Origin of the sequence: Pseudomaricurvus hydrocarbonicus (genome assembly GCF_011602365.1) — a bacterium.
GTDB classification, from domain to species: domain Bacteria; phylum Pseudomonadota; class Gammaproteobacteria; order Pseudomonadales; family Cellvibrionaceae; genus Pseudomaricurvus; species Pseudomaricurvus hydrocarbonicus.
Genome location: NZ_JAAONZ010000011.1, coordinates 115,343 through 167,848, shown reverse-complemented (window position 1 = coordinate 167,848; position 52,506 = coordinate 115,343). Strand labels below are relative to the sequence as shown.

Sequence of the window (52,506 nt, the reverse complement as noted above, 5' to 3'; positions counted from 1 at the left end):
GACTATGCCGATCAGGAACTGGAAGCCCGCGCTAAACCGGTTTACTATCGAATTTGGTGAGCGGGTAACGGCTCATCTTTGACGCGTCACGGGACGTTTACACAGTTATCAGGACACTCTCATGATATTGGGGTGTGTTTCAGACTTAAGTGTTGGTTTTCGTTCTCAGGTAGTGCCTGTCCTCTTCAGCTATCCTTTCTCCTACTCCTACGGAACATCTTAATGTCAGTATGAGTGACTTCCAGAGCGGTTATATTGATGCTCAGATCAATGAGCAGGGTGTGGTAAGCATTACCAGTTTTTCTCTGGTTCTCGCCAAGGGAGATTTGAGTTCCGAGGGTCATTATTATTTGGATATCGGTTCCAATTTTATGGCCCTGGATTATTGTTTAGATGATTCAACTGGCACTTGTAGTCCTGAGTTTACTTGCTGGGGTAGGCCATTCGGTATTCCTTTGTCAGTGGTATCCCGAGAAGCACCCTTGTCAGATGTGCCTGAGCCAATGACGCTATCCATTTTGCTTTTGGGATTGTTAGGCATCTTTGCATCGAGAAAAATCTGCAAGCCGGAAGATGCAAAAGTCATGATGGCCTGATCCGCAGATGATTAATCTTTGAAGCTTGTCTAACTCTTGCTGAAAGTGCTGTTGGAAGCGACCGAATTCACCCAGCTCAAGATTCTCCAGGTCTTCACTTAGACCGTTGATGCTGCGCACGTTATGCCCGGGTTCCCGGGCGCAGTCTGTCCAGCGATTGAGTCGATGGGGTTGCTCGGGCAAAAATGAAGGACAGGCACTCCTTTACAAGGGACAGGCACTCCTTTACAGGCACTCCTTTACAAATTGAACCGACGCAGCCTGTTTGGCAGGATGAATGGATAGGTTGTTCAAAAGGCAGGGGTGGCTTGAGGAGTAAAGGGAAGTCACTGCTTTCGGTATTGGCGAATCGAGCAATGGGTTCATTCAGGCAATTCACTTGTGCCCTATGGGTATAAAAAAACTCAAATTTTATCTGATCTATACTATCAATATTGATGTGTCTCCAGGGACGTGACCTTAATCACTTTTGTCCCGACAGGAGGTAATGATGAACGTTGATCGTCTGGTTTTTGCCATTGCCGGCAGCTTTATTCTCATCAGCTTGGTTTTAAGTCAACTGCATTCTGTGTATTGGCTTTGGTTTACTGCGTTTGTGGGGGCCAACATGTTGCAGGCTTCATTTACCGGTTTTTGCCCATTGGCGATGATGTTGAAAAAGTCAGGTAAAACGCCGGGGTGTGCCTTCAAATGATCAGTTTTTATGTTTCTGCAGCAAAATTCTGTTAAGTATAATGGTTCAGCAAGTGGCAATACGGTAAATACTGAAAAACCCTCTTGGATTTGGGTGGCTACTTTTTTCGTCCAGAACCCAATACAGGAATAAACCTTCATTGGATGCCCTTGGGCGTATGATGTGTCACTGGGGATCCAGGGTGATCAAGATATCTTCGATTCCGCCATCGGATACCCTAGGATTTAATGCTCATTTTTTGCATATCTTCCTCATATACCTCCTTCATATTTAAGGCCCTTCGAGCGGCCTGTCCCATCGAAATTGATTTATTGGAAAATGCACGAAACTGTTGAATTCTCTGTCAATTGACGTTATGTTTGGCACTTGTTTCAACGAAATGCCATCAGGATGATGGAGGAGACAGGGACCCCTTATGCTTATTTATTCTTTTTTCCCTTACGAATTGTCATATCAGATGGGTGTTTGAACGGGCACTGGTAGTGCGGCGGTAAAGCGCAGGTTTCAGCTTTGGGATCAGACAAGCTTTTGATCAGTGAGGCTCCAGGGATTCGCAGGAATACACACACCCACTTCAGCTTGCGCAATGTTATTTATATCTGGCTGTGCCAACCCCATCGAGCCATGAGTGTAGGGGATAAATGTTTATATCTATTGATATTCATCATTCTGGCTACGTTAACCTGGTCAAAAAGTCATGAGGTATGAATACAAAGGGGTATCCGGTTTTGCACGGATAATGATTTGGGAATATGTGTCATGAAGGCACTGTCAGGCGGGAAAAATGCCTATGAAACCGCTTCAAGAGATTTTTTTGAAGAATTTAGTGGGAACGATTCGCGAAGCCAGACAGAGAATACTGGCTGACATTGATTTTTTGCCGGAAGAAGAAAAGAAACACCTGGATGCAGTTGTTTGGGAAGAGCTGCAGCGGCTCATTCATACCTTTTTGTGTGAGTTCGATGGTGCGACGCCTCTGGCTGATCTTGGCCTCATTTCAATTGTTGATGAAAACGGTCAGAAGTTTGATCGATGTCTTCATGAGCTTGTTTTTAAAGATCTTGAAGATGATAAATTGCTGTAATCGATCAACAAAACTAGACGCATAAAACAACAAGGATTTCGTCGTTTATCCACCGTCATTAACCGTAAAATTAGATTTCAGTTGAGGATCATGAAAGAAGAACTTGTTAGTTCCATCGCAGGGATATTACGTGAGTGGAATCCACTCGGTGAAGCGGCTGAGTCTACTTTAGAGTTAGAGGGCTATAAGTATGAAGCTATGGATATACTGGCGGTCTTGAACATCACCAAGGTGCCGGTTTCAAAGGCAGTGTATAATGTACTAACTCAGGCATTCGGAATCACTCTGAACGAAGCAGAGATAGAGTATTACAGCGCTAAAATAGAAAAATTGTTACGTACTAAGTAAGCAATTAACTGTGGCCATACTTCGGCAAGGGCATTAGGCAAACCAGACACAGCTAAACACCTTATGGATGTCACTTTTGGCTGTTACTTTCATTTTTCTGTCGGTTTGTTCGGTTCGATTCATCAGTCGGGCAGCCATTTTTCATGCCGAGTCCGGGTTTATTGCCAGAACGCCTTGAGATTACATCATTAGCCAGTATATTGGATTATGGTCAGAGATATATCCCGGCTGGGAGAGGGTTGCCTGCAATTGCTGAGTCAAATTTTCTCCGGGTTGTTCAGTAAACCCTCGATTTGATCGTTGCTCAACAAAAATGTTGACCGCGACCTGATAAATACAAACAACAGTGGGAGAGCTGCACCAATGGAAACGCGCTGGGTAAAAGGCGACCTCTTCGGACTTGATATCCCGGCCGATGCCGAGGCTTTACTCTCTGGTGGGGCCAACTTTCTGACCAAAATTTTTCACGCATCAGGGGCGCTATCGCCAGACAACCGTGTCACCAAGATTTTGCACAAAGAAGAATTTTTTGGGGGTGGTACTGGCAGTAAGTTGGTTTTGAACGTGGCTTTTGCGTCGCCTGAGCCCAATTTTCCCGGTGAATTGTTCATAAAATTTTCCCGAAATTTTGAAGATGAATTGCGTGATAGCGCGCGTTTTATGATGGTGTCAGAAGCGAAATTTGCAGCCTTTACCCGTAATATCGATTTTCCGGTCACTGTACCTGCGTGCCTGTTTGCCGACGTAGAAGCTGAAACGGGTACCGGACTGCTTATTAGCGAGCGTATTCTTTTTGGCTGTAAAGGTCTGGAGCCACTGTATCCCAAATGCATGGACTACTCTGTCCCTCAACCGCTGGAGCACTATAAAACCATCATCAGGGCGCAGGCGAAACTGGCTGCTACCCACAGGCTGGGTGGATTGCCTGCGGTGTTTGATGAACATTTTCGGTATAACCCGAAACAGTCCTCGGCGATGCTATCAATACGCCAGCCTGAAGAAAAACTAATACAACGTGCTGTCCGGATGTTTGAATTTATTAATCGTCACCCGCAATTGTTCCCTGACAATATACGCGCCAGGGACTTTCATCAGCAATTTCTCAGTGATATACCGTTTGTGATAGCGGCTGAAAAACATATTAAGGAAATATTGCACAGCAATCCGGATTTCATAGCCCTTTGCCATTGGAATGCCAATATTGATAACTGCTGGTTTTGGCGCGATGCAGAAGGGATCTTGCAGTGTGGCCTGATGGATTGGGCAATGGTCGGGCAAATAAGTATTGCCCAAGCGATTCAGGGAGTCATCAGTGGTGCTGAACCCCCCATCTGGGATCATCACCTCGACGAGATTTTGCAGGTCTTTGTCGATGAATATTCAGCGTGTGGTGGCCCATTGTTGAATGTGAATGAGATCCGGCGACATATCCTCTTGAGTCTGGCGGTTACCGGTGTGAGTTACTTCATGAGCGCTCCGGTGGCCATAACGCGGGAGATATCCGATCTGGAACCTGTACAGAGTTATCAGGATGAAAGTTTTCAACAGCATGAGAATGCACGCATTCAGCTGCATATGATGACCAGAATGCTCAACGTTTGGCAAACCAGAAAGCTTGGCGAGCTGGTCAGGCAGCTGATGGATTAATGGCAATGATTTTAATTCACTTAAGCCAATTTGGGCGTGCCTGGCCATTGTCGCGGCGCAGATAGTGAGGCGTTTGACAGCGCTATGGCAGAAGTGGCAGACAGCGGACAATTGCCTAACCTATTAAGGAGTTCGTTTTCTGTATTGCGTCGGCGAAACTCCAGTCCAGCGTTTAAATGCATTGCTAAATGCAGCGGCGTCATTGTATCCAATCCTTTCCGAGATCTCTTCAATCGTTAAATCAGAAGACAACAAATACTCGGTGGATACACTTTCACGGACATCATCAAGGAGTTCCTGATAACTCACGGACTCGGACGCCAGTTTTCGTTGAATTGTCCGCGGGGTTGTATTAAATACTCTGGCTACAGCGTCAAGGGAAGGCGTATCAAAATTACTGTTGAGCAGGTGATAACGAATATGCTCGGCAAAACTGTGTTTAGCCCTCAGTGACTTTGCAATCTCTTGACATTGAGAGGTAAAGACACTGGAGGTAATCGCATCGGCTTTGGGTAAAGGTTGTTCCAACCAGTATTTTTCAAACCCGATACGATTGTGTTTGGCATTAAATTTTGCCTCACACCCAAAAACTTCTATGTATTTATCGGCATGGCCGGTTGGTGGGTGCTGAAACTCAACGCTGACCACTGGGAGTATCTGATCTAATGCTTCGCTGGCTATCTGTCTGCCAGCACTGAGGTCACGCTCAATCATATACTGCAGTGACGCACCCAGGTCGCGAATAGGCTCCATTTGTAAATACGCCAGATCACCCTCCGTATAAATACTGCATCTAAAAAATGTCCAGGTGAGAAGAATATTCTCGAGAATAACCTGATAGCACTCAAACACATCACGACTGGTCATGGCTGCCAGTCCAAGCATTCCGTAATTGGACAGATGATAGGTCGGGCCAATCAGCAAACCCAGGTCGGGCTGATTGGCTGCACGATAGGCCTCACAGGTGAAACAAATTTCCTGGCTGGGAGTGATGGAATAATCCGGTTGAGAGAGGGCGTCTAATGGAATACCGGCGTGCTTTAGAATCGGTGCTTTATCAATGCCTTGTGTTTCCATCCAGTTTATGAGGGGCAACAGGCCCTGAACCAGATGGCGTAGTGACTGTGGACTGCCGTGATTGCTCTCTATGTGCATAGCGTGGGTCACTTCGAATTATTGTTTTTTTCATTGTATCTCCAGTTGTCGTAAATTCGCAAATTTTTGTCTTGCTTGAGCATTAGCGAGCAGACCGAATCTCCCTATAGTGGCTCTCAGTAATCATAAAAAGCTCCATAACGAGAAGTCGATATCACAAGGGGAGAGTGCTACATGTCTCAAGAACGTAAAATCCTGATCTATGGCGCCAGTGGCTACACTGGCAAGTTGGTCGCTGAATGTTTGGCTCGACGTGGCCTGCCGTTCTATATGTCCGGTCGCACCTTGTCGCGACTGGAAGCGGCCCTGGACGTCGTAAAAAAACGTCACCACGGCCCGGTCGATGTGGAGTTGGTGGCAGCCAGCAACAACGTTGAAGAGCTAAAGCCGCTGTTTGAAAAAGTTGACGTTGTCATCAACGTGGCAGGCCCGTTTATGCAAGTAGCCTGGCCGATTGTCGAGGCCTGCCTGCAAGCCCGCTGTCACTATCTGGACACAACCGGAGAGCAGGACTGGACGCGAGCCATCCAGGCTGAGTACGGCCAGGCATTCGCGGACAAAAATTTGCTCTTGAGCCCCGCTTGTTCCTATATGTGGGCAGCCGGTGCCTTGACCGCCGAAGTTGTGCTGGAGACGAACGGCATCGACAGTCTTGAACTGGTGTATCAAATCGATAATGCATTGCCCTCTGAAGCTTCAACCAAGTCATTTCTGCGTATGCAGGGCAACGCCGATAGTCAATTTTTTCTGCAACAGAACGAATACGCAGCCTGGCCAAATGATCGCAGCTACGACGTCGTCGTTCCTCATCGCATGAACCCCTATCGCGCTTTACCCTGGGGCGGTGCGTGTGAACCGGTGTGGTTTAAAACAGATCCCCGCGTGCGCAACTGCAAGGTACTGACAGCGTTCGGTGACGACATTGTCGACAATGTTACCAAGATTATTCAGGATTTTAACGAACGTGCGAAGGGCTTGACTCAACAACAACGTGAAGACTTGACCAACGAAATCGGTGAATCCATGGCGGTGGGAGAGCCCGAGCCGGATACCCCTGACACCGGACGTTCGATGGTCGTCTGCTACGGTCAGGGTCCACAGGGTAATACAACCTTTTGCCTGAGTCTGACCACACCCTACTGTTTTACCGGTGAAATCTGTGCCGAAGCAGCCGAGCGTATCCTCAATGGTCAACTGAAAAAATCGGGATTTCAGTCTGCGGCGGTTGCTTTCGGACACCGGGAATTACTGGAAGTGTTCCATGAGTTGGGTTACAGCAATTCACCGGCGTAAGGAGTCAGTGTCATGAAAATGAATACCTATGTCGCCGGAGTCGGAATGACCCGCTTTGGCAAGCATCTGGATGTGTCGTTGAAAGGGCTGGCGGGTCAGGCGATCACCAAGGCGTTGGCGGATGCCGGGCTTGGGGTTGACGATCTTGAGGCCGCCTATATGGGTAATGGCGCTGCCGGTGTGGTTCAGGGGCAAGAAATGATTTCTGGCCAGGTGGCCCTGCGCGAACTGGGTATCGGCAAAATTCCCGTCGTTAACGTTGAAAATGCTTGTGCGACGTCCTCTACCGCGTTCAATCAAGCTTGCGCCATGGTGACAGCCGGTCTGTACGATGTGGTCCTGGTCTGTGGTTTCGAAAAACTGTACCACCAGGACAAGGCACGCAGTTTCGCAGCCTTTGACGGTGCAGTTGATACCGAGCAGTCAAGCGGCATGCTGGGAGCTCTACAGGCGCTGGCAGACAGGGCGGGCGTGGCGGTAGACACGGAGCATGCCGGCAAGACCCGTTCGGTGTTTATGGACATCTACTCTCTGATGGCCATCGCCCATATGAAAAACCATGGCACCACCCAGGCACAATTTGCCGGTGTCACCGCCAAGAATGCATTTCACGGTAGCCTCAACTCAAACGCCCAATTTCAAGTCGCCATGAGTGTGGAAGAAGTCCTGGCGTGCCGTGAAATTGTATATCCCCTGACGCTGCCCATGTGTTCACCAATTGGCGACGGAGCCGCTGCTGTCGTGCTGGTGAGTGAGCGTAAAGCCAGACAACTGGCTCTGTCAAAACCGGTCAAGGTGCTCTCATCCGCTTTGGTATCGGGTTGGGATATGACGACGGATGTCGCCAGTTACGCTGCCAATATGGCTTACGAATACGCCGGTGTCGGTCCCCAGGACTTAAGTTTGGTGGAGCTTCACGATGCGTCTGCACCGTCTGAAATCTTCACCTATGAATACCTGGGCCTGTGCGAAAAAGGTGAAGGCGGGCGTTTAATTGACGAGGGAACTACCCGTCTTGGCGGCAGCGTGCCGGTGAATGTATCGGGTGGTTTGCTGCGTAAAGGTCATCCCATCGGTGCATCCGGTATTGCACAGATAGTCGAGCTGACGGAACAACTGCAAGGCCGTTGTGGTGCGCGCCAGGTGGAGGGTGCCCGCCTTGGTTTGGCTCAAAATGGGGGCGGTATGATCAGTCTGGATGCCGCCGCGATGGTGGTTAGCATCTTGGCTCGGGAGGCGTAAACATGTCTGAATTAACCATACTCGCAAACCGCATTACGGATTGGGTAGATCGGTGTCCCAATTTGGATGTACTGACATTTGTCGATATCGACAGCAAGGGCAATTTTGATGAGGAAACGCGCTCCTACCAACAGCTGTGGGATAACGGTCAGCGTCTGGCTGCGTGGTTGCAAGCACAGGGCATGCAAAAAGGCGACAGTTTTGCGCTGGTCATGGCTAACCATCCGGAGTTTGTCGATCTGATGGTCGCGTCCTCCATACTGGGAACGATTTTTGTACCCATCGACCCACGCACACAGGGCGAAAAGCTGAAATACATGCTTGATTACGCCGAATGCAAGGGGGCGGTAGTGGCCGACTATGCGCGTGCCAACGTCGAGACGGTTTGGGCCGGACGCAATGACTGCTGGATTCTGCCTATGGGTGAGCAGACTGAGGCGGGCATTGAAAAGATACTGTCGAGTGCACTGCCTACCCAACCATTACCCATCGAGAGCACAGATCCCGATGCGCCCATGCAGATGTTGTACACCTCCGGCACCACGGGCGATCCCAAAGCGATTTTGGCACCCCACCGTCGCTTTGCCACGGCCGAAGTGATCGCAACCGTACTGGGGTTAAACGCAGACGACCGGCCTTACACCGGGCTGTCCCTGACTCATGCCAATGCGCAGCTGATTACTTTGGGCTGCTCATTGGCCTTGGGGCTTCGTTGCGTGATTAGTCGCAAGTTTACCAAATCTCGTCTGTGGGACATAAGCCGTCATTACGGCTGTACCTGGTTTAATCTTTTGGGCGGAATGACAACCGCTCTCTACGCACAACCGCCAAGATCCGATGACAGTGACAATCCGGTACGCATCATCCTCAGCGCCGGAATGCCCGCGGCAATTTGGGAGGATTTTGGCCGGCGTTTTGATGTTGAGTTGTTTGAATTTTATGGTGCAGCCGAAGGCGGATTGACGTTCAACCCCGCAGGCGTAGGACCTGTTGGCAGTTGCGGCAAGGCCCCTGCAATTTTGGATTTAAAAATCTTCGATGAGCAAGGTAATGAGTGCGCTGCGGGCGAAGCAGGAGAAATCTGTTTTCGCCATGCCGATGGCAGCACGCCAGTCGTGCAGTACTTCAAGAACCCTGAAGCGTCAGCCAAGAAAACCCATGCTGGCTGGTTGCGTATGGGCGATATCGGTCATGTTGATGACGCTGGCTGGCTGTACTTTCATTATCGCATGGGGGGGGGAATTCGACGCAATGGCGATTTTATCAACACCGCCTTTGTCGAAAAAGTATTGTCAGAGATGAACAGCGTATACGACGTCTTTGTCTACGGAATACCGATTCAAAATGGTGCCCCGGGTGAAAAGGATGTTGTTGCCGCCATCGTCCCTGCGGACGTATGCAGTTTCGATGCAGAGCAGGTTTTCGAACAATGTCGGCAGTCCCTCGAAAAAAATTCGGTCCCGCGCTACCTGCATATTGTCAGCAATATCCCCAAGACTGCCTCGGAAAAACCTCAGGAACGTTTTTTATTGGATGCCTTCAACCCCGATGCTGATTCCGTCATTGAAGATAAAACCCTGCTGCGCCGTCAAGGCTCTGCAATGAATCCTGCCTGAAACGAAAAATAGTGGAGAAAGACGATGAATAAATATATAGAACTCCCTTTAAGTGGTCTTGAGCCTCCGTTGAACGAAATGGAACAGGCTATTCAACAAACGACTCACCGTTTTGCCGCTGAAGTCCTGCGCCCGGCCGGGATTGCACTGGACAGACTCTCTGCCGAAGAGATGGTCGCGGCGGATTCACCATTGTGGGATGTGCTGGAACAGGCACAAGATCTTGGATTAAGTCTGACGGCCATGGCAGAACTGGAACCGTTGGAGCGGGTACGTTTGTTGACGATAGCCTCTGAAGAGTTGTCCTGGGGTGACGCCGGGCTGGGAGGCGCGATCCTGGTTAACCATTTTCCGGTGATGTACTCCATGCTCGCCGGCAATACGGCCATGGTCGAATTCTGTGAAGGCAAGCGTGGCTGCTGGGCCATCACCGAACCGGATCACGGCAGTGATATGCTGGATGCCAATAGCGCGCTACAGGAAAAGAACAGCCGTTACGGCCGACCAAATTGTGTCGCTCGCATCGAAGGTGACAAGGTCATTATTAACGGACAAAAATCAGCCTGGGTCTCTGGTGCAATGACGGCAGAAGTGTGCGCCTTGTTCTGTCATGCCGAAGTAGACGGCGCAACCCAACCTGGTATTGCGGTCATAGTGCCGTTGGATTTGCCCGGCGTCAGTCGTGGCAAGCCATTGGATAAGCTGGGTTTGCGATGTCTGAACCAGGGTGAACTCTATTTTGATAACGTCGAAGTGCCCCTCTCGCATTTACTGGCTGGCCCAGACGACTATGAAGAGCTGGCATATCGCATGCTGGCAGAAGCCAATCCGCACGTTGGCCTGATGTTTGTCGGCGTGGCGCGCGCTGCTTATGAACACGCTCTGGCCTATGCTCACGAACGCAAACAGGGTGGGGTCCCCATCATCCAACACCAACTTGTGCGTTACCGTCTGTTTCACATGTTTCGCAAAGTGGAGTCTGCTCGGGCATTGGTGCGGCGGGTCATGGAGTTTAATGCCACGGTGGCCCGACCAGCCCTGCAGGGTTCTGCCGCCGCTAAAGTCACTGCAACCCAACTCGCGTTTGAAGTGGCTAGCGACGCTTTGCAAATGTTTGGTGGCAACGGTCTGACCAAGGAGTATCCCATGGAAAAACTGCTGCGCGATGCCCGGGCGGGTCTGATTGCCGATGGCTGTAACGAAGTCCTGGCGCTCAAGGGTGGCAGCCTGTTGGTAAACCCTGAACTGCTCTGACACATTTTTTGCGGAGGTTGATATGTTTTCTCATCAACTGAATCACCTTTTTTCCTATTCGGTAGCACTGCATCCGGAGATGGAAATTGTAGGCCCGACGCCAGAGGGGTGAAAAATAACAGGTATATCAGGGAGACATGTCGAATCATAAGATTGTCGTGAATGCACAAATATTGGGTGCTCTCGCACATCCCCCTGAACACAGAATACTGATAATTTAACAAACATAAAAATGAATAACGAGGAGAGTAAGATGAATATAATAGCCCAATCCCGCCTGACTCAGGCCATCATGCTGACCGTCGCCGCGCTCAATGTGGAAGCCGCCAACTTTCAACTGGAAGAGATTGTCGTCACCGCTCAAAAGCGCAGTGAAAGTGTTCAGGATATTCCGGTCGCCATCAGTGCCTTCACCGCCGAAGGTATGGAGAACATGAAGATGGAAACGGCCAATGACATTGCTTCCGGAGTCCCGAATCTACAGGTATCCTCACCTTTCGGAGAAACGCAGCCTATTTTTTCCATTCGCGGACAAAGTATGTCCGACTACAACACCAATCAAGCTTCACCGGTCGGAGTGTATGTGGATGAAGCTTATGTCGGGGCGAATTTTCTGCAGGGCATGGCGCTGTTTGATCTGGAGCGGGTAGAGGTTCTGCGTGGGCCTCAGGGCACATTGTATGGCAAAAATACCACCGGGGGCGCCATCAACTTCATCACCCGCGCCCCCGCACTGGAAGGTAACCGCGGAAATATAACCCTAACTATGGGCGATAATGGTCGCGAGCATGTCAACGGTGCCGCCGAAACCGAGCTGATAGACGACAAATTGGGCCTGCGTGCGGCCTATACCTACACCAAAACCGACGGCTATCACGACAATCATTTTCCCGGAGGAGATGATCTGTCCTCTATTGATACGTGGGCGGGTCGGGTGACCTTGCTGTATGAGAGTGAGCGATTGAACGCAACGCTGCGATATGCCGCCGGAGAGAGTGATGGTCAGACTACCGCGGTCATCTCGCAAGGGCGGATATCTGTTCCGGGCGTGGGCAACACCGACGCTGTGGGGGCATTGATCGGGCAGCGACCACGTCAAGATGGCTGGGACGCCTGGGAAGGTAGCCACAATAAATCCGGAGCCTACCGTACTGATTTTGAAAGCGCTACGCTTACCCTCAACTGGGATTTGGACAAGTATACCCTGACCTCAATCACGGCTTACCTAACGGGCGAAGGCTTGAATGAAGCCGATACCGATGGCGCGCCATGGCAACTGCTAGAGATTGATTGGGGTGCAGAGGTGAGCCAGTTCGCTCAGGACTTAAGAATCACCAGCGATTATGACAGCCCCTTTAATTTTATTGCGGGAATATACTATGCCACTGACACCATGGACATTGAAAACATCTATGAGATGTATCATGTTACTGAAGATTTTGGCATCCCGTTTGATCCGGCCAACACCCTTATGACAAATCCGGTCTCCGGTTCAGGCCTCACAACAATACAGCGCTATACCCAGGAGCGAGACTCCATCGCTGTGTATTTACACACCACCTATGATTTGACTGAAAGTTTGACATTGACCGCAGGTGTTCGTTACACCAAAGACGAGGGTAATGGTAAGGATTTGCACACACAGTTAGCCGATTACGATCGCAATCCCGTTGTAGACTTGATTGCGCCTGGCAGTTTTAATCCTGACAATGCAGAGTTTGATGACAGCGAATTGACGGGCAAGTTGGGCCTGGATTACGCGCTTGACGAAGATACTCTGCTCTATGCCAGTTACAGCCGTGGCTACCGCAGCAGTGCGTTCAATGGTGGAGCACAGTTTGCCGCTAACGAGGTCGGTGTCGCAAAACCGGAATTTGTGGATGCCTACGAAGTTGGATTCAAAACGCAGTTGCGCGACGGGTCAATTCAGCTAAACGGCTCAGCATTTTATTACGACTACACCGATCAGCAATTTGTGAATGTGATAGGCATTCAACAATTTTTGCAGAATGGTGATAAATCCTCGATCCAGGGCCTGGAGCTGGAGTTGATTGCTCGACTGACCCAGAATTTAAGCCTCAACGCCGGGTTGGGCTACCTGAACACGGAATTCAAATCGCTGACACTGTCTGACACTCAGAATGGTGGGCTGATTGAGCTCGATGGCAATGAATTGTTCAATGCCCCCGATGTAAATTTTAACCTCGCGATGGATTACGTTGTCGCAGACACCGAGGCGGGTATATTTCGCATCAGTGCCGATACTGTTTATACCGCCGAGCAGTGGTTTTCTGCCTATAACGACGATCTTAACTACGCGGGTATCAAAAGTGAGGGGAGCTGGATGTCGAATGTCAAGCTGACCTGGGACTCTGCCGACGACGCACTTAGCCTTGCGTTCTGGGTGAAAAACCTGGAAGACAATGATGAACCCAGCTACGCGATCAATTTACAAACGGGGTTTGGGTACGATTATTACACAGTTGGCTTACCGCGTCGTATGGGGGTGGATTTTACTTACCGTTTTTAATGTATTGCAGTTTGGAGTATGCATAGTTTGGAGTATACATAGTTTGGAGCTTGCATGACTTTGCTTTTGCCCGCTGCCATTGAATGGCAGCGGGTTTTTTTATAGCGAACATTCATATCAAGGAAATGGGTTGTACTTCAATAGAGTATCTGCAAGGTGACACTGGCTGATATCAGGTTTTTTAGCGATAAGGTTCACAGTGGCCTCTAAGGCGTGCAAGGATCAGTCTCCACTTCAAGTGTCCGGATTTCTTGAGACCTAACTTACTGGTGCCAAAACGCCGTCGGCGCCACACCGGCCAGACGTTCAAAAAAACGACTAAACGACCCCAGCTCGCAAGCTCAGCTTATTAAGGCTAGCAGAATTGTCATTAATCCGTTCTATCGAATGTGTCATAGGCGCGCCTGTGTCTGCGCCCAGGTGGCAAAGTATGCACGGCCCAGAGATCAAAGTGGCAGCGAGCGGCCAATCGTCTAATCTATAAGGGTTAATCACTCCGTTCGGTTAGGAGATTTTTGTCATGAAAACAACTCTAATAATTTCATTTTGTTTTTTCCTGATGGCCTCGGTAGTGTCCTGGGCTGATGAAACCTGTATGTCTCCCTACATGGCCAAGATTGAAGGACAAGAAGACTTTGTCTACATTTGGACGTTGGGCGTACCCGGTGTGGGTGATGAGCAGGACAAACTGGTCACGGTTGATGTGAACCCGGAGTCTGACCACTATGGCCGAGTGGTGGCCTCGCTGTCTGTGGGTGGACGTAACGAGGCACACCATACAGGGTTTACCGATGACCGTCGCTTTTTGTGGGCGTCGGGTTTGGACACCAGCAAAATTTTTATTTTTGATGTCTATACCGATCCCGCCAAGCCCAGATTGCACAAGACCATTGAGGATTTTGTCGAAAAAAGTGGTGGCGTTGTCGGCCCGCACACTAACTATGCCTTACCGGGCCGTATCATTCTTACCGGTCTGTCGAACAGCGAAGATGGCAGCGGTCGCACTGCTTTGGTTGAATACACCAATGGGGGTCAATACGTCGCTACCTACTGGATGCCGACAGACAGCGATCTTCAGGGAGCGAAAAAATCCGGGCAGTTTGCCGATGGCTACGGTTACGATTTACGGGTGTTGCCTCGAAAAAATCTGATGTTGACCTCTTCGTTTACCGGTTTCAAAAACTACATGCGGGAACTGGGAAGTGTCATGGGTGATGAAGAAGCCATGAAGGCTTTTGGCAATACCATGGTGGTGTGGGACTTACACGCCAAACAACCGAAAAAAGTGCTGGATGTACCCGGGGCTCCACTGGAAATTCGCTGTGCCTGGGATAAAAATCACGACTATTGTTTCACCAGCACGGCGCTGACGTCGAAAGTCTGGCTGGTTTATGAAGATAAAGAGGGCGACTGGCAAGCCAAGGCGGTAGGTGATATTGGTGATGCCTCCAAGATCCCACTGCCCGTTGATATTTCCATCTCAAAAGACGACACACGCCTTTGGGTGAATACCTGGAATGACGGTATGACCCGGCTGTTTGATGTCAGTGATCCCTTCAACGCACGACAGATCTACGAAAAGAAAATCGGCGAACAGGTGAACATGGTGTCGCAAAGTTGGGACGGGAAACGGGTTTATTACACCTCGTCGCTGTTGTCCAAATGGGATAAACAGGCTCCCGTCGGGCCAGATCTGCAATATTTCAAGGGTTATAATTTTGATGGTCAATCGCTGACGCCCACGTTCGCGATAGATTTCATCGCCGAAGGCCTCGGCGCACCTCATCAAATGCGATTTGGTGCGTATGCCTTGCACGGAGTGAAAGCCGCCAGCCGATGAAAGCATTGACTCTGTTGGCAATCTCCCTGCTGATTGCAAGCCATGCCGGGGCTCAGGTACTGGCCCCGGGTTATGGCACACTGGATTATCAACCTCCGGAAATAGGCACTTACCATCTGCCGCCGCTTGGCACCGCTGTGGATGGAACCGTTCGCGATACAGCCGGCCAATCCCATCACTTGCATGAGCTGTTTGACGGACGTGTTGTGTTGATGGGCTTTATTTACACTCAGTGTCCCGATATGAATGGTTGTCCTCTGGCCAGCTATGTGATGAAACAGGTTCAGGCAAGATTGTTGAAAACACCGTCATTACGCGATCAGGTGCGTTTAATCAGCCTGAGTTTTGATCCTCAGTATGACACCCCGAAAATCATGAAAACCTACGCTCATCATTTTCGTCACCCGGAGTTTGACTGGTTGTTTTTGACAACCGATTCCGAAGCCGATCTGGCACCGCTGCTGCAGGGGTATGATCAGTGGCGGCAAAAGGTATATCAGGACGACGGCAGCTATTCGGGTAGCATGTCACACATATTAAGGGTGTATTTGATTGATCGTGACCGCAACATTCGCAATATCTATAACGCCGGATTCCTGCATGTGGACACGGTCTACAATGACATCCAAACGCTTCTCCAAGAATAGTATGGGTTGAAACCGCCGGGCAAAAAAAGTGTCTGCTGTCAGCAGGCTCCTCGTTCAATGGAGGCGCTCGCTAAGGTGATCTGGTGTCCTGGTGCCGAAATGTCTTGGGTGCTACTCCGCTAAGACGTTTGAAGAAACGACTGAAATACGCAGCATCGGCAAAGCCCAGCATGTCGGCTATTTCTGCTGCGGTTTTGTTGGTGTAAATTAACTGCCGTTGGGCCTCCGATAACAAACGTTGATGAATCAGCCCCAATGCGGTTTGCTGGCGATAGTGTTTGCACAAGCTGTTCAGGTGCGGTGCGGAGACCCCAATGGATTTGGCGTACCAATTGACACTGTGCTGCTGACAGTGATGTTCTTCCAGCAAGTGGATGAACTTGTCCAGCTTATGTTGACTTTTATGCTTGTGCCGTTGGTTCTCGCTGGTACTTTGACAATGCTGTCGCTTGAGCCAGATGAACAGTGACAGTGCCTGATTCTCCAGGCTGATTTCCCGGTCGGGCTGGTTGCCTTCACACTCACGGTGCAGCGCGGTTAGCAGGGTTATTATGAAACTCTGATCGTCACCCAGTGGAAAACAGTTGGCATTGCCATGGCACCAAGGCAGGGGACCAATCACGCTATCGAGTTTCGTGATTAACGGTCGTGCGATAAACAGCACATAGCCGCTTGAGTTTTCTGCCCACCGAAATGTGTGCACGCACTGATCGGGCACCACGAGTAAATCACCGCTGGCAATCTGCAGTGAGCGGTCATCCACCTGGGCACTCCCGCTGCCGGATTCTACGTAAAAAATTTGCATCAAATCCTGGTGCTTATGGGGTTTGATCTGCCAATCGTAGAGGGCACTGCGCAGACTGAGTTGCTCACTGTAGACCAGATCCGTTACCGGCCAGAGCGTCGACTCGCCATAGAAGTCTGTTGAGGGAACCTCGGAGGTTGTGGTTTTTAGCGACATGCGTAATTTCTTAGAATCTTCGATTTGTACAATAGTATACCTATAAAAAGCCATTTTAACCGCAATTAATACTAGTAATATACAACTTCTACTTATGATTCTAATTGCGGAGAGGTTCTTGCGATGGTCTGGCGATCACACGAGTACGACGACATTCCGGGAACTTATGTTTTCGATGGCCGGCGTGCACACCCATCTTATGAACTGAATAAGTTGTTGTATTCCTTTAATGAGGAGCGAAACAGGGAGTCATTTGAGCAGGATCCGGCCGCGTATTGTGATCAATTTGGTGTCAGTGGGGATTACAAAACAGCAGTGCTTGAAAACGATTTTCTCAGGATGTTGCGCTTGGGCGCCAACATCTACTACATGGCGAAGATGGCGATTCCCAGAGGTGTTTCGGTGCAGGATGCAGGCGCCGCGTTTCAGGGGATCAGCACCGAAATCTTTAAAGACAACTTGTTATCCCATGGATCTGACCTGCAACAAAAACTGAGCGAGAAGGAGGGGTATTGGCATGGCTAGCATTTTAGGTGGGATTACCAGTTCGCACATTCCGGCCGTGGGTAACGCCATCGCCGAAGGGAAAACACAAGAACCTTATTGGAAGCGATTTTTTGACGGTTATGAACCCGCCAAAGCCTGGCTGGATGCGGTCAAACCGGATGTGCTGATTGTGGTCTACAACGACCACGGCCTCAATTTCTTTCTCGATAAGGTACCGACCTTTGCCCTGGGTTGCGCGGATGTTTACGAAAATGCCGACGAAGGCTGGGGACTGAAACCGGTGGCCCCGTTTACGGGAGACGCTGAATTCTCCTGGCATCTGGCCGAGTCATTGGTTGAGCAGGAGTTTGATATCTGCACCTGTCAGGAAATGAAAGTCGACCACGGTTTTGTGAATCCTATTCGAGCCCTTTATGGCAACAGAGAAGAGGGCAGTGGTGACTCGTGGCCGATCAAAACCATTCCGCTGGCAGTGAACACCGTACAACACCCAGTGCCGTCTGCTGCCCGTTGTTTGAAACTGGGGCAGGCTTTGGGCAAGGCAATTGAATCCTACCCGGAGGATTTGCGGGTGGTAATTCTGGGCACCGGGGGCATGTCTCATCAATTACAAGGTGAGCGTGCGGGGCTGATCAATGTGGATTTTGATCTGGAATGTATGGAGCGTATCATCAGTGAGCCGGAGTGGATGACCCAGTTTTCCAACGCAGAAATCATGGCGCAAGCCGGGACTGAGGGCATTGAAACCATTATGTGGCTGGTCATGCGTGGCGCCCTGGCCGACGATGCCAAACTGATTCATAAGCACTACCATGTACCCATCTCAAACACCGGAGCGGGCGTGCTGGTACTGGAAAATGAGCGACTCTCTTATTAGCGAAATTCTTGCTTGCGAACCGCTCAAAAGCCGGTGGAAAATTTGTGCTTGAAGGTCAGTTGTGTGCGGAAGTCTTCGCCGGTACGCCCGCCCACATCTTTATGTTCACCGTACAGGGCTTCCAGACCGATGATAAAGTCCGGGTAGGGGGTATAGAGTAAATTGACACTGGCGTAGCTGCCGCGGTCGAATTCGCTGTCGGCCTGCTGATTGCGCACGTCGGCATCGTTGACGGAGACGCCAAGGGATGAACTCCAGCGGGGTGACCAGTAGCGGTCATAGTAGAGGGTGGTCCCCAGTATGGGTACCGCTTCAATGGCATTGTCTTCGGGTGCCAGGTTAACGCCGCCATCGTTCATGAAACTGGCAATGCCTTCACCGTACACCACACCAAACTTTAATTGATCGTGTCCAAAGGTGTTAAGGACACCGGTGAAGTTTACACCCCAGCCAGTCTCGTCATCTTTTGGGCGGTTGTTGGACAGGCAGCTGGCCGGATCACCGGGGCAGATGGTTTCAAATTCCAGCTTGCGCAACACGCCGGCGAGTTGCAGATGTCCCCAATCGTGCACGCTACGCCAGTGGGCGGTGAGATCTGGATACTCGGTGCGGGTACTGGCGCGTTCATCAATGACCGGCGATAGCTCGCCAAAGATGCCGGTGTTGAAACTGGCGTTGGGTTGTTCCAGCGCAATGGCCAGCTCGTTACCACCACCGTTGAGGGTGCCGGACCCGCTACTCTTTCCTGTCCAGGTATAGCGCACTTGAGGGTTGCGGTTGAACACCATGCCCGCCGGGCCCCACCAGTCAATGGTGTTGGGGAAAATACTGATGTCCATAAAGGTCGAGCTCGTTTGCCCGAACCCCAGCCTGCCTATTTCGACCCAGGCGTGACGCAAATTGAATGTGGTTTGGCCGGTGTCACTGCCCGTGCCGAACATGTCAAATTCAAACCAGCTGTTTACCTCGCCCACTGGCGTGAACAGCGACCCTTTCAGACCTAACTGTGTTTGTTTGACGCTGAGCCGGGTTTCGCCATCCTGCCCAAAACTGCCGTCGACCGTGGGGATGGCGGAAGGTCGGAGTGTGGCGGCATAATCCGGGTCGACACGATTAAAGTCGTGAATGACGTCCAGTTGCAGATGCCCATAAAGTTGCAGAGCCCCCTTTTTTTCGCTGGCGTAGATAATGGTATCCTGCGAAGTTTGGTTGGCGGCGGTTTGATCGGGTGGCGAGGCAATGGTCGCCGGTTTTGGTCCTGCAGAAGGGTCGGATGAGGGTGGGGTCGATATCGTGAGTGGTTCGCCTTTCAACCGTTCTACTTCTGTGCGCAGGGTTTCCAGCATTTGCTGTTGTCGTTCCATGATGGCGCGCTGCTCTTCGAGTCGTTGTTCCAGTTGTTGGATACGCTCGCTGTCATCAGCAAGAGCAGGCAGGGAGACGCTCAACCCAATCAGGATGGCGCACGAGAGCAACTTTGACAGAGCAGGCATACGGGAGGCACTCCTTTTGCAACGCGATTGCCGCGAAGACCACGCGGCTAGTAAAGGAGTATAGGAGAAACAACGGTTTTTACGCGAAGTGCATTGCCAGTTGGGGTAAGAAAATCAAATTGAGATTTTTTGGGTCAATGGTTTTGGCACTTGTGCATTCTTGTCAGAGTGAAAATAAGTAATAAACACTGCCTTATGAAACAAATTCACTGTTGGTATTGAAACTCTGCTTTGTAACAAGAAAGTCGGACTCTTAAATATTCACAACTGACTCTCAGGCAGTAACCTGTAGAGGCGCGATACGAGTCACCGCCACCAGTTGGTGTGAGGTTCGTTGTGATAGACGACGGGGCCTTCTTCATTGATGCCATGCCATTCTACTTTTTCATCATCATTTAGGTGTAACTTATAGACGACTTTACCAAATATCGAAATAGGATCATCCAGCAAGGCGTTCGCAAGTTCCGGCGAATCAACAAGTATCCCTAATTCGGTATTGATCACAATCGAGCGAGGATCCAGATTCAGGGAGCCGATGAAGGAGTAGCGGGAATCAATGACGATAAGCTTGGTGTGCAGCGTTGAAGTTTGATCGAGGCCTTTAACTACCTGAGTGGTATCAGGTCTTGCTTCATAAATATCAAACCCCATCTCCAGCAACTCTTTACGGTAACGCTCATAAGCCGCATGAGCAGGAATGTGGTTGGTTGAAGCGTAAGCGCCAATCCATCCTCCCGCACTGTTCTTCCGCTACGAGCCCACTCGCAATCGCAGCGTTCCGACCAGCCTACTGACAGCTGAAGTTTCTGCGTTGTTGGTCGATGGCTATCAAGGTTATGAATCTTCGTGCAAAGACTATGAGATAGCTCATCTCGGATGCTGGGCTCACGCCCGTCGCAAGGTGACACACCGGAGCCGCAGAACGGCCCCGGTATTGGTAGTGCGCCCACTCTAGCCAACTGCATCATTTGGCATTACAGCAAGAGTGTCTTTATGTAATCGGGACGCAGCGGTAACCGGCGCGCCGGCTTGCCTGTAGCATCAAAAAAGGCACCGGCGATGGCAGAGGGCACCAGCGCGTTGGCGCTTTCCGAGCCCTGGCCGTAAATTTTTGCGCCCTGGAACGGGGCTATTACCACATTCAGTTTGGGTACCTCGGCCATCGTCAATATCGGGTAGGAGTACCAGTCGCTGCTGGTGACCCGGCTCTGATCGAAGGCCACCTCTTCATGCAGTGCCTGTGAAACCCCCATCAGACAGCCCGCTTCAGCCTGACGTTTGAGCTGTAGTGGATTCACCACGATGCCCGGGTCGGCCACGAGGGTAATCTGCTCCACTTTCACGACGCCGGTTGCCGGTGTGACCGCGATCGTGGCGGCACAGGCCCAGTAGCCGTTGTCGCGGAACATAATCGATACCCCGCGGCCGCGTAAGACCGTAGCTGACTCATCCTCCTTTGCAGGTGAAGGTCGGGTTTGCCATTGCGACTCTTTCTGCAGTCGGGTTAACAAAGCCTGAAAGCGGGGATCCGTCGCGTGCTGCAGACGGAATTCCAGTGCATCGGTGCCCGCCAGTGCCGCCGCTTCGGTGATGGCCGATTCACGGGGAAAGTTCTGCTGAAACTGGATCGGTGTACGCATTGAGTGGTCGCGCAGACCTACCTTCAGTGGCGATTCCCGCTCCCCCAGCTGGTAGGTGCCATGGCCGGTTTCGGCCACATTGGCGATACCGGCGTAGACCCAGCTGTCGGCAACATACATTTCGGCCCGGTGTACCGGCGACGGGTTGTTCGGCGACGGCGACGAGATGGTCGGCAAGTTTGCCAGCAATGCCCCGATCGGTCGGTCGTCCTGCATGGGGGGGCCAAAGTGGGTGGCCTCGTAACGGAGAATCTTGCCGCTGTCATTCAGGTCAATGCGAATGTCAGACAACATGGCGGAAGACTGGGTCGACCACTGCATGTCGTCGTGACGCATCCACTGCACCCGCACCGGTTTGTTCAGTTTGCGGGCCAACAAAACCGCTTCATCTTCCGAGCCGGCATTACCGCCGTTGGAGCGGCCGAAATGACCCGGCCCGGGGTAAGTGCGAATGACTACCGCAGCTTCACTTTCGCCCAGCATTTTGGCAATCGCCATGCGCAAAAATTGCGGGTTCTGGCTGTGGGTATGGACGGTAATGGTGCCATTGGTAACTTCCGCCAAGGACACCGTCGGTCCGATGGGCGCATGCTTGTGGTAGGGGACAAAATAGCTGGCGGCGTGTGTGCGGGAAGCTTGAACCGCGGCGTCGCCGCTGTTGAAGCGGCCAGCGGTTCCAGGCACCTCGTTCCAGTCCACCTGGCTGCGCAGGTGCTCTTGCAGCTGCGCTGAGCCCGGCAGCCCAGCCCAGTCGCTCCATTGGGTGACTGCCGCCACAGCATTTGCCGCCTGCACGGCTTCCCATTCGTCCGGCGAGACCACGGCCACGAGGTTGTTGATGGCAACAACCTGGGCGTTGGGAAACCGGCTTTTATCGACATTGCCCGCTTTCACCAGGGTAGAGCCCAGCGTCGCCGGATGGATGACCCGGGCGTGCAACATCCCCGGCAGTTTGACATCGCCCACCCAGGTTAACTCACCCGAGACTTTGGGGCGCACAATCGGGTTTTTGACCGGCGTGCCAATCACGGTGTAATCGGCCGGGTCTTTTAATGGCGGGTTGCCGGCCACGGTAAGCCCGCGGAAGCTGGTCAATTCGCCTTCCACCGGAATCTCCAGCGTCAGCGCCTGTTTGGCAACAATCTCGCCGTAGCTGGCGCGCTTGCTACCCGCACTGAGGATACCGTCTTTGATGCTGATACTATCTGGTGACACACCGAAGCGCTGCGCCGCCAGCTTGAGCACCGCTTCGCGGGTATAGGCGGCAACCTTGCGCAGGTTCAGGACATTGGTGCGCAGTAAACCAAAGGTGCCACCACCGTCCGGGGTACGGTCGGTATCGCCGGAAATGACCGTGGTAATGGCATCCACCGGTATACCCAGTTCTTCTGCGACGATTTGTCGATAGGCGGTGTAGATGGAGCTTTGGCCAAAATCACATTTGCCGGTGCGAATGACCACTGTGTTGTCGGCATGAATTTCTACCCAGCTGTTCGGCGCCGCGGCGTCCAGCGAATTGGTGACGGCGCTGTTGGCAAAACCGAGGTTTGGTTTGAGGGCCAGTGATACCAACAGACTGCCACTGACACCGAGAAAGCTGCGGCGGCTAAGGCTGGCGCCATGAATGTTTAGGGTTTCGGTAGCCGTGGTGTCTTGCTCTTCGGCTTTTTTGTTCATGATTTGTCACCCCCGGAAGCGGCCATCAAGTCAGCCGCGTGATGAATGCCTTCCTTAATAGCAGCGTAGGAGCCACAGCGGCACAGATGCGGCGAGGGACCAGAGGTCGTCAGGGCGTCGACAATGGCCGCGTCGTTGGGGGTGGGGTTGCTTTCCAGCAGCTCGGTCGTTTTGATCATCATGCCAAACTGACAGATACCGCATTGTGGCACCTGCTTGTCGATCCAGGCCTGTTGCACCGGATGCAGGCGTTCTGCATCGTCAGCCAGGTTGCGCTGCTGTTGCCAGCGTGCGGGCAGACCTTCAACGGTCGTGATTTCCTTGCCGTCGAGTGCGGCGATGGGGGTAATACAGGCCCGGACCTCCTCGCCATCAACCAATACCGAGCAGGCACCGCATTGGGCGAGGCCGCACCCAAACTTGGGGGTCATCACGTCCAGCTCCCCGCGCAGTACATACAAAAGGGGTACCTCGGGCGAAGCTTTTACCTCGCGTTTTTCTCCATTGACGGAAATGACGGTCATCTTGAATCCTCGCGCGGCCTGTAAAGTGAATAGCAATCGGCTAGCCTGCAATTGTACATAGTATCAATGGGTTGTTAATGTCTATTAATTCATAAGGCTTATGAGACTGCCTAATAAATCAAATCGGAGAGGCAGCGCTCCGGGGTCATCACGGGTCTGTGTTGGAGGATGTGTCTCCTCGCGTATAGCCCTCATTTTGGCTTACTCTTCCGGCTCCAGGACTTCGTGCAAGCGGGCGACATATTCAGGGTTCTCATAGGTCTGGCCCCAAACTTTGTAGGCATCGGCTATCGCCACCCGGTCACATTTTTGGGGATGCCTAATAGTATAGTACCCAACTGTCCTATTTCAGCCTGAGTGCATCTACCAATAATCGAAACAAGGGTGACGATTGGCGGCGATTGGGGTAATACAGGTAATAACCATCGTAAGTCGTAACCCATTCATCCAGCAGACTAACCAGTTTTCCGCTTTGCAGTTCGCTTTTCACCATCAATGCCGGGACCCAGGCAAGTCCCAATCCGTCGACAGCAGCCTTCACCAATAAGTGCGCATGACTGAATATCATGACGGGCCGGGGGTGGATATTGACTATTTCTGCTTTTTGAAACCCATCGCCAGATTTCTGCAGTTCCCAGTTCATGAGATTTTCATGGGTTGGCAACCGTAGAGCCAGACAGCGATGATGATCCAGATCTGATGGTATGTTCGGGTTCCCATAGGTATGTACGTATTCCGGTGAAGCAACAACCATCATTTGCATGTCGGGTGTGATCCTGACCGCAATCATATCTTTGTCGACAGCATGTCCGAGGCGAATGCCGATGTCGTAACGGTCTTTTACGATATCGGTCAATGTGTAGTCGGTGGTGATCTCTAAATGGATGTCGGGGTAATCATGGGCGAAGCGGCTGAGCTTGTCCCACAGGATAGAGTGAATGACATGTTCGGTGCCGTTAATCCGCAAAGTGCCTCGGGGAGAGCTTCGAAACTCATTCAGTGCGCTGAGCTTTTGTTCGATCCCGGAAATCAGCGGGGCAATGTCGTTTAGTAGCTGTTCTCCGGCCTGGGTCGTGGATACGCTTCGGGTGGTACGATTCAGTAACTTGATACCAATACGCTTTTCGAGTGCTTTGATGGTGTGACTCAGGGCAGATTGAGAGACGCCCATTTGGCCGGCGGCTTTGGTAAAGCTGCCCGCTTCAGCAACCAACGTGAAGGCACGCAGGTCATTCAAACTCTCAGACATGGATGCTCCTGCCTATAACAAACAACTTAATCTTCATACCAGTTGGCACATTAATGGTGTCAAAACTACTATGTTTTCCTGTGCGCCATAGCATATTGATGAGTATTTTTCATTAATGTAAGCGAAATCAGGTATCTAATCAACAGCACCCAATGGGGCTACAGTAGGTCTCAGAACTTGGACAACAGGAGGCAGAAATTGAAAAACCTTACCCTGAACAACGGTGTCGAGATACCGACATTGGGCTTCGGTGTGTTTCAGATCACCGATCCCAAGGCGTGTGAGCAAGCTGTCATAGACGCCATTGATGCCGGTTACCGCCATATCGACACGGCGGCTTCTTATCAAAATGAAGCCGAAGTGGGTAGCGCCCTGAGAGCGTCTGGAGTGCCTCGAAATGAGATGTTTGTCACCACTAAATTGTGGTTACAGGACAGCAACTACGACGGGGCGAAGGCTCAGTTCGAGCGCTCTCTGAATCGCTTGCAGACCGATTACCTGGATTTGTACCTGATCCATCAACCCTACGGTGATGTGCACGGCGCCTGGCGCGCGATGGAGGAACTGCTGGATGCCGGCAAGGTGCGAGCTATTGGAGTCAGCAATTTTCACCCGGACCGGCTGGCGGACCTGATGGCCTTTAATCGTATCAAGCCTGCCGTCAACCAAGTGGAAGTGAATCCCTTTAATCAGCAGTTGCATGCCGTTCCCTGGATGCACGCCCATGGTATTCAGCCTGAAGCTTGGGCGCCCTTTGCGGAAGGGCGTAATGAGTTGTTCAGCCACCCCGTACTTACGGACATCGCTCAGCAGTACGGCAAAACGGTTGGGCAGGTGGTGCTGCGCTGGGTGGTACAGCGCGGCGTGGTGGCACTGGCGAAAACCGTGCGCAAGGAGCGCATGCAGGAAAATCTGAATGTGCTGGATTTTGAACTGTCGGTCACTGACATGAACCGGATTATCGCGCTGGATGTCGCCACCAGTGCTTTCTTTTCCCATCGCGATCCGGCCATGGTGGAGTGGTTGACCTCCAGGACGCTGGAAGTCTAGCGAAAACGTTTTGATGGATGGCACCACCCATAGTGAAACTGACTGGGTGCCCAAGTGCGTGGATCAGGTGTTGGGGAAATTCACGACATTTGTTCACACGCACGGTAGCCGAGTTTTTTCTGGTCAGCTTGAATAAGACAACAGTCGAGGAGACAACTCTCTTGAAAGAGCCAACGAATCATCCGAGGCCCCATCCCGCAGCTATCGATCGTCGCAAATTTCTGATGGCCGGGGCTGGTGTTGCTGCCGCTTCACTCCTGCCTGCTCATGTAAATGCGGAGAGTGGCCAGGGTCAGCAGGGCAATCCCAACAGGTCCTTTTCTCTAAAAGGCAGGAAACTGGGCGCGCTTGAAGTGTCGAGCATTGGTCTTGGTGTGCAGAACATGAGTCGAACCTATACCGGGACTACTCCGTACAGGCCAGAAATGATCAGTGTGATCCGGACAGCGTTTGATCAAGGTGTGACTTTCTTCGATGCTGCGGAAGCTTATGGCCCATGGGAAGTGGAGCGCATCCTCGGTGAAGGTGTGGCGCCTTTCCGAGACCAGGTGGTGATCGCGACCAAGTTCGGCTGGAACATTGATCCCGAAACCGGCGAACGTCGTCCGGGTTTGAATAGTCGACCGGCGCATATTAAACGTGTTGTCGAAGGAATGCTCAAACGTCTCAATACCGACCGGATCGATCTTCTTTACCAACACCGGGTAGATCCCGAGGTGCCCATTGAGGATGTGGCGGGTGCGGTAAAAGACCTCATAGATCAGGGCAAGGTTTTGCACTGGGGACTCTCTGAAATGGGGCTGAAAACTCTAAGGCGTGCACATGCTGTACTGCCCGTGTCAGCCGTTCAAAGTGAGTATTCCATGCTGTGGCGTGGACCCGAGCAGGAAGTAATTCCGACCTGCGAGGAACTCGGTATTGGCTTTGTCCCCTGGAGCCCTCTTGGCGTGCAATTTTTGACGGGATGGATTGATGCCAAAACAACCTTCGCACCCGGTGATTTTCGCAGTACCGAGTCCCGTTTTTCGCCGGAGAACCTGCAGCAGAACGTCGCATTGGTGGATCTGGTAACAGACTGGGCTGATCGTAAGCGCGCGGCTCCAGCCCAAATCGCACTGGCCTGGCTGATGGCGAAACAGCCCTGGATCGTGCCGATTCCGGGAACCACCAACAAAGACCACCTGCTTCAGAATATTGGTGCCGGTGAGGTTCACTTCACGCCTGCCGAATTTACAGAATTGAGTGATGCCATTGCGAGTATCGAGATTCGTGGGCAGCGCTTGCCGGATGCGGTACAGGTGTATTCCGATGTCGAGGCTCCTGCCATGGCGAAATAAATAAGTGGATGACGCGTTTTGGTTAATTACCCATAAATTGCACTTGGTTATCTTTGAATTAAAACGAAGGTGTACTAATGAAAAAACGTGGATTGGGAAACAACGGGTTAGATGTTTCGGCGTTGGGTTTGACTGTATGGGGCTGGATTTCGGCTACGCAGGTACGGTAACTAAGAATGAGGGCACCTCACTGTTACATGCAGTCGTTGATCGTGGTGTTACGTTCTTCGACACGGACGAGATTTACGGCCCCTACAGCAACGAAAAAATGGTCGGTGAGGCGTTGCAACCGGTTTGGGATCAGGTGGTCATTGCCACGAAATTCGGCCTTGATGCCGAACAAGGACTGAATGTGCTTAACAGCAGGCCGGAACACATAAGGAGGGTTACCGAGGCCTCTTTCATGCGCCTGGGAACCGATTACCTTGATCGGCATTATCAACATCGCGTCGATCCAAAGGTGCCTATCGAAGAAGTCGCCGGGGTACGTTAAGCCGTTTCACGGCGCGACTGCCTATCAATCCATTTTTATAGACTGATTAGAAAAGAGTTATCGCTCTTGACAGGAGTTTCATTCACCGGCACCGCAATTATGTTGGCAGATAGATGGGCGATATTGCTAATCGATTAACAATATAAGCCATTTCTTTTACGCTGGGTGGTGAGCTTTGCTTTAACCACCAGGACAAAATCTCTATCGCGGCTGTAACGGCAAAGGTTACGGCCAGTTCATCCGGTAGCCAGGCTTTTGGACTTGAAGTTTCTTCAGCCAGTGCCAGCGCCTGTTGCAGGTATTCCTCTTTCAAAGTGGCCGCGGCGCCACCGGTCAACAGCGCCCGCCATATTGCTTTATTTTCCCAGACGTACGCGCACAGAGTTTGTGTGGAGGCGAGTGTGTCTTCGGTGTAGAAAATGGGCAGGGTCATCGCCAGTAACTTGCGAATCTCCGAAGCCGCCAGGTCGTGCAGCAGCGACTCTTTATCCGGGTAGCGACGAAAAAAAGTGGCGTAGCCTACATTGGCCTCGGCAGTGATCTCCTTCACCGTGATCTGCTCCAGTGCCTTTTCTTCCAGCAGTGATAACAGAGCCTTGCACAAGGCATCCCGGGTACGGGTCGCTCTTTTTTTGGGGAGCTGAGTCTCGGGGGTTACTTTATGATTCATAGTGTCTCGTTAAAAATTATTGGTATCTGTTTTTGTTTTATTTCGTAAGTTATTGTTATTTAATAGTAAATAATAAAAATCCTTCGCTCAAATAAATATGGTTGCCCGCTAATGATCCTTTATGTATCATTAGTATAAATGATACTTGATGTATCAATAAGAGTGAGGTGTTTGGTCAACGAGCATCTTGCCTCAATCCTGAGAGTAAGACTAGGGTCCGCGTCAGTCACAGCAGGAGCTCTTCACTCGTAGCAGGAATTTGGTGAATAACAACCACTCATTCAGGAGTATGCACATATGGCCAATGTTTATGTCACAGACCGGCAGGCACACAAGCAGACCATTGAAATCAATTCCGGTAACACCTTGATGCAGGCAATCACCGACGCCGGTGTGGCGGATTTACTGGCATTGTGTGGGGGCGTGTGCTCTTGCGCGACCTGTCACGTGTACATCGAGGATGCATATCTCGATAAATTGCCCCCCAAAACCGAAGATGAAGTTGCTCTGCTGGAAGTTTCTGAATCCTATCGGGAAAACTCCCGTTTAGCGTGTCAGGTGCGGCTGACGGCCGCGATGGACGGTATGCAGACGCAAATCGCACCCGAAGAGTAGTCTCCGCAAGTTGTGGTAACCCCCGGATCTCCATTTGATAATAAATATAGCGAGTGAAAAAATCATGACCCAGCCTAAAGAGCGAGATTATTTTACAGACCCTACCGTGCTGATGGATCCCTATCAGTATTTCGAAGAGATGCGCCCACGTGGGCCAATTTGTCAGTTGGAAACTCATGATTGCCTGCTGGTGAGCGGGTTTCAGGAGTGTGTGGAGATCTTGCGTAATCCCACCGACTTTTCATCACTCAACTCGCTGGCCAGCTCTGCATTCCCTCTGCCGTTTGAGCCGCAGGGCGATGATATTAATCAGGCGCTTGAGGCCAATCGGGACAAATACGTTGGCGGTGATCTGGTGGTGACGTTTGATGACCTCCGTCACACCAACGTTCGGTCCTTGATCAGTCGTATGTTTACACCGTCGCGCCTGAAAGCCAATGAGGTGTTCATGCAGTCATACGCTGACGAAATGGTCAGAGGCGTGGTTGAGCAGGGCGGTTGTGAACTGGTCAATCAGATTGCGACACCCTATGTGACCATGGTCATTGCTGATTTGTTGGGCGTACCACCGGCGGATCGAGCCTTATTTGAAGAACACATTGCACAGGGGCAGACTGTGGGCAGTATTGAAAACCCCGACAGCCCCACTGACATGTCCACGCTGGAGTTTATGGGAGGTTTCTTTTACCGCTATCTCGAAGAGCGGGCTGCCAACCCGGGCAGCGATTTGTTGTCGGAACTGATCACGACCCAATACCCGGACGGGGCCACGCCGGACATTCTGGAACTCGTGAAGCTGGCAGTGTTTATGTTTGCGGCAGGCCAGGATACCAGCGCCAAGTTGTTGGGAAATGCCATGCGTTACATCGTGGACGTGCCGGGCCTACAACAACAGCTGCGTGAAGACCGCAAACTAATTCCCTGGATGATTGAGGAAGTGCTCAGACTCGAAGGTTCGTCCAAAGCCACTCATCGTGTAGCGCGTCGGGATACGATGGTCGGTGAGGTTAAAATCCCGGCAGGTAAACAAGTCATCGTAGCGCTGGCTGCCGCCAATCGCGATCCGCGCCGCTGGGGAGATGACGCCAGTGAATTTAAACTCAAGCGCCCGGGCATCCGCGAACATATCGCCTTTGGACGTGGGTCCCACACCTGTGCTGGTGCACCGCTGGCCAGGGCTGAAGTGACCACCATTCTGAATTGTTTCTTTGATCATACCTCCTCGATCAAAATTTCTACCGAAAAGCATGGCGAGCCGGGTGCCCGTCAATACCAGTTTGAACCTTCTTTCATTATTCGAGGGTTGGATAACCTGTATCTGCAATTGGAAGGTCATTAAAGCTTGCGGTGGCTTGCTGGATGAGCGCCTGTATTTTTGCGTGCGTTCAGCAGTAACCCGGTATCGATTCGATGGCAAACCCGATCTACAGGACCCCCGTTTAGAAAAAGTTGATGCGGTGTTAGCACAGCTTGGTGAATGGGGTTGGTTACCACAATAAATGAGTCCAGAAATCCATGCATAAGATACACAGAGCCTTCGTCTTGCTGCTAATGGTACTTGCAGGAATGCCGTCTGTGGTTGTTCATGCGGATACGCAAGAACGAAATTACGGGGCAAAATATTCAAACCTTAAACAGATTTCGACCGCCAATGTGTCTGACCTGGAAATAGCGTGGGAATACCACACCGGGGATATCCCCGCCGATCCCGGCCTGACCGCATTTCAGGATACACCAGTGCTGGTGGGAGACAACCTGATTGTCTGCAGTGTAACTCGCAAGGTGATGGCGCTGGATCCGGCAACCGGTAACCAACGCTGGGTCTACGATCCCAAAAGTCCGCCAAGCACGACCAACAAGTGCAGAGGTGTGTCGGTTTGGACGGACGAGCAGGCAGAGCCTGCTCAACAGTGCAACACCCGTCTGTTTTTAGGGACGTCGGACTACCGTTTGATCGCGCTTGACGCTGTTAGTGGCAAGCCCTGTGACGGTTTTGGCGAACAGGGTGTGGTCCAGATGGAAGCGAGTAAACCCATGTTGATTCCCGGAGAGGTGTCTGCCTTGTCGCGACCGGCCATTGTCAATGATGTGGTGGTGGTGGGATCCAGTGTGATGGATAACCAGCGGCTGGATGCGCCCAGCGGCAGAGTGTTGGCCTTTGATGCCCGTAACGGTAAGCCGCTGTGGTCATTTGATCCGCTTCCGCGCAGTCCGGAAAATCCAGCCTTGGCAACCTGGCAAGACGGCGCGCCGCTGAATGGCGGCGGCAATGTATGGTCGGGGATGGTGGTGGATGAAACCCTGGATTTGGTGTATCTGCCAACCACCAGTCCTTCGATTGATTTTTATGGGGGTGAACGCCCTGGCGATAATCTCTACACCGATTCGGTAGTGGCTCTGCAAGGCCGCACGGGGAAGGTGGTTTGGCATTTCCAATTGGTGCATCACGATGTCTGGGATTACGACATTCCGACCGCAGGCATGCTGATTGATTACCCGCACAACGGCAAGTTGGTTCCGGCACTGGTTCAAAATACCAAACAGGGTTTGATTTTTATTTTCAATCGCCAAACTGGCGAACCTTTAGTGCCTGTTGAAGAAAGACCGGTTCCGCAAGGCGGCGCAGTAGCCGGGGAGCAACTGTCGCCCACCCAGCCATTTCCCGTGGGTATGCCCGCGGTATCGGCACAGGGCTTTACACCGGATGATGCCTGGGGCTTTACCCCGATTGATGAATGGTTGTGTCGCCGTGAAGCGGAGAAACTCGTGACCGGACCCATTTATACGCCCCCCAGTGAGAAGGGCACCATCTATCAACCAGCACCTTCCGGTGGTCCCAACTGGGGCGGCGGTGCTTACGATCCACAAAGTAACATCATGGTCGTACCCGCCAATACCGTCCCTTTGATTGTCACGCATCAGAAGCGGGAGGCGGTTACAGCAGCTCAGGATACCAGTAAGGGACATGCGGACTTATCTGCGGGTTTTACTTTCAGCAATAGCGGCAGCGCCTATGTAACCACAATCAAACCGTTCTTGTCGCCACTGGGGGCTCCCTGTTCCGCACCGCCCTGGTCCAAATTGACAGCAGTTGATCTGGTGAAAAAAGAAATTCTTTGGGAAGTTCCGCTCGGCAGCATTGAAAAACTGGCCCCGGTACCAATTCCTCTGGAATTGGGCACTCCGGGCGGCGGTGCGCCACTGGTGACGGCAGGCGGCATTGTCTTTCTGGGATTTGCATCGGATTTTAAATTCAGAGCGTTCGACCTCAAAACCGGAAAAACACTTTGGTCGCAAGAGCTGCCGGCTTCGGCTAACTCAACACCGATCACCTATGAATACGCAGGTGAACAATACGTAGTGGTAGCGGCAGGCGGACACAGCATGTGGGCTCCGGAACTGGGAGATTCGGTCATCGCTTTTAAATTACCACGATAGTCACGGTGCCGGTTAAACCGTCCAGAATCGACCCACATATTGTGAGGATGGGGAGGGTGACATGAGCAGTTGATGTGTATGGAGGTATTCAGAAAAATTAAAAATACAGAAGGGTTTACAGGTTTCGACTTCTTCAGATAATAATTAATAAGAGAATTGAATGATGGGCTTAAAAACCGAGAGATGTCAGATTTTCAAATCTGTTCGCAAAGCGAATCAAAATGTCATAACGCGAAATTCTATTTATCAATGTGTTTTACAAAGTTTGGGCCTGGCGTTTGTGCTTCCCGCTTTTACCGTGGTTGCTGCGGAAGAACCCGGCCCTCAGCGTGATGCTGGCAGCCAGTACTCAATGGTGTTGGAAGAGGTGGTGGTTACGGCTCGGCGTAAGTTTGAAAGCCTTCAGGATGTACCGCAAACCGTCAATGCTGTCAGTGCGGATACTTTTCAGGATCTGAATATTCTCAACTTTGAGGATATGGAAAGTGTTGTTCCGGGCATCAGTCTTGAAAGTGGGTCGAATGGCTATACGACGTCGGCCAGTATGCGCGGTGTAAACTTTACGGTGGAATCGAATGTCTCGCCCACTGTGGAGTTCTATCTGAATGATGCACCGGTTGAATCAAATCATATTTTCACCCAGGTGTTTGATGTCAGTCAGGTGGAAGTTCTCAGGGGTCCGCAGGGTACCCTGCGAGGCCGCTCTGCTCCGTCTGGCGCCATCACCGTCACAACCCGGGATGTAAATCTGAATGAGTTTGAAGGCTATCTTAACGGCACGGCCACTGATCAAGGGGCTTCGAATTATCAGGGTGCAATCAATATTCCTCTGATAGAAGGTAAAGCGGGACTTCGATTGGCGGCTGTTCTTGACGAAAACGAAGTCAATCAGGTGAACAGCTTGTTTAATGATGCCGATCCAGACTCAGACATTAAAGGCTTTCGGGCAACCCTGGGGTTTGAGCCGCTTGAAAATCTCGATGGTAAACTGATGTTTCAGCGCATCTCAAAAGACCTGCTGTCATTCACGCAATTCTCCGGTTTCAATGATGCAACAAGGTTGCCTCACCATGACTTTGGTGTGATTCAGGCCAAGGATCGGCAGGGCTTGGCGGCCACTCCTTCCAAGATTAAAAATGTCAATGAAGCGACGACTTTGAATCTCAATTGGCTGGTCGGTGGTCATGTGCTGTCATATGTGGGTTCTCTCAGTGATTATAAGACTGACTCGAATGCGCCCAGTGATGAGATTAATTATATCTATTCATCAGCTGGTGGCTCTTTTCCGTTTCTGGGCAGTCAGGCAATACAGCAGGATGAGTGGTTTCAACAATTGGATATTTCCCGCAAGCAGGACAGTCATGAGCTCCGCATAAGCCTTGAAGAGCCTTATAAAGATTTTATTGATTATACCTTCGGTGTGTTTTATCAAAGCCAGGACGTTGTGGTCGACCTGGATTCCAATACCATATTGAGTGCTGACTTTAGTTCGTTTTTGGCATTTGCTAACCCGAATCCAGACACAGGCGCGTATATTTGGACAAATTCAATCCACCGTCCAAATGGTGCGGAAGAGATTTCGGCATTTGCCAATCTGACTCTGTATCCAGCCGTGGATACCGAGGTGTCTGCAGGGATCCGGCAGATTCACAGCCGCAGTTGGAGCAGAACCGAGGCGGCGGGATTATTGCTGAATGATCTGGAGCAGGACAGTGATGAACTGATCTGGAACCTTTCGCTATCCCATCGCTTTAATGATGCCTTTATGTCTTACCTCAATGTGGGCACGGCTTTCCGCCCAGCGCCAATGGATACGCTGGGGATTAATCCCCTGCCCAACCCGGATACGAATATGGAAAAGCTGGTGGGTGCCAGGGAAAATGAAACCTCAATTTCCTATGAGGCCGGTTTAAAACTTGATTTTATGGGTGGGCGCGGTCGTATTAATGCGGCGTATTATTACCAGAGTTTCGAAAATTATTTGTATTATTCACCGTCGACGCAATATTTTGGAACCAATGGGGTTGAGGCTTTTCGTTTTACCTCCAATGCCGATGCTGTTGTTCAGGGAATTGACCTTGATGCCAGCTTCCAGATTTTACCGAATTGGGTGGTGTCGGGTGTGTTCAGCTGGAGTAACAGCGAGTTAAAAGATCCCGTGCCTTGTAACGATGGCAATCTTGATGGGCAACCCGATTTTCTGCCGGCGAGCCTGAATGCCAGTTACCAGGTCGCTGTGTGTGATACGGGAGCCTCTGCCAGCAGTACACCGGACTGGACTGCGACAATCAGGACTGAATATGTCACCGGGTTTAATGACACCATGGAGGGCTATATCCGCGGGATGTATTCCTATTACCCTGAAAATGACAACAAGCATTTGCGCACACAAATCGACAATTATGGTCTGCTTAACCTGTTTGTCGGGGTGCGTGATATTGAAGGGCGTTGGGACATTCAACTGTTCGCAAAAAATGCACTGGATGAACAAACCGTCACCACGTTGGAAGACCTGCAGTACGGGGCAGGGGGAACCTTGGCCAATTATCTGGGGGATTCGGGCTATTACAGCACTCAGGTAAACGCCCAGCGTGAGATCGGAGTGAATGTTCGTTACAACTTTGGAGTCAATTGATTGTTGTGCATGTTTATGTACGGTGTTTAGCCAGCTGCAAAGCTGGCTTTTTTATACTTTCTACTGCTGTCTCCTGGAGGATGAACTTTATTGTTTGCCCTTTGCTGTACGACTTGGTGAAAATTGATTACTCAGCCGTGTTCTTTAGAGCCGATGATTGCATCAGAGCAGCCATTTCATTGTCTGTTCGGCGCGATTGCTGTTGTAATCCTTCGGCGATATTTTTCTGATCCTGAAAAGATTTATTTTGGCTGGCCTTAAGATTGCCCTCTAACCGGTCGATGGGGATTTCGATACCGACAATGGCACGCATCAACTGCTCAATGTAGTTTTCGGGAGCATCACTGACTTGCCAGGGCGTCGGCTGGTCTGCTTCATTGGCGTTGGTTAGTCGGTTGAGCATGTCTCGCATCCAGGTGCGATCGTCAATGACCCTGGCGACACCGTGGGCGTGAGCCACCGCATAATTCCAGGTAGGAACAACTTTGCCATGTTCCTGTTTACCGGAGTACCAGCGCGGGGAGATATAGGCTTGCGGTCCCTGAAAACTGACAATCGAGCTGGTGTCGGTCAGTTCCTGCCAGACCGAATTGGTTCGGGCAACGTGCCCCATCAGTGTGCCGAAGGGGCCCTTGTGTGGGTCGAGGTAAAAGGGTATGTGATTGGCAATGAGTCCGTCATTGCCACAGCAAACCCAGGTGCCAAGGGGGTTAGACTTGATCAACTCGAAGACAGCGTCGCGTTCTTTGAGCTGGAAATAAGTTGGGACGTACATATTAAATTCTCACAAACTGCGGATAACATTATGGATCAATAAGGCCGCCAGGAGCCACATGGTGAGGCCGATCACGGTATCGAGAATGGGCCATACACGCGGGTTAGACAGCCAGGGGGCCAAGCGACGGGCACCAAACCCCAATAGCCCAAACCACAATGCACTGGCCGTACTTGCGCCAATGACAAAAAAACCGCGCATTGGCATGGCGTGTTGGGCGCCGATGCTGCCCAATAACAGTATCGAGTCCAGGTACACATGGGGGTTGAGCAGGGTAAAGACGGCAGCCTGAGCGACCACCGCGCCCCGGCTGAGACGCTCTTCACCCTCAGTCGCCTGCAGCTGGTTCATCGCGCGAGCGCGCTGTAGAGCACGCCAACCGTAAAAGGCCAGGAAGGTGGCGCCCGCCAGCGCCAGTGTCCGGGTTAAGATCGGGTTTTCCCCCAGGAGCTGGGCTACGCCCATGACACCCACAGCGATCAGCACCGCATCGGCAAGGGCACAAAATACCACGACGCTTCCCACATGCTCACGGCGCAGCCCCTGGCGCAGGACAAATGCGTTCTGAGCTCCAATGGTAACGATAAGGCCAAAGCTGAGCATGAGTCCCTGGGCAAAAACGGAAAACAACATAAAAAATCTCGGACACTGGAATGATGCGCGCAGATTGCCAGCCCGATGTGAAATAGGCAAACTATAGAATCTTAATCAACATTAGGACATCTAATATTTATTGATTTGTAAAGGTAGGAATACTTAGGCAATAAGGTTAAATAAGTCACTGTTATTTATAGGTTTTTAATTTTATTTCTGGCAAGCCCTGGTATCTATAGAATCGCACAAGCAAGAGTTTTCAATGGTATTTATAATGGTATTTTCAACTTAGTTTGTATCGTATTCAATATGACTTTACTTAGCGGTTACAAGTCTTGGTGTCTGATTTTTTGACTGGAGAAAATTTAAAAAGGGCTGAGTATTTGTCTGCAGAATTAGACAGTTCTAATTGAGTTTATCCGATACAGATTGATTTAAATGGACGTAGTGAGAATGTACTGGCTTTAGACATTCTCAAATTTATTATCAGCCTGAATTATCAATGGGGGATGAAATCATGTTGACAGATACCAAGCTTAGACATTTAAAACCAAAAGAAAAACTCTACAAGGTCAAGGATAGAGATGGTCTGTATGTGGCTGTCACTCCAAAAGGCACGATATCATTCAGATATAACTATTCCATCAATGGGCGTCAAGAGACGTTAACCATTGGACGATATGGCAATGGTGGAATCTCTTTGGCTGAAGCCAGAGATCATCTGGGTGAAGCCAAAAGGAAGATTGCTGAGGGGATGTCACCCGCCAGAGAAAAACACCGTAACAAGACTAGAAAGAATGATATAAGTACATTTAGTGAATGGGCTGAAGCATGGTTGGCTAAACATATAATGGCTGAGTCAACTCGTAAACATAGAATTATTATGTATGAAAGCAAGCTAAAATCATCGATCGGTAAGTTACAGTTGTCTGAGATCATGCATGAAGACTTTCGCGCATTATTTAATAGGATCGTTAACAGTGGCGTCCCCGCGTCAGCACTTGTAACTCGTGATATTGTTAACCTGGTTTACAAGTGGGCTATTGAATGTGGTCAAAACATAACTAATCCGGTTGCAAATCTAAGACCCTCAAGTATTGTTCGTTTAGTGCCTCGAGACCGAGTGTTGGTACCTAAAGAAATAGCGTTAATGTATCGATACCTGGATCGAGTTAATACATCGTCTCAATATAGAGCTGCTTTAAAATTGTTACTTCTGACCATGGTCAGAAAATCTGAGTTAATCCAAGCTACTTGGTCTGAAATCGACCTTAAGAAAGCAAGATGGATCATACCGAAAGAGCGGATGAAGTTGAGGCGAGATCACGTTGTATATCTTTCCCGCCAAGCATTGGAACTTTTTGAAACTTTGTATTCATGGTCGATGGATTCTGAATATATATTCCCCTCTCGTAATAGTTCAGGCAAATCAATGGCATCTAGTACATTAAACATACTATTAAAACGAGTCTACGATCAGGCTCAAATAGATGGAAAATCTATTGAAAAATTTTGCCCTCACGACCTGCGCCGTACTGCAAGTACGCATTTACACGAAGCAGGGTACAACACCGATTGGATAGAGAAAAGTCTTGCTCATGAACAACGAGGTGTTCGAGCGGTATATAATAAAGCCGAGTATCGTGAGCAAAGAACTGCCATGTTGCAGGACTGGGCAGATATGATTGATGAATGGACCATAGGGCGCGATCAGAATTCCTTACCAGGACGATAGGCCTTATCGGTTGATGCTTTTCTGGCTTCAATCCACTCTTCCACTTCGTTTAAGTCCCAGGCGACATTTCGGCTGGTGAGTACAATGCGTTTTGGAAAGTCTCCACGTTTTTCCATGTTGTAAATCGATCGATCCGATAAAGGAACTATCTTCAAAAGAGCTTTGCGATTAATGAGGGTTGTGCGGGGTCGAACTGTGTGTGCCGTTTCCATTGGTGCTCTCCATATTTTCTGGTTAGAAGGCCCTGAAGTAAGAGCGTGTAATCAACAGTAGCACCGAGCAAAAGCTTTTAACAAAAAAGAATGTTTAGCAAATGGATAAATGGGTTTGGTATCCGACGTCAATTAGTTTGACCGGTTCGCGTCAATTATCCTGACCGGTTGATTTTGTTTAATTGACGTTAATTCTCGATGTGCTCCCTCCTTTTCATGGATACCTTCTTGCGATAACTCTCACCTTTCACCTCAAGGATGGTAGCGTGATGCACCAACCGATCGATGGCGGCGACTGTCATCATGTTGTCGTCAAAGATTTGATCCCAGGCACTGAAGGGCTGATTCGAGGTGATAATTAAACTGCCGGTCTCATACCGATGGGCGATCAGCTCGAACAACACCTGAGTCTCTTGACTGCTCTTTTTTACATAGCCAATGTCGTCCACGATCAGTACGGCATACTTATCCAAGCGGGTAAGTGCCTCTGCCAAGGAGAGACCTTCTCGGGCCTGCTGTAGACTTTGCACGATAGCGGTGGCACTGGTGAATTTTACCCGTATCGCCTGATCGATCAGGGCGTAACCAAGGCCGCAGGCCAAGTGGGTTTTACCAACACCACTGGCACCGAACAACAGGAGGTTTTCTGCCTGCTTGACCCATTGACGTTGCTGGGTCAGCGCCGTGATCTGGTTTTTGTTGATGTTGCTGACCGCGGTAAAGTCAAACTGGCTCAGGTGTTTTCCCGGTGGTAACTGCGCCTCACGGGTGAAGCGGTGCAGGCGCTTCTGATAACGTTCGGCGGCCTCTTGCTCACACAAGGCCGCTAGATAAGTCTGGGAGAGCCACTGCTCATCCAGCGCCTTCTGCGCCAAGTCTTCCCAGTGCTTAGAAAAGCTGGCCAGTTTCAACTCCTTCAGCAACACCGGCAGGGATGCAATATTAGCCATGATGCACCTCCTGTGAGCGATTAAGCAGCTGGTCGTAATCACCCAAAGCGTGTTGCTTCGTCACGATCAGCGGCACGACGGTGGCGTCACCGCTGAAGTGCTTACGGCATTGCAGCTCGCTGGGGAGCTCCCCGCGGTCGATGTGTTTGAGCACATAACGCCCCAAAGCAGACTCGCACTGCTCAGTGGCTGCCAGATGTAGCAGTCGGACAATGTAACGACAGGCTTTATGCGGTGGCAAGGTCTCATCGATATGCCTCCAGATCCGATGGTAATCCGGGCCGGGGAGAAGATCATCACGCAACTGCGAGTGACGGAACGCCTGAGGTTTCTTGACGAGCGAGTCGATGACGTGACGATAATCAACCTGTCGTGCACGCTGAGTTTTAGAGGCATAGGCCCTGGGCAAGACCAGCACTTTCTCGTGACCGTGAAACAGTTCCAGGCGCTCATCATAAAGCTGAACATAGAGCCGCTCGCTGATAAAGCGTGAGGGTACGGTGTAAGTCACGCGCCGGAGGTCGAAGGTGCTGCTGCGGCTGATCAGCACCCGGTGCTCGGCATAGTCCTGTGTACGGCGTTTGGGTAGCGGTTGTAGATACGGGCGTTCCTGCTCAAAGCGAGAGCGGTTCTGCCGGTTAATCTTGCTCACCACTCCATCAATAAAGCCTTGATAATCCTCCAGGGACGCAAAATCGTAGCTGCCTCGCAGCAGCAGTGCTTGTCTGATACGGCGCTTTAAATGGCCGTGTGGAGATTCGATGGCTCCGTTTTCATGGCTTTGCCCCGGATTGTTGCGGGTGGGTTTAAGGTGGTAATGCCGGCAGAGATCTTGGTAGCGCTCCGTGAGCTGTTCTTTCTCTGCCAAGTTGTTGAAGGCAGCACTCAGGCTGTCCGTACGGTGTTCAAGCGGCACCCCGCCGCTGCGCCACAGGGCATTCTGGAGTCCGGTGGAGAGCGCGGTAAAGCTCTCGCCCCCACAAATCACTTTGACGTAACACCAGCCGCTGAACGTCAGACGATAATGGTACAGAAGGTGACAGAAGACCTGCCCCAACAGCGTGATGGTGATGCCCTTCAGTTGGGTAAAATCCGAGAGACCTAAGCGCCCAGGCTCTTTGGTTTGGCGGAACATAACCTCTTTGGCCGGGCCATGCTTGGCCTTCCAGCTTTTGATTCGACGCTGCAAAGTGCGCAGGATACTGTTGTCATACTGTCCGGGGTAATTGTCGCAAAGGTACTCAAAGAGCGTCATTGGCAGGAGTTCAGGGTTGTCCTCAAGCATGGGCACCAGTTCACAGTCCCAGACATCGGCCAAAGGGTCTTTGCGGGTACGCCAATGACGCTTAGGCGCGGGCTCGGTGGTGAGTTGTCCAGTCTCAATACGACGTGCGGTACGCTCTGAGATGCTGGCTTTGGCGGCTGCGGCGATCTGTGTCCGGCCTTGTTTTCGTTCAGTCATATATAACCTGATTTGTTGATCTGTAATGCGCTTACCGGACACTGATTTCTCCTTGTAGAATCAGTGCCGGACCTTATCAGATCAACCGGCCAAGATGGTTGTCGCCGACCGGTCAGGTTAATTGTCGTCTAATAGTTTGGTAAGAATTTATCGGACTAGTACCGAGGGGGTGAGAATGAACTCCCTGTTACAGCATGCGTTTAACACACCACACTGTTCTCGCAGTGTCCACTAGATCAAGACATCCAAGCTTCGGTTGTGCCTGTATGTTATGCAAAGACTGGTTACAACCAACTGAATATGAATGGTTCTAAATCTCGACGCTAGACACTGCCTAAAATGCTGTGCCTGTCGACGTGGTTCCAGTGTCACCAGGTGGTTCCACTGGAACCACCTGGTGCGAGAGTAGAGTTGGGTGCCGCGAGGCGAAGCCTTTCGGGTGTTGCCCTCGTCACTGGCAAGCGAAGCGGGGTAGTGACGAGGGCGGCGGAGCCCGTAACAACAACGGTTTTCGGCTGAATAAATGCATTCCGTATTAAACCCTGTTCACTCAATCAACCCATTGGGGAGTTCTAAGGCTCACTGGGGCAGAACTCCCTAACGGGGTCATTCCTGTAGGGAGTTCTGTTATGAAGAAAACCAAAAGCCGTTCGTTAGAAGCCGTGTTTGGTCCATTGGTGTCAAGTTACAGCCGAGCCGAGGCCATCGCTGACGGGGTTTTAATCGACGTCACGACCATGGCCCGGGAAGCCGGATTGCAATGGCCGGTGGCACTGACGCATTCGGTGTGGCGAGACTGCGTGTCTTGGGACGAACAGCGTAACCGCAGCCAGGTATGTCAGGATGAAGACGGTCGATTGTGGGACGTGTTGTTCATGGCGGTTTTTGTGATCCGTCGTGCAGCCGTTCCCAAAGATCGTATGACCTTTACGCTGTATCGGGTGCCCAGTGACGGAAGTACACTGGAGCCTCAGGAAGTGACGTTAAAGTTGATCGTGGGCCCTGGTGATGACGGGGAACCGGTGGTCACGATTTTAATGCCTCATGAAGATTAAAGTTGCTGATACTTCGGCGCCTTGCCCACACATGAACCCATCCGGGTTTGCAAGGCGAGTTATTTTGACGGTAAACAGTGGATTGCTGCCATATATCCGGACTGTTATTGAGAAATAAGTTTCTCTTGCCCTGATAGAATCTGCACACTTTGGTCTTTATCACTTGGACGGCCTCATTGGTCCCGGGCCAAGGAAAGATTAACAAAGTGTCGGTTTGACCCATCTTGCCATCAAATGAGCTATGCTTTCGCAATCGGATGTTATTGCCTTGGTTAAAATTAGTGGGATAGGGATAGCTCAAGCTTTCCTTGGTCCATTTTTTTACTGCATGGCAGTATTATATTCACTCTCTGGGGTAAGTAGTGGCCAAACTTTTTGAGCAAGCAGAATGCACTATTTTTTTAGATCGCGCGCTAATGGATATGCCCATTACCCAGATCCCGGTAGGCTTGGGGTAATTTTTGAAACAACCACTCCTGAATATCCTCATCAATGATTATTATCAGCAAAGTTGGACGACCAAAGTCCAAACTATTTTGCGTAAAACCTAGAGGAATTACCAACGCTGGTGGAAGTTTCTGAAATGCTTGCAATCCATCCCAAAAAACTCTGTCGATATCTGGAAGGGAGGGTATTGGTTATATGGATCTTAAAAATCAGCTGCGTAGGGATATAGCCATACGATGCTTGGTTCAGTCCAGCGATTCCATCGAGAAGATCTCATCTCATACCGGTTTTTCAGAAGCGAGCACTTTTATTCGAGAATTTAAAAAGTGGACAGGTGTGACGCCACACACTTACCGGAAATGTGCACGAAAGTAGCTGGAATAAATAATAAACTAATAAAATCCCTTTGCTTACAAGTTGTTCAATATATTTAATGAAATGATTTATTATTGAAAATACTCAGCAAAGAAGTTTCCTGGGTCCGCCTATAAAAGTTGTAATCCGAGAGCCCGAGGTCAGGGTGGTGCATACAAAAGTTGTCTCCAAACATGCTGTCAATTCATTCATTAATCTGAGCCGAATCTGACCCCACTTGCTCTTGTGCGTGGAATGGCGTCCAGTTTCTGAAATGTTGATATCAAGTGCTTAAAAATTCAGCTCGACTGTCGACACGGTAAGTGTGGTAGGTAAGCTGTCGTAAACTTTTTGCAGGATTTTAAGCATCCAACTCAAGCGTCGCAGAGGCTTCCAGGTTTATGATGAGAATCCCCATGTCCTAAAATGTAAAAGCTATCAGGGAGTTAAGCCATCTCCAGAATAGTTTGGTTCTCATCTCCGGTAAGTCTCGCCCCTCGCAAGTTCATACTCGCAAAGCAATAGAGCTAAGAACACCATCAATGTAGGTCTGAAGTCTTGAATTAAGTGATGCTTCTAAGAGGCTGGACACCTCAGGAAATTTGCCACCATTAGGGTCAATTATTGGTTTGGAAGCCGATAAGAAGGCCTGATATTAGAATTATAGATGAGCATTAAATTTATTAGACCTTTATTTTATTTACACACATTTTGTAAATGTGTCACTATAAAGTATCTGTTCAAGTGCTGTTCGCGCTTCAATCCACTGCTATTTCGCTCTTTTTGATAAGCGGCTGGTAGTAGCATAGAAGGGCAGGGAGTTCAGGCGTAGACCTAAAAAATGATCATTTTCAGTGGGTTAGAAGTCATGCCTCGAGTGGAAGGTCTAGCTGCAGAGAGCGGAACAGATATGGAAAAGACATTTCGTTGTGTCAAATAATAATTAAATGCTTATCACTCTCCTTAATATAAAAAAGCAAAGAGGAAAGAGAAAATGTCTATACAAAAAAGAGCTGCTTCATTTGGTCTCTGTATTCTTAGCAGTAGTATTGCGGCTATTTCTTCGCAGTCATACGCGGCAGAGGGCAGCAGAGAAACGTTGGTCCTGGAAGAAATTATTGTCAACGCCCGCCGAGTAGAAGAAAGTACTCAATCAGTTCCCGTTACAGTTGCTGTACTTGACAATGATGCCCTGCGTGAAGCAAATATCACTTCAACAACCGATTTACAACAGGCCGTAACAGGTGTCTTCCTGGCTGGCAGTGGCGGACCTCAGAACCCACTGTATGTTATTCGTGGTCAATCGAAAGGATTGATTGGTACCACCTCGCCGGCGGTGGTCAGTTATTTTGCCGAAGTGCCTCAACCCGCCTGGGGCAGTGCAGTGCCGCAAGTTGATATGTCCAATATTCAGGTTCTCAAAGGTCCACAAGGTACCCTGTTTGGTCGTAATACCACTGGCGGTGCTATTTTGTACTCACCTAACGCTCCAAGTTACGAATTGGGCGGATATGGTGGCGTCACCCTGGGACGTTATAATGCACGTCGAATTCAGGGCGCACTGAATATACCTTTGTTGGAAGATAAGCTGGCTATGCGAATCGCAGCAGACAAAAATTTACGTGATGGCTACACCAAAAATATTGGTGTGGGAGATGACCTGGATGCAGTGGATACCGAGGCCTTCCGTTTCTCGCTGTTGGCAGAATTCGGTAATCTAACCAACACCTTTATTTACGACTACTCCAAAAGTGATAACGACGGGTTCGGAGTTCACCCGGTAGCAACATATGAACCATCCGCTTTGAACCAGCTGGGTATCGCTGACCAAGTTAAAAATGACGTGATGCGATTAAAAGATCTTGGACCAAGATATAACGACTCAGCCTTTGACCAGCACGAAAAGAACGAACGCAAAGTCATTGTTAACCGTACCGAGTATACGTTTAACGACAATCTTACCTTGATGAACCTGTTTGGCTATCAAACTACCGACTTGGACTACGCACCAAATATTGATGGTTTGGGTACCTACACAAGTCCAGTGGTTGAGGCGGGATTATCTAGTGCATTTGGTCCGGCTTTTGTGGATTCACAGACATCGATTGTTAAAGCTCGACTCATTGATCGGACCAAACAATTAAGTAATGAATTGCAGTTACGAGGGATCTCGTTTGATGACAAACTTAACTGGATTGTCGGTGCTTTTTATCTGAAGTCAGAGCCGGATGGTGTGGGTCAAATCAACGCCACCACTGTCGCACAGACCCAGTATCATACCCTGATTCCTGGTTTTGAGACAGGCTATACCAATGGTGGTGCGCAGCACTTTTTTCTAACCGAAGAATCTAAAGCTGTCTTTGTGCATGGTGAGTTCGCGCTGACGGATACTTTGTCAATGGAAGCCGGAATTCGTTACACTGAAGATGATTTCAATCTCTGTTTGGGCTCTGATGCAGTCCCTGCCTGGCTGGGCTCCGACCCCACCTTTTTTAATGAATCCGCCTGTAAAAATAACGATACCAGCGTTATCGTAAATTCGGCGGAAGTTAATCAAAAATCCAATGCCACCACTTGGTCTGTAGGGTTGAATTGGCATGTAACCGACAATATTTTCACTTACGGGGTGATTCGTCATGGTTACCGGGCCGGTGGCGCTAATGGACCTATTTTCAGTGGTGAACTTGCACAGCACCAAACCTTTGAGCCGGAAGAAGTTGATGATATCGAGTTAGGTCTGAAGGCCGACTGGAATATTGCTGGTATTCCAGTACGAACCAACATTTCGTATTTTTATGGCGAGTACACAAATGCTCAGGGTGACTTGGCAGGTGGCGTGACTACCAGTAGAGCGTGTACTTCACCAACGGGTACAGCAGTAGCAGGCCTCGATCCCGACGGTGACTGTAATGCATTGAATGACCCCACTGGTGGAGCCATCGTTCTGAACGTAGGTGATACCAGTGTCGATGGTGTTGATTTGGAATTCATGGCTCTGGTAACAGAGAACCTGAGTATCCGCCTCAATGCGACTATCCAAGATGCCGATATTGATAAGGTTTATGCTCAATCGAATGCATTTATCGAAGACAAAATTCCCAGTGCTATTCCGTTCTTAAATTTCTGTAATACTGTGCTCCAGGCAAACATTAAGTACTCCATACCTCTTGGTGATATTGCCTCGGAACTGGTATTGAATGCCAATTACTACGATACATCAGAGGCCCAAAAAGCCGGCTCAAAATTACCTGGCTACTCCCTGACAAACCTCCGGGCTGACCTCTATGGTATTAGGGGTACTGGTGTTGATCTGGCGCTGTTCGTTAACAATGTGACCGACGAGGAGTATGCACTCTCCAGTTCGATCAGTAGTCAACCTCTGGGATTGGATGCTTTCATCTATGGACCCCCGCGTATTTGGGGGCTGGAAGCTCGTTACAGCTTCTGATGATGAGTTAATATCTTGAATTTTAAGCCGCCCGGTTTTTCACCTACAGGCGGCTTTTTTATTGGCTTTGAGGGGATCACCCACTTATGGCGAAGTTAGAGCTGTTGGATGAAACAGAAATAAAAATACGCAATTGTATTGAGACCCTCGTGGGGGGAACTGTAACGGCGATGGAACGCCAAGTCCGTTGGCGGCCGTCTTGGTTTGTCGATGTGATATGCCGGGGTGAAACCCTAAAATTGTATGTACGAGGGGACCGTGAAAGCGATGTGGTACCCTTTCCAGAATTAAAACGGGAAGCAGATATTCTGTCGGTTCTGGGAGAAAATGGTATTCCGGCGCCGCGTATTTACGGTATGTGTGATGATCCGGTGGCGATTATTATGGAGTCCGTTCCAGGTACACGGGATGTAGCTTCTGCCGCCACGGACGAGGAAAGGAGAGATGTTGCACGTCAGTATATTGATGCCTTAGTGGCGATGCACAACTTACCTGTCGAGAAGTTCACTGAGATCGGTATCGATTTACCGCAGGGCGCTGAAGAAATTGCGCAGGCGGGGATTAAGGCTTACCTGCCGTTGTATCAAAAAAACAAAGTAGCGCCTGAGCCTCTGATTGAATTTGCCATGCGTTGGCTCTGTGATAATGTTCCCCAGCATCGTACAAAACCCTCATTTATTGCTTTTGATGCCGGTCAGTTCCTTTTTGATCAGGGAGAGATCAAAGCGGTCTATGATCTTGAGTTTGCCATGATTGGTGACCCGATGACAGATCTGGCGACTATGGCCATGCGCCATTCCTACGAACCCACCGGCGAAGCGATTTCAGTTTTGTGTGATTATTATGCCGAAGTAAGCGGTGTGCCAGTAGAAGAGGCGGTGGTCCGTTATCATCATGCGGTATTTTCAACGGTGGCTTGTATGCAATTTGCTGGAGCGATTCAAAACCCTAAGCCTGGGGACCCGCATGATGTTTATCTGGAATGGGATTTGGCTTTACGCCGTACTTTGCTGAATGCTCTGGCAAAAAATGTAGGGGTGACACTGCAAACACCTGCAAAGCTGTTGGAGCCTAATAAACGAAATCAATCACTGCATAGTATGATTGACGATATGGCTGCAAGCTTTGAGACCCATAACGAGCTTCAACAGGCGAGTAAGGAATGCGTTCTGCGATTACTCGATTATGCTCAGATCATGGATCAGTATGCAGACCAACTCGATGAATTGGCTCTGACTGAAGCTGTATCCTTCGTCGGAAAATGTGAGTCAATGCCAGAGTTGCAACAAAAACTCGAAGAGTTTGTTCAGCAGGCGGGAGCTGAACACGATCAAGAGCTGATACAATACTTTCACAACCAATTAACCCGGAAAATTCAGGTGTGCTCTGAAATAGGTATCGGCCGTTCGGCCATTCATATTGAGGACGACATTTTGGCCTGAAACAGGTCTTGCTCTTACTTAATTGTGGAGCAAGACCGACGTTTCGTTTTAATCCTCTCCCACATATAGTGCTGTATGGCTCCAACGATCTACCAGATCATCACGACGTATAGCTCCTATGTCAGCGTTTGTCTCGTCATCTTCAGGGTGCACAAACGTCGGCCCATTGGGTAGCTCCTGCAGGGCTAATTGCATGATGTCTAGGGCTTTATAAACTCCTGGGATATAATCGGCATCATCACCCTTGATACCTGACCGTTGTATATCATTGCGTAGCGTTGGCGTATATGATTAATACCAGCAACTTGTTTTGATCATCCTAGAACTCATAGTACCTCTGAACGAGCTAGACACTACCCATACAGCAGTGTTTGGACATACACGATGTTTTCGGTTACCAAGATGCCTAGTGTATAAATTTCCAAACACCTTGGTTACAGGGGTTATCAGGCGGCGATACTGGGCGTGGGAAATCCATGTTCCATGTACGCCACTTCGTCATTAATATTCAAGACTCTACCATCTGGATAGGTAAATTTGCCACTGGCACGCCCAGCTTTACCTGTGTGAGTGGTGTAGGCTTCCAGTAGGTGAAAGCCAAAAATCATGCGGCGCCAAGTGTTGATTTCCAGTTCCAACTCCCCCTTTTCAGACTTCATCGAGACAATCATGCGAGTGGCACGGTTCTCATGGGTAAGAGGATCTGTCCAGCTTTCAAGTACTTCTACTGTGGTCTGTTCACCGCTGAAATCAATCAATCCCTCTTTGAGAAAAACCCGTCCGGCGTGGTGTCCAGATCCCCCCTGTTCAAAATAAAACACTTTGATTTCCGGTGCGAAAGTCCAACTCCATAAATAGCCCTTACCGAGCCCGAGAAGTGACGGTACATCAAAATTGCGGCCGAGGAACGTTCGTTCCCTTACGCCAAAGCCATTTTCCAGGCGGTAGGTTTTACCTTCGTAAGTACAGGTGCCTTCTCCGTGACAGAGAACCTCGTTGCCTGCCACTTTGCGGTCCACTAAGCCTGCCCAGTCGCCATGATAGGGGGCCGGCTTGCCTTCTGCAGTGAAGGTGATGTCAAGGTCGATACCAAAATGCTCGCCTGTTACCGTCCAAGTAGGCGCACTGAAAGTGATTATCCGGTTGCCTGCCTGCCAGGTTACTTTGTCATCTTCGACGGTTTCTTTAAAATCGAAGCGACACATGGGATCCATACGATTTGAAACAAACGTGTCGTTGGTCATTGTACGGCCATCACGACCGTTGGGGGTAATTAATAAAAAGCTCTGGTTAAGTGCTCCATCGTCAAACCCCCACTTGCGACCGCCTACATGGTACATGGTTGCACCAAAAAATAGATCGACATCCCCAGCTGTGCCCCAAAGGAACAGACCTGCATGGTCCTGAAAGTGTTCTGCATTGTCCTCAACTGGGACACGCTGGAAATGACTGGCATCATCAATGATTGGGTAATCACCGAACTGATTGATTTTGCTCATGGTTTTTCGCCTCTATTATTATAAATATAGTGACCAAGGATAGGTCTCAGTGCTGCAGTAAACGTGTTGGTTCGAGCAGTATAGAGTTAAATGCCGGCTTCATAGATGTTAGTTATTTGTCTTTAGGACAAATGTTGGAATTTTACAGAGATCAGCCACTGATTTTACGGGACGATGATAAAGGCAAGCAGCGACTTACAGCAGGTTTGATTGGCAGTCACTGGTTGACGCTAATTGAGTAGTGTTGGAGAGAATTTACAACGCATCTTGGTCGGAAACAACAGGTCGGCTTTCACGAGTTGCTCTAAGAAGTTGGTCGGGTTCACTAGGGTTGATAATCTCAATGTGGTCATTGTGAACAGCTTTAATTTCTCCGACAAAAGGGAAGTCCCCCAGAGAAGGTACCCGGTAACTTATAGTGTCACCCACTTTAAACGTATCCGGTTCAAAATTAAATTCAAAAGGACATGCATCACCCTCTGTACCCATCATAATTAAAGCCTCACAGTAGATTGGTGTAATAGTTACAGGGCTATCTTATGTAAAGCGGGAAAATAGTGAAAGAAATTCCTGAAAACTAAGATTTGTCGATGAGTCAAAGATTCCAGCCAAATCCATGTGTCTGTGTAGGCAACGCTATTGTGTTTCTGACCGGGAAGAAAGCGCTATAACTACATTGTTATTGCTGTTGGTTTTATAGATTAGCAATTCCTTTGTCAGAGTTGATTTAGTCGACTCATGTCTTTAGCACCCGTATAGACCTGTTCTACGCATTGAACTGTGAGTACGGGGGGCTTTGTAGGTAAGCTTTCCCTATTGACCGTTAAAACTAAGGGTATCGGGCCAATTTGCCTTTGAACGTCAGTTTGTGATATTCCAGTCAGCTGCGTTTGCACTCGCCGCAAAGGAGGTGCCACGAGGCTAAGCAGCATGGCTAGGCTGAATTCATTGCCCGAATGATTCATTACTTTTGCTGTGATGTGGCGATTTCGTTGATTGTAATGTTTTTGAGGTCGACGCGGTCCAAATATCAGGTCGTATACAGTAAGTAGCCAGTTTGCGCCTCCCAAACGGGTAAATGTCCGGAAAGGTTTATTTGAACCGAAGGGTGTTTTCTGCTGCATCAATTAAACTTGGCCTTATCAAATCAATCCTTCAGGGAAGTTGTATTGATACTTGCTGGCGTTTTATTCGAATATTTCTCTCTGGAAGTATAAATTATCTACATATTTCATCAGGTTAGCTTTAGACACTATATCGCCATCTCATATTAATCATTTCAAGTGTGCGAATAATCAGTCACTTATCCATAAATTGCATAAAGCCTGGTACAGAGAGCTGCAATGTGATCTTACTCAGGGGAGCCATCAACAGTTTAAACCCCTGATAGTCCTGAATCGGGGCACATCAAAGTAGGTAATCCGCTGTATCTGCCAATTGCAAGGGGCTGATTAAGGCGGGACCTAGGGCACTCACTTACTTCAAACAAGGGCAAAAGCGCTTTCGTTTGATCGCCAGTAAAGTACATCTCAAATATTAAGTTGAACAGATATTAATAATATGTATAAAATAAGCCAATAGTAAATAAGGTCGAAGACTTATTCACTTTGTATTCGCTGTGGATTAGCGGTGTGAAGACAGGCGGCCAGATAATATACATGGCAGAGGTTTAAGGCTGGCAAAATAGTCTCTGTCGAACTCAATTAATAAGTTCTTAAAGTTCTTACGCTAAATTCAACACGTAATAGTGCGATAAGCTTCAGTAGATATTTGTTCAGATAGAAGTGGTCGCGATAATTTCACACAGTAAGTACCGTATTTGATTAGTTTATAAAAAGGGTTTATCGGTTGAGTTAATAGATATTTTATTAGATGAAACCATAAAAAAAGCCTTTAACGTAAGCTCTGATTCCAATAAGGGAGAAAAAGAAATGAAACTTGAAGACGTTATTCTTGTTAGTGTCGATGATCATGTTATCGAGCCTCGCGGCGCTTTTGATAGACACATGCCAGAAAAATACAAAGGGCATCAGCCTAAAGTTGAAAACCTTAAAGGCAGAGATGTTTGGGTTTTTGACGGTGAAGCTACTGGATATATGGGATTAAACTCAGTGGTAGGCCGACCTAAAGAAGAGTATGGGATGGAGCCACTTGGTTATGAGCAAATGCGCCAGGGTACATGGGACGTTAAAGCTCGTGTAGATGATATGAATGCCAATGGTGTGCTCGGTTCAGTGTGCTTTCCTACTTTCCCGGGCTTCGCAGGTCAACGTTTCCAGATGAGTAAGGATAAAAAACTCAGTCTGGCGGCTATCCAGGCTTACAATGACTGGCATCTGCACGACTGGAGTAACGCAGCCCCCGGACGCTTTATTCCATTGATGTTGATCCCGTGGTGGGATGGGAAGGCAGCGGCCGATGAGGTGGTTCGTATGGCACGCCAAGGGGTGCATGCAGTTTCATTCTCCGACAATCCAGCGTTACATGGCTATCCATCAATCCATGATCCCCACTGGGAACCGTTCTGGAAGGCTTGTTCCGATAATAAGGTCATGATTTGCTGTCATATCGGCACGGGCGTTAAGCCAGAGCACGCATCAGATTTGTCACCTATTGACGCATGGATTACGTCGATGCCCATGTCTATCTCAAACTCGGCGGCGGATTGGTTGTGGGCCCCCATGTGGAAGAAATATCCTGATCTTCGTATGACGTTGTCCGAAAGTGGCATAGGTTGGATTCCTTATCTGCTTGAGCGTGCCGATTTTACCCACCGTCACCATCACGCATGGACCAACAGTAATTTCAACGGATTGAAGCCCAGTGACGTTTTCCGTAAGCATATCATGTCGTGCTTTATTGAAGATGAATTTGGTCTGAAAAATCTTGATGCAATCGGTGAGGATATGGTCGCTTTCGAAACTGATTATCCACATTCAGATTGCACATGGCCTGAGTCGGCTGAAACCTTCTGGTCTCAGTGTCAGGGCTTAACCGACGAACAAATCAATAAAATTACCCACTTGAATGTGATGAGAGAGTATTCTTACGATCCTTTCTCAATTCTTGGGCGAGAAAACTGCACAGTTGGAGCGCTGCGGAAATTGGCAGAACACGTTGATACATCACCAGCATTGGGCATGGGTGGCGCTGCACCTAAGAGAGATCCCAGTAAGCCGGTCACATCTGGAGATATTAATCGAATGTTTTCAGAGGCTGATGCCAATACTGCCCTTTAATCCATCAATGAAACACCGCCCACCCTCGGTAAACAGAGGACGGCGGCGGTTTCATAATGACGGCCACATCTGCAAATGCGAATAGAATTAACTATTGCAAATGAGTGTGGCGGCAGCGTCGTCGTATAATTTTATAACAACCGATATTTGAATGTCCGGTATTGGCGATGGGTGAGATTTTA

Annotated in this window: 43 protein-coding genes; 28 read left to right on the top strand and 15 right to left on the bottom strand. The window is 49.8% G+C overall.

Annotated features, from left to right (window positions below):
• Positions 1-230: 230 nt before the first annotated feature.
• From G8770_RS14530 to G8770_RS14510, 5 genes are all read left to right on the top strand, one after another.
• Positions 231-596, top strand: a complete 366-nt coding sequence (locus tag G8770_RS14530; protein WP_167188141.1) for a PEP-CTERM sorting domain-containing protein — start codon at positions 231-233, stop codon at positions 594-596.
• A gap of 490 nt (positions 597-1,086) precedes the next feature.
• Positions 1,087-1,290, top strand: coding sequence for a YgaP family membrane protein (locus G8770_RS14525; protein ID WP_167188139.1), 204 nt, complete (start codon positions 1,087-1,089; stop codon positions 1,288-1,290).
• A 790-nt stretch (positions 1,291-2,080) separates the two neighbouring features.
• Positions 2,081-2,374 (top strand): hypothetical protein, encoded by a 294-nt coding sequence (locus tag G8770_RS14520; RefSeq protein ID WP_167188136.1) that lies wholly within the window; start codon positions 2,081-2,083, stop codon positions 2,372-2,374.
• A gap of 90 nt (positions 2,375-2,464) precedes the next feature.
• Positions 2,465-2,722 (top strand): hypothetical protein, encoded by a 258-nt coding sequence (locus G8770_RS14515; RefSeq protein WP_167188133.1) that lies wholly within the window; start codon positions 2,465-2,467, stop codon positions 2,720-2,722.
• 363 nt (positions 2,723-3,085) lie between these two features.
• Entirely contained in the window at positions 3,086-4,369 is a 1,284-nt protein-coding gene (locus tag G8770_RS14510) for a hypothetical protein (RefSeq protein ID WP_167188130.1), read from the top strand.
• 123 nt (positions 4,370-4,492) lie between these two features.
• Here the strand turns inward: G8770_RS14510 and G8770_RS14505 are convergent, their stop codons facing one another.
• Complete coding sequence (locus G8770_RS14505) at positions 4,493-5,524, bottom strand: AraC family transcriptional regulator (protein ID WP_167188127.1); 1,032 nt, start codon at positions 5,522-5,524, stop codon at positions 4,493-4,495.
• 174 nt (positions 5,525-5,698) lie between these two features.
• Here G8770_RS14505 and G8770_RS14500 point away from each other — a divergent pair, with 174 nt between their 5' ends.
• The 7 genes from G8770_RS14500 (at position 5,699) to G8770_RS14470 (ending at position 15,946) form a co-directional block, all read left to right on the top strand.
• Positions 5,699-6,817: a saccharopine dehydrogenase family protein gene (locus G8770_RS14500; RefSeq protein WP_167188125.1), complete on the top strand. Its 1,119-nt coding sequence runs from the start codon at positions 5,699-5,701 to the stop codon at positions 6,815-6,817.
• A 12-nt stretch (positions 6,818-6,829) separates the two neighbouring features.
• Positions 6,830-8,059: a thiolase family protein gene (locus G8770_RS14495; RefSeq protein ID WP_167188122.1), complete on the top strand. Its 1,230-nt coding sequence runs from the start codon at positions 6,830-6,832 to the stop codon at positions 8,057-8,059.
• A gap of 2 nt (positions 8,060-8,061) precedes the next feature.
• Positions 8,062-9,675, top strand: a complete 1,614-nt coding sequence (locus G8770_RS14490) for an AMP-binding protein (protein WP_167188120.1) — start codon at positions 8,062-8,064, stop codon at positions 9,673-9,675.
• A 24-nt stretch (positions 9,676-9,699) separates the two neighbouring features.
• Entirely contained in the window at positions 9,700-10,929 is a 1,230-nt protein-coding gene (locus tag G8770_RS14485) for an acyl-CoA dehydrogenase family protein (RefSeq protein ID WP_167188117.1), read from the top strand.
• A 253-nt stretch (positions 10,930-11,182) separates the two neighbouring features.
• Complete coding sequence (locus G8770_RS14480) at positions 11,183-13,459, top strand: TonB-dependent receptor (protein ID WP_167188114.1); 2,277 nt, start codon at positions 11,183-11,185, stop codon at positions 13,457-13,459.
• Between the two features lie 520 nt (positions 13,460-13,979).
• Positions 13,980-15,299 carry a methanethiol oxidase gene (mtoX, locus tag G8770_RS14475; protein WP_167188111.1) on the top strand — a complete coding sequence of 440 codons (1,320 nt, stop codon included), beginning with the start codon at positions 13,980-13,982 and terminating at the stop codon, positions 15,297-15,299.
• The gene (locus G8770_RS14470) at positions 15,296-15,946 is read left to right on the top strand and encodes an SCO family protein (protein WP_167188108.1); all 651 of its coding nucleotides are present in this window, start codon (positions 15,296-15,298) and stop codon (positions 15,944-15,946) included. The genes mtoX and G8770_RS14470 overlap by 4 nt, the downstream gene beginning before the upstream one ends.
• A gap of 70 nt (positions 15,947-16,016) precedes the next feature.
• On the opposite strand, the gene G8770_RS14465 is transcribed toward G8770_RS14470, so the two are convergent.
• On the bottom strand, positions 16,017-16,907 hold the full coding sequence (locus tag G8770_RS14465; protein WP_167188105.1) for a helix-turn-helix domain-containing protein: 891 nt from the start codon (positions 16,905-16,907) through the stop codon (positions 16,017-16,019).
• Between the two features lie 123 nt (positions 16,908-17,030).
• On the opposite strand from G8770_RS14465, the gene G8770_RS14460 reads away from it, so the two are divergent.
• Together G8770_RS14460 and G8770_RS14455 are read left to right on the top strand one after the other, a co-directional pair.
• Positions 17,031-17,432: a protocatechuate 3,4-dioxygenase gene (locus tag G8770_RS14460; protein WP_167188102.1), complete on the top strand. Its 402-nt coding sequence runs from the start codon at positions 17,031-17,033 to the stop codon at positions 17,430-17,432.
• On the top strand, positions 17,425-18,291 hold the full coding sequence (locus tag G8770_RS14455) for a class III extradiol dioxygenase family protein (protein WP_167188100.1): 867 nt from the start codon (positions 17,425-17,427) through the stop codon (positions 18,289-18,291). Before G8770_RS14460 ends, G8770_RS14455 begins: the two co-directional genes overlap by 8 nt.
• A 23-nt stretch (positions 18,292-18,314) precedes the next feature.
• Here G8770_RS14455 and G8770_RS14450 read toward each other — a convergent pair whose 3' ends face one another.
• Together G8770_RS14450 and G8770_RS14445 are read right to left on the bottom strand one after the other, a co-directional pair.
• The gene (locus G8770_RS14450; protein WP_167188097.1) at positions 18,315-19,784 is read right to left on the bottom strand and encodes a DcaP family trimeric outer membrane transporter; all 1,470 of its coding nucleotides are present in this window, start codon (positions 19,782-19,784) and stop codon (positions 18,315-18,317) included.
• 306 nt (positions 19,785-20,090) lie between these two features.
• A complete protein-coding gene (locus G8770_RS14445; protein ID WP_341771154.1) occupies positions 20,091-20,483 on the bottom strand; it encodes a phospholipase D-like domain-containing protein in 393 nt (130 codons plus the stop codon).
• A 25-nt stretch (positions 20,484-20,508) separates the two neighbouring features.
• Here G8770_RS14445 and G8770_RS24680 point away from each other — a divergent pair, with 25 nt between their 5' ends.
• Positions 20,509-20,739, top strand: a complete 231-nt coding sequence (locus G8770_RS24680) for an IS66 family transposase (RefSeq protein WP_167188178.1) — start codon at positions 20,509-20,511, stop codon at positions 20,737-20,739.
• A 19-nt stretch (positions 20,740-20,758) separates the two neighbouring features.
• On the opposite strand, the gene G8770_RS14435 is transcribed toward G8770_RS24680, so the two are convergent.
• The 3 genes from G8770_RS14435 to G8770_RS14425 all read right to left on the bottom strand — a co-directional run bounded on the left by G8770_RS14435 (position 20,759) and on the right by G8770_RS14425 (position 24,874).
• A complete protein-coding gene (locus tag G8770_RS14435; RefSeq protein WP_167188094.1) occupies positions 20,759-23,101 on the bottom strand; it encodes a xanthine dehydrogenase family protein molybdopterin-binding subunit in 2,343 nt (780 codons plus the stop codon).
• Positions 23,098-23,625: a (2Fe-2S)-binding protein gene (locus tag G8770_RS14430; protein WP_167188091.1), complete on the bottom strand. Its 528-nt coding sequence runs from the start codon at positions 23,623-23,625 to the stop codon at positions 23,098-23,100. Before G8770_RS14430 ends, G8770_RS14435 begins: the two co-directional genes overlap by 4 nt.
• A 343-nt stretch (positions 23,626-23,968) precedes the next feature.
• Positions 23,969-24,874 (bottom strand): LysR family transcriptional regulator, encoded by a 906-nt coding sequence (locus G8770_RS14425; RefSeq protein ID WP_167188088.1) that lies wholly within the window; start codon positions 24,872-24,874, stop codon positions 23,969-23,971.
• A 198-nt stretch (positions 24,875-25,072) separates the two neighbouring features.
• Between G8770_RS14425 and G8770_RS14420 the strand changes: the two genes are divergently transcribed.
• The 3 genes from G8770_RS14420 to G8770_RS14410 all read left to right on the top strand — a co-directional run bounded on the left by G8770_RS14420 (position 25,073) and on the right by G8770_RS14410 (position 27,754).
• Positions 25,073-25,924, top strand: coding sequence for an aldo/keto reductase (locus G8770_RS14420; protein WP_167188085.1), 852 nt, complete (start codon positions 25,073-25,075; stop codon positions 25,922-25,924).
• Positions 25,925-26,085: 161 nt separating this feature from the next.
• Positions 26,086-27,261 (top strand): aldo/keto reductase, encoded by a 1,176-nt coding sequence (locus tag G8770_RS14415; RefSeq protein ID WP_243760513.1) that lies wholly within the window; start codon positions 26,086-26,088, stop codon positions 27,259-27,261.
• 136 nt (positions 27,262-27,397) lie between these two features.
• The gene (locus tag G8770_RS14410; RefSeq protein ID WP_208022275.1) at positions 27,398-27,754 is read left to right on the top strand and encodes an aldo/keto reductase; all 357 of its coding nucleotides are present in this window, start codon (positions 27,398-27,400) and stop codon (positions 27,752-27,754) included.
• 97 nt (positions 27,755-27,851) lie between these two features.
• Here the strand turns inward: G8770_RS14410 and G8770_RS14405 are convergent, their stop codons facing one another.
• The gene (locus G8770_RS14405; protein WP_167188082.1) at positions 27,852-28,424 is read right to left on the bottom strand and encodes a TetR/AcrR family transcriptional regulator; all 573 of its coding nucleotides are present in this window, start codon (positions 28,422-28,424) and stop codon (positions 27,852-27,854) included.
• Positions 28,425-28,721: 297 nt separating this feature from the next.
• On the opposite strand from G8770_RS14405, the gene G8770_RS14400 reads away from it, so the two are divergent.
• From G8770_RS14400 to G8770_RS14385, 4 genes are all read left to right on the top strand, one after another.
• Complete coding sequence (locus G8770_RS14400; protein ID WP_167188079.1) at positions 28,722-29,039, top strand: 2Fe-2S iron-sulfur cluster-binding protein; 318 nt, start codon at positions 28,722-28,724, stop codon at positions 29,037-29,039.
• A 64-nt stretch (positions 29,040-29,103) separates the two neighbouring features.
• Positions 29,104-30,378, top strand: coding sequence for a cytochrome P450 (locus tag G8770_RS14395; protein ID WP_167188076.1), 1,275 nt, complete (start codon positions 29,104-29,106; stop codon positions 30,376-30,378).
• 176 nt (positions 30,379-30,554) lie between these two features.
• Positions 30,555-32,477, top strand: coding sequence for a pyrroloquinoline quinone-dependent dehydrogenase (locus tag G8770_RS14390; RefSeq protein WP_167188073.1), 1,923 nt, complete (start codon positions 30,555-30,557; stop codon positions 32,475-32,477).
• A 280-nt stretch (positions 32,478-32,757) separates the two neighbouring features.
• The gene (locus tag G8770_RS14385) at positions 32,758-35,112 is read left to right on the top strand and encodes a TonB-dependent receptor domain-containing protein (protein ID WP_167188070.1); all 2,355 of its coding nucleotides are present in this window, start codon (positions 32,758-32,760) and stop codon (positions 35,110-35,112) included.
• A 127-nt stretch (positions 35,113-35,239) separates the two neighbouring features.
• On the opposite strand, the gene G8770_RS14380 is transcribed toward G8770_RS14385, so the two are convergent.
• Positions 35,240-35,887 carry an FMN-binding negative transcriptional regulator gene (locus tag G8770_RS14380; RefSeq protein WP_167188067.1) on the bottom strand — a complete coding sequence of 216 codons (648 nt, stop codon included), beginning with the start codon at positions 35,885-35,887 and terminating at the stop codon, positions 35,240-35,242.
• Positions 35,888-35,896: 9 nt separating this feature from the next.
• Entirely contained in the window at positions 35,897-36,520 is a 624-nt protein-coding gene (locus G8770_RS14375; RefSeq protein WP_167188065.1) for a LysE/ArgO family amino acid transporter, read from the bottom strand.
• Between the two features lie 478 nt (positions 36,521-36,998).
• Here G8770_RS14375 and G8770_RS14370 point away from each other — a divergent pair, with 478 nt between their 5' ends.
• On the top strand, positions 36,999-38,216 hold the full coding sequence (locus tag G8770_RS14370) for a tyrosine-type recombinase/integrase (RefSeq protein ID WP_167188062.1): 1,218 nt from the start codon (positions 36,999-37,001) through the stop codon (positions 38,214-38,216).
• Here the strand turns inward: G8770_RS14370 and G8770_RS14365 are convergent.
• The 3 genes from G8770_RS14365 to istA form a co-directional block, all read right to left on the bottom strand.
• Positions 38,192-38,428 carry a helix-turn-helix transcriptional regulator gene (locus G8770_RS14365; protein ID WP_167188060.1) on the bottom strand — a complete coding sequence of 79 codons (237 nt, stop codon included), beginning with the start codon at positions 38,426-38,428 and terminating at the stop codon, positions 38,192-38,194. The genes G8770_RS14370 and G8770_RS14365 overlap by 25 nt on opposite strands.
• A 188-nt stretch (positions 38,429-38,616) precedes the next feature.
• A complete protein-coding gene (gene istB, locus G8770_RS14360) occupies positions 38,617-39,378 on the bottom strand; it encodes an IS21-like element helper ATPase IstB (RefSeq protein WP_167188057.1) in 762 nt (253 codons plus the stop codon).
• On the bottom strand, positions 39,371-40,882 hold the full coding sequence (istA, locus tag G8770_RS14355) for an IS21 family transposase (protein WP_167188054.1): 1,512 nt from the start codon (positions 40,880-40,882) through the stop codon (positions 39,371-39,373). The genes istB and istA overlap by 8 nt, the downstream gene beginning before the upstream one ends.
• Before the next feature lie 587 nt (positions 40,883-41,469).
• Between istA and G8770_RS14350 the strand changes: the two genes are divergently transcribed.
• From G8770_RS14350 to G8770_RS14335, 4 genes are all read left to right on the top strand, one after another.
• Entirely contained in the window at positions 41,470-41,895 is a 426-nt protein-coding gene (locus tag G8770_RS14350; protein ID WP_167188052.1) for a DUF6573 family protein, read from the top strand.
• 609 nt (positions 41,896-42,504) lie between these two features.
• Positions 42,505-42,717, top strand: a complete 213-nt coding sequence (locus tag G8770_RS24675) for a helix-turn-helix domain-containing protein (RefSeq protein ID WP_425050521.1) — start codon at positions 42,505-42,507, stop codon at positions 42,715-42,717.
• Between the two features lie 973 nt (positions 42,718-43,690).
• A complete protein-coding gene (locus G8770_RS14340) occupies positions 43,691-46,144 on the top strand; it encodes a TonB-dependent receptor (RefSeq protein ID WP_167188047.1) in 2,454 nt (817 codons plus the stop codon).
• Between the two features lie 86 nt (positions 46,145-46,230).
• A complete protein-coding gene (locus G8770_RS14335) occupies positions 46,231-47,586 on the top strand; it encodes a phosphotransferase family protein (RefSeq protein ID WP_167188044.1) in 1,356 nt (451 codons plus the stop codon).
• Between the two features lie 446 nt (positions 47,587-48,032).
• Here G8770_RS14335 and G8770_RS14330 read toward each other — a convergent pair whose 3' ends face one another.
• On the bottom strand, positions 48,033-49,085 hold the full coding sequence (locus G8770_RS14330) for a hypothetical protein (RefSeq protein ID WP_167188041.1): 1,053 nt from the start codon (positions 49,083-49,085) through the stop codon (positions 48,033-48,035).
• 255 nt (positions 49,086-49,340) lie between these two features.
• Entirely contained in the window at positions 49,341-49,577 is a 237-nt protein-coding gene (locus tag G8770_RS14325; protein ID WP_167188038.1) for a hypothetical protein, read from the bottom strand.
• Between the two features lie 1,439 nt (positions 49,578-51,016).
• Between G8770_RS14325 and G8770_RS14320 the strand changes: the two genes are divergently transcribed.
• Positions 51,017-52,324, top strand: a complete 1,308-nt coding sequence (locus tag G8770_RS14320; protein ID WP_167188035.1) for an amidohydrolase family protein — start codon at positions 51,017-51,019, stop codon at positions 52,322-52,324.
• Positions 52,325-52,506: the final 182 nt, after the last annotated feature.

Bases quoted from the DNA above. Each gene is read 5' to 3' on its own strand.
- G8770_RS14530 (WP_167188141.1), top strand. From the start codon at position 231: ATGAGTGACTTCCAGAGCGGTTATATTGATGCTCAGATCAATGAGCAG.
- G8770_RS14525 (WP_167188139.1), top strand. From the start codon at position 1,087: ATGAACGTTGATCGTCTGGTTTTTGCCATTGCCGGCAGCTTTATTCTC.
- G8770_RS14520 (WP_167188136.1), top strand. From the start codon at position 2,081: ATGAAACCGCTTCAAGAGATTTTTTTGAAGAATTTAGTGGGAACGATT.
- G8770_RS14515 (WP_167188133.1), top strand. From the start codon at position 2,465: ATGAAAGAAGAACTTGTTAGTTCCATCGCAGGGATATTACGTGAGTGG.
- G8770_RS14510 (WP_167188130.1), top strand. From the start codon at position 3,086: ATGGAAACGCGCTGGGTAAAAGGCGACCTCTTCGGACTTGATATCCCG.
- G8770_RS14505 (WP_167188127.1), bottom strand. From the start codon at position 5,524: ATGCACATAGAGAGCAATCACGGCAGTCCACAGTCACTACGCCATCTG.
- G8770_RS14500 (WP_167188125.1), top strand. From the start codon at position 5,699: ATGTCTCAAGAACGTAAAATCCTGATCTATGGCGCCAGTGGCTACACT.
- G8770_RS14495 (WP_167188122.1), top strand. From the start codon at position 6,830: ATGAAAATGAATACCTATGTCGCCGGAGTCGGAATGACCCGCTTTGGC.
- G8770_RS14490 (WP_167188120.1), top strand. From the start codon at position 8,062: ATGTCTGAATTAACCATACTCGCAAACCGCATTACGGATTGGGTAGAT.
- G8770_RS14485 (WP_167188117.1), top strand. From the start codon at position 9,700: ATGAATAAATATATAGAACTCCCTTTAAGTGGTCTTGAGCCTCCGTTG.
- G8770_RS14480 (WP_167188114.1), top strand. From the start codon at position 11,183: ATGAATATAATAGCCCAATCCCGCCTGACTCAGGCCATCATGCTGACC.
- mtoX (WP_167188111.1), top strand. From the start codon at position 13,980: ATGAAAACAACTCTAATAATTTCATTTTGTTTTTTCCTGATGGCCTCG.
- G8770_RS14470 (WP_167188108.1), top strand. From the start codon at position 15,296: ATGAAAGCATTGACTCTGTTGGCAATCTCCCTGCTGATTGCAAGCCAT.
- G8770_RS14465 (WP_167188105.1), bottom strand. From the start codon at position 16,907: ATGTCGCTAAAAACCACAACCTCCGAGGTTCCCTCAACAGACTTCTAT.
- G8770_RS14460 (WP_167188102.1), top strand. From the start codon at position 17,031: ATGGTCTGGCGATCACACGAGTACGACGACATTCCGGGAACTTATGTT.
- G8770_RS14455 (WP_167188100.1), top strand. From the start codon at position 17,425: ATGGCTAGCATTTTAGGTGGGATTACCAGTTCGCACATTCCGGCCGTG.
- G8770_RS14450 (WP_167188097.1), bottom strand. From the start codon at position 19,784: ATGCCTGCTCTGTCAAAGTTGCTCTCGTGCGCCATCCTGATTGGGTTG.
- G8770_RS14435 (WP_167188094.1), bottom strand. From the start codon at position 23,101: ATGAACAAAAAAGCCGAAGAGCAAGACACCACGGCTACCGAAACCCTA.
- G8770_RS14430 (WP_167188091.1), bottom strand. From the start codon at position 23,625: ATGACCGTCATTTCCGTCAATGGAGAAAAACGCGAGGTAAAAGCTTCG.
- G8770_RS14425 (WP_167188088.1), bottom strand. From the start codon at position 24,874: ATGTCTGAGAGTTTGAATGACCTGCGTGCCTTCACGTTGGTTGCTGAA.
- G8770_RS14410 (WP_208022275.1), top strand. From the start codon at position 27,398: ATGGGGCTGGATTTCGGCTACGCAGGTACGGTAACTAAGAATGAGGGC.
- G8770_RS14405 (WP_167188082.1), bottom strand. From the start codon at position 28,424: ATGAATCATAAAGTAACCCCCGAGACTCAGCTCCCCAAAAAAAGAGCG.
- G8770_RS14400 (WP_167188079.1), top strand. From the start codon at position 28,722: ATGGCCAATGTTTATGTCACAGACCGGCAGGCACACAAGCAGACCATT.
- G8770_RS14395 (WP_167188076.1), top strand. From the start codon at position 29,104: ATGACCCAGCCTAAAGAGCGAGATTATTTTACAGACCCTACCGTGCTG.
- G8770_RS14390 (WP_167188073.1), top strand. From the start codon at position 30,555: ATGCATAAGATACACAGAGCCTTCGTCTTGCTGCTAATGGTACTTGCA.
- G8770_RS14380 (WP_167188067.1), bottom strand. From the start codon at position 35,887: ATGTACGTCCCAACTTATTTCCAGCTCAAAGAACGCGACGCTGTCTTC.
- G8770_RS14375 (WP_167188065.1), bottom strand. From the start codon at position 36,520: ATGTTGTTTTCCGTTTTTGCCCAGGGACTCATGCTCAGCTTTGGCCTT.
- G8770_RS14370 (WP_167188062.1), top strand. From the start codon at position 36,999: ATGTTGACAGATACCAAGCTTAGACATTTAAAACCAAAAGAAAAACTC.
- G8770_RS14365 (WP_167188060.1), bottom strand. From the start codon at position 38,428: ATGGAAACGGCACACACAGTTCGACCCCGCACAACCCTCATTAATCGC.
- istB (WP_167188057.1), bottom strand. From the start codon at position 39,378: ATGGCTAATATTGCATCCCTGCCGGTGTTGCTGAAGGAGTTGAAACTG.
- G8770_RS14350 (WP_167188052.1), top strand. From the start codon at position 41,470: ATGAAGAAAACCAAAAGCCGTTCGTTAGAAGCCGTGTTTGGTCCATTG.
- G8770_RS14340 (WP_167188047.1), top strand. From the start codon at position 43,691: ATGTCTATACAAAAAAGAGCTGCTTCATTTGGTCTCTGTATTCTTAGC.
- G8770_RS14335 (WP_167188044.1), top strand. From the start codon at position 46,231: ATGGCGAAGTTAGAGCTGTTGGATGAAACAGAAATAAAAATACGCAAT.
- G8770_RS14330 (WP_167188041.1), bottom strand. From the start codon at position 49,085: ATGAGCAAAATCAATCAGTTCGGTGATTACCCAATCATTGATGATGCC.
- G8770_RS14325 (WP_167188038.1), bottom strand. From the start codon at position 49,577: ATGATGGGTACAGAGGGTGATGCATGTCCTTTTGAATTTAATTTTGAA.
- G8770_RS14320 (WP_167188035.1), top strand. From the start codon at position 51,017: ATGAAACTTGAAGACGTTATTCTTGTTAGTGTCGATGATCATGTTATC.